The organism is Clostridium tagluense (genome assembly GCF_003865095.1).
Lineage (GTDB): Bacteria > Bacillota > Clostridia > Clostridiales > Clostridiaceae > Clostridium_AD > Clostridium_AD tagluense.
On record NZ_BHYK01000008.1, the window covers coordinates 1 to 57,671 of the forward strand.

A 57,671-nucleotide genomic window follows, 5' to 3' on the forward strand; every position below is an offset into this window, starting at 1 on the left:
TTTCTCAATCTGGTGATTATGGCATGAAGGTAACACCCCTTCCCATACCGAACAGGTCGGTTAAGCTTCAATGCGCCAATGGTACTGCAGGGGTAACTTTGTGGGAGAGTAGGTCGTCGCCAGGTAAGCAAAAAACCACTAAGTTTAACTTAGTGGTTTTTATTTTGCGTAAATATAATTGAGATTTTTGATAAGGCAACTATTAACCACATATGATTTTTTATATTCTCAGATAACTTTATGCCTTCTAATTTTCATGAAATGTTATTCAATATATATGAACATATCTTTTAGAAGCGGTAGTATGAAAATTGTAGCAAAATCGATAGAAGTAGTTGATTGGACTGATACAAAGGGGAATATATGGCCTTGGCTATATATAAATTCTCTCCCTATTACTGTATTAAACCAAATTTTTTTATCTCAAATAGAGTTGATGCTTTAAAATAGTTGTTTGAAGTAGAGAAAACTAATTAATAGAAAATATGAATTTGATGCAGTGTAAAAAAGCCATAGATTGTAATTTTAACCCAGGGAGAAATCCTTGGGGCTTATTTTTTTTGTATGAAAATAGCTAGGCGTTCACATAGCTAATTAGGTAGTAATTATCCAATAAAAGGTATTAATCCAAGGATAATTAAGCAGGAAGGTATTCAAGATTCAAGAAGGTATAAAGAGATGTTTAAGCATTCCAAATACATTTGGAATGCTTCTGAAGTAATTGTGTCGTTTGTCATAATAATCTCCTCCCATTGTTTTATCATATTTTTTGTGGAAATGAGTTGAAATGCCAATATTTATTCCATCTGAACAAGGGATTGAGAAGCATTAGATAACGGTTGCATGGAATTTAAAACTGAAAGGTATTTACCAAGTAGATCTTTTCGTTAATAATCTTTGTTGCTATTTGAGGGTCTGCACTGTCAAGTACGATTTTCACTGACCTTATAGGAATATCCAGTTCCCTCAACAGTAGTACAAGAAGTACACGCTGTAATGCTTCAGTGTTGTATATACGCCAACCGGATTGTGGGTCGCGCTGACTGTGAAAAAGCATCTTTTCTTCCCAGTGACGAAGCGTGCTACTCGTCAGTCCAAGCTTCGCTGGCACCTGATGAATTGGTTCAAAATGGCTCATTCAAGCACCTTCTTTTCAATATATGAGGTTCCCTATAGGATAATAATATCATTTGAGTCAATTGCAATAGAAATTATTTTTTTGCCACGAAGATACTAAACAGTAGTTACATCACATTTTACTATTCCGATACAATATAAAAAGTGTATCTTAGTATAATTTTAACTATATCTATTATATTGATTTTAAATAATAGATATAAAAATTAATATAATAGATATAATAAATGGTTGTATCGACTCCTTTTTCTTTTTATCATAAAAAAATAGTATTCCCGAAATGATAAGCATTGCTATTCCTGCTATGATACTTAATAATACTGTAATTTGATTAATAATCTTGATATACGATATTTCATAAATAATTCTTAAAATAAAATAACCTATAGCAAAACCAAGAGATACAGACTCTATGTTGTTGGTAAATGTTTTCATATAATCACCCCACGACACAAATATTTACTTTATTATACTATTTATACCAAAAATTCTATATAAGAAATTAAAATATATTTTGCTTAGTATAAAATAAAAACCACTTAATATAATAATAATAAGAAAACACAAAAATCGTCAAATATGCGAAATGCGACGTAAAAATACCATAAAATTCATTGTCTGAATAATACGGTATTTAAGCAAGATATTCGTTTTTTAGGGTTATAACGTTTAATATAAATGTTGTAAAATAGATAGTTTACGCTATCGTTCTAAAAAATACTAACTACAGTAATAATGCCATTCCATAGCCATTTGTATAACTGCCATCAGGTAATAACTTATCATTCTTGAATGTTCCTTCTATTTCAAACCCTAGTTTCATGTACAAACTTATAGCTGCAAAGTTATTAGTGTCTACTTCAAGTGTTATTCGTGATATACGATTTTCTCTTGCCCAATTAATGCATGCTTCCATCATTTTCTTGCCAATACCCATTCCACAATATTCTATACTAATTGCTATTCCAAATTTAGCACAATGCCTTATTCTTTTTCGAGTATTTCCATTCAAACTACATATTCCAACTATCTTCCCATCAATTTCACCAATAATCGTTAAGTCAACTTCTGAATCCAACTGACTCTGAATAAATTTCTCTTCTTGTTCAACAGTTAATATAAATTCATCAGGATCTCTTAATAAAAAAGTGGTTTCTTTCTCTACTTTTTTAATGAGTTTTATCAATTTCTCTGCGTCTTTCACTTCAGCATGTCTTATAGTTATTATTCCTTTATGTGTAGTGTATTCGACTTGTTCTAATTTGCTCATTTTTTCTCCTCCTAGCTAAGTAAATTGTATTAAGATATCTTAGCATTTACTTCTCATTATATCAATTCGGTCGCATTAATTCTAGCTATTGTAAATGCATTCATCAAGCATATTACTATTTAATACCGTATTATTCAAATTTCAAGGTACAAAAGTTGTAGGAGCATTAAATTAACTAGGGTAGTAAACTTAGTTATTAGTGTGCCTAATACAGTTGGAATATTTGGAGCAATTATAATGACAATGGAAATATGAATATAAATATACCTATTGGAAACAAGAATGAGTTAGGAACATTAGCTTCAGCTGTCTAAGGGAAAAACAGAATTTAAAATAAAACTACCTTTTAATTAACAGGAATAAAAAATTGAAAAAATAAATAGAGCAAAAATAAATTAAGTACCTCCTTTAGCAAAAAAAACTGTTCCAATTTTTGTAGGGGATCTGACGCCTTACAAAGATTGGAATAGTTTTTTTTGTTGGGGGCTATATTAGGGTGAGAATCATCTCATGCTTTGATAATTAGTCGTTTTTATTCAACCACTTATTAAGCACATCTATATATTTTTCATTCTCTTCTACGAAGGGCATATGGCGACTGAATTCAAATAACTCCCACTGCGAATTTGGAATCTTGTCATACATTGTTTTTGCAATAAGTGGTGAGCAAAGATCAACCAAACCGCTGATGATTAAAGAAGGTTCTTTAATATCTTCAATCTCCTTCATAAAATCAAAGTTTTTTAATGTGCCAGATGGGCTGAATTCATTTTGACCCCATGCAGTTACATAAGCTTCTGTTCCAGAAACCTTTGGACGGCTTAAGCATTTTGGAGAATCCGGTCCTACTAGGCCTGCGCAGTGACGAAGCATGAATTCTGCTTCTGCTTCCTTATATTCTTTTGATGAATAATCTCCGGATTTTTCTGCTTTTGCAATGGCATCTTGCATTTCTAGCGGAAGATATGCAACTCTTCTACGCTGTTCCTTTTCCCAAAGCGAGGCAGATGGTAAAGTACTGGATAAGATGTAACTCTTGATTCCTTCTGGTTTGTATTCGCAGGCATATTGAATTGCCTGCATGCCTCCCCAAGATTGTCCCAGTAAGTGGATTTCGTCTAGGCCTAAGTGTTTACGTAACTGGATTAATTCTTCAATCCATGTTTTTGCACACCACAAGTCAGGACGGGAAGGGATTGCGGACAATCCGCATCCCAATTGGTCATACATAATAACCGCACGTCCATCTTCCGCAACTTTGTCAAGTACTTCAAAATAATTATGTGTAGAACCCGGTCCGCCGTGTAATAAAACCAATGGTTTTTTATTTCCTGTGCATTCACCTACTATACGATAGTAAGTCTTATATTCTAGATATGGAATATAGCCTTCAGTAATCTTCATAATCAATCTCCTTATGTATATTTGTATTTACTAACAATAATTATGTCTTTTGTAAATTCGTAAACCTTAGTATTTAATTCTTCATCATCAGCCTAGTACTATACAACTTTTTAAGTCTACCTTTTAAATATTATTTGACCCATTAAATTATACATCCCATGCTCATCTCATTTATGATTTTAAACTATCTGATATTCCTTTGAAGAAATTTCCAATAGAGGCACAAATACTTGCGAACCAACCTTTAGCCTTATCACTATCTAATGTATTTTTCATTGTATTAGCTACACCCTCAAGCTGTCCTTTTACTTTGCTGTAATCCAAGTTTAATTTATTTACATTTGTCATTAATCCAACAATACCATTTACATCATCTTTAGACAGAGTGTAATTGTAATTATTTGTTACATTATTTACTATTTTTGTTATACCTTCCTCAGTCTTAGGTTTATCTTTTATAACTTCATTCTTTACTTCATTGATTAATCCCGCAGCTTTATCTTGTCCGATTTTTTCACCTAGTTTGCCTGTAACTGCGACCTCTTCATTAGCTGTTTTCTTTGTACTTTCATCTAATTTCTTACCGTCTTTACTATTTTCGAATCCCTTTAATATGCCAGTCATAGCTGCCGTACCTGATACAGAGAATGGTGCAGAGACTTTAACATCAGCATTCTCAATGCCTGCTGTAATTAGGGCGTTTTTTATCATACTAGCATTTACCCAAGTTACATTATGTGTATTAACTACTAAACCACCAGTAGTTGTTGGCTCAATATAGGAACATGATATCGCCTTATTACCTAATTGACCTTTAGATACTGTACCTCCTAGATATTTCTTCTCCTCGCTAGATGTTACTTCGACAACACTTGCACTATTCTTATCTACACCAAAATACTTTAGCATGTCCTCTTTCTGTTGATTCGTCAAATCATACCCTATAGTAACACTCTTATATGAATCAGCGTAGACATTGCTTATAGGTGTTGCAAACAAACTTGCTGTTAACATTACACCTAAGACTAATTTTTTATTCATTTAACAAGACCTCCATATTCTACATTATTTTACTGTTGTGACTTAGATATATTATAACCTAAATTATATTAATTTGGTAAACGAATTTTTTGATATTAGTTTATTATACGGATTCTTACATCTCTTCGGCCCCAATTAAGTACTTCAGCTTCTGTATTAAAAAATACATCTATGAGATTATTTTTAATAGCGGAACCAGTATCTGATGCAATAGCATATCCGTAGCCTTCTATATAAACTTTAGAGCCCATTGGTATAACACTAGGGTCAACAGCTATAGTGCTATATCCATTTGGATTTCTAGTTGTTCTAGAACCTGATGATGTAAAACCACCCATTGAATATGCGGTTGATTGCATAATGAAGTAGTTAGTTGATTTTGATAAATCAATAGGTATAGCATCAGAATTAGACGTTGAACTTTTACTAGAAGCTAATTGTCTAGACAGAGTAGCGGTCTTGATTGCTTCTAGTTCTTTTAATATTTTTGCAGCGGCTAATTCTTTTGCATTTTTGTCAGCAATTAATTTAGTTTCTTTTTTAGTTACGTTGCTAAGAAGCACCTTGTGTTCCTTTATGTCTTTACTTAATTTTGTTAGAATAATTTCATTATTTGTTTTTAGCGCTGATAATTTATTATTCTCATTAGTTAAAGTGTCTTTATGTTTTATTATAGAAGTTCTTTGTTCTTCTATTTTAGCAATGAGATTTTTATCATACTCTATTATCCTTTCAAGTGTATCTACTCTCGATATAAGATCACTAAAACTAGTTGAAGCTAAAAGTACCTCAAGATAACTATCTACACTATTTATATACATAGCTCTTGCTCTTTTTTCAAACAAATCTTCTTGATCGATAGCGCTTTTTTCTACAATTTCTAATTTAGTTTGTGTTTTGTTTATATCTTGAGCGATGTCATTCATTTTAGCTTTGTTAATGTCAATTTTATTTAACACCTTATCAAGTTCATTGTTGAAATTCTTTACTTGTATTTGTAAAGCTTTTTTGCTGCTTTGAGCTTGTTCTAATTCAGATGTTTGATTAGTACTTGGTGCAGCAAAAGTATTCACATTGATAGTTAGTGTTAATATTAGCATCATAACAACAGATATTATTTTTTTATTCATTTACTAACCTCCTTAAAATGGTTATAAATATTAATAATATTTTTTATTATATTGTAACGTGATAAATAATTATGTTAAAAAGCGTATATTCGTTATTTTTAAAAAAAGACTAATTAATTTCTTTTTTAAATTTTAGGCTATGTTAGACAACAATGAGTATAATATATAGTATTAAAAATAACCCCTTTCATCTTTTTGAAATTGTAATTCCACCAAAAGATTCAACTTTGCAAATCTCTATCATTTCAGTCTGGCATTGATTACACGCTATTTTCATTTCCTAATCCTCCATACTCTATTAATTATCTTCATTTTATATCATTGTCGCTACACTTCATTATACAATTGTTTCTAATCTTGATGCAAACTTTTTACTTATATAATTCATTTCTTCCAATGGACAGTGATATATAAGATGGCTTATCTTCATAAATAGTTGCAGCATTATACAAAAGCAGGTAAAATCAATGTATAATTGTATGTTTTTTATGAGGGGATGAAAAAATGTCTATTAATCTAGCTTTATTAATATTATTATTTCTAGTTATCTTATATATTACCATTATTGAAATATTTACAATAATTTTTATGATTACTGGAGTGTCTAGTACCAGGGCTAAATTTCAAGTTATTTCACTGCTTACAAATTGTGGTTTCACAACAACCGAAAGTGAAATAATTGTTTCTTCTCGAAAAAGGCGAAAAATTGCTATTACAATTATGCTTTTCGGTAATATCTTTAATGTGGCCATAGTTTCACTTTTGGTCAACATGGTTATATCTTTTTCAAAAAATAAAGATTTCAATGCATTCCGATCTATTTTATATCTTTTGGGCTTTATGGTTTTTATTACAATAATAAGGAAGATACCATTTTTTAGAGTAACCTTTGATAATATCGTAAAGCGTATAGCAACAAAGGTAATATTTACTAAGAAGGCGAATCCGATGTTAATTTTTGATAATTTTCATGGATTTGTAATTGTAGAGATAAAGATTGTTGAGGTTCCTGAAAAGCTTAATAATAGGACTTTATTGGAGTCAACAATTAGCAAGGACTATGGAATAAGAGTTCTAAATATTAAAAGAGATGATTTGTTAATGGGGGATATTTCAAAGGATGAAGTGATTATGAAAAATGATAGAGTACTGGTTTATGGACCTTTAGCCAATATCATTGATGTATTTGAACAAAAGCCTTCCCTTTATAGTAGAGCAAGCTAGAATTAGAAAGGTACATAGGTTTGAGGTATGCACTTTTAGCTAAAAAAATATAAATTGCTATTTTATTATCATAGAAATAATCTATAAGGAAGGATTTGATTATAGAAAATATCAATTAGACAGGTATTATTAAAGATGTTACACTGATGCGTAAACTATGGACCAAACAATATAAATATAGAGGAATTGATTTAAGGAAACAAAAAATATTAGAATGGCTTCATAAATAAAAAGGAGAGATTCGCATGGGTAAAATCATTGACTTTAATTGTACATATGATAATTCTATAGGAATGTTTAAAGAAGTTACACAAAAAACAAATCTGCAGTTTCCAGAAGCTTATAAACATTGGGATAGCATGACGATACTTGCGAAAGAGTTAAAAGAGCATGATAAGTCACCATTTTGTGAATTACCATTTTGTCATACAGTTGAAGGCGAGGCAATGGGTGGAAGCATTAATTATGGGGATGATAAAATAGGGCCAAGAGCGAAGGATTATATATGCACAACTGCAGAAGAGATATTAGCCTTACCAGAAATTGATTATTCAAAAGGACGTATATCAGAAGTCTTAAAAGCCTGTGAATATCTAAGGAAAAAGGGAGAAAATGTTGTGTTGTATGTTTCAGGTCCTTTTACTATTATGAATGTATTGATAGATCCGCGTCATGTTTTTAAAATCTTCAAAAAAAACCCAGAGGCTATGAAGGATATTTTTCATAAGTTCCAAAATGAAATATTGCGTTTTATAGCAGAGGCTCAAAAATCGGGGGTCAATATGATTAGTTATGGTGATTCATCTGGAGGATTAAATATTTTAGGGCCTAAGGTTTCAGAGCAAGTGGTAGAGATGTTTACTTATCCATTACTAAAAAGTATAGAAGAAATCCTCAGTGATGAAACCATTGTATTACTTTGTCCAAAAACCACCTTTGCATTACTCGGAACAGATAAAGCGGTATGGAAAGATATTCAAATGAAAGCCCCTATAAAATATGCTAAGGCTTGTGTAGAAGTGATTGGTAAAGCAAAATTTATTGGGCAAATGTGTATTAAAAATAAAGAATTTGAATTGAAAAATGGAATAATTAAAGCAATTGATTTGCTTTAGTTGTTATATTGAAGTGTACTTTATGTTCCCTCAGACTAATCTTTGAGGGATTTTTTGCAATTAAACAAGACTGATATTCTTATTTTAAAAAACAATTCTGCTATATTAAAAAAAATATAGAATTTTTCTGAGATAAGTAATACAATGATATTAAAATGTAGAAATATAAAGAAAAAAGTATAATAAAAATATAAACTAAAACTAAATAAAGGAGGTCTTATTGTATGGAAGCAATAATTATTATAATGACTACAATACTTACATTTATTGTTTTTCTAGCATCATTTTTAATAGATAAAAGAAGACTTATAAATGGCTTTTTATTTAATATATTTTTGATGTCACTATTTATGGCTATAACATATTGTGCATTTAAAACTCAAAATCGTATTTTAATTGGCTTTGTACTTATTATATTTATTATATTAGGAATAGTCCTATTCTTTGCTGTTTATGCACTGATAATTGCATTACTAATTAATTCAAAAATTGTTATAAAGAAAGAAGGACGAAGCATTTCTAATTTGTTAACACTATTTTTAGCAATAGGATTAATAGGTATATTAATATGGTCAGCTATTAATCCAGAAAGGTTTTTGCCGAAAGAGGCAAATGCGATATTAAGTTGTGTTTACTTGATAGGAGTCTACTATTGTATTGATATATTTAATTTTTTGGTAGCATCTTTAATATATCAATTTAACAAACCTAAGCTGAATCAAGATTTTGTTATTATATTAGGATGTGGATTAAATAAAGACAAGGTTACACCTCTACTTGCTAGTCGTATAAACAAAGGAATTGAATTTTACAAAAAGCAAGCAAGAGTAACCACACCTCCAAAGATGATTTTTTCAGGAGGAAAGGGTAATGATGAGGAAATATCAGAAGCACTAGCTATGTGTAGATATGCAATTTCTAATGGAGTTCCAGAGGAAGATTGTATTATGGAGGATAAATCAGTAAATACATTGCAAAATATGAGATTTTCTAATGAAATTATGAAAAAAATAAAAGGTAGTAGTGTATATAATAGTATATTTGTTACAAATAACTTTCATCTATTTAGAGCAGGAATTTATGCTAAAAAGGCAGAATTAAAATCTCAAGGAATAGCTTCCAAGACGGCAAAGTTCTTCATTCCAAATGCATTAATTAGGGAATATATCGCAATAGCAGTTATGTATAAAAAAAGACATATAATTGTAGTAAGTATTATTTTAGCAATAGGTATTGCACTAGCCTTTGTTGAACATTTTGCTATAGTAGGTTAAACACATATAAAATAACATTCCATTAAGAAAATGCTTAGTTGAGTAGCTTTTTTCTTCAAGCTTGCTTATACGACTACTCCATCAATAATATTCAAATCTAAACAAACATGTTATAATAAAGTAAAAAAATTGTATTAACAAAGAGTAATCACAAATTTGGTTATTTTAAATGGCAAGTGGCGTGTGTCACATTTATAGAAAGGGAACTACGTAAATAAAGGAGCTATTAGATATATGAATTTTTATTTCGCACCTATGGAAGGCTTGACTGGGTACATTTATAGAAATGCCCATAATACTTTTTTCAATAATATAGATAAATACTTTTCACCTTTTATTTTTGCAAATCAAAGTGAAAGTTTTAAAACTCGGGAATTAAATGATATTTTGCCTGAAAACAACCAAGGACTAGTTTTGATTCCACAATTACTAACCAATAATGCAAAAGATTTTATACATACTTCAAAGAAAATAAAGCTGATGGGATATAATGAGATTAATTTAAATTTAGGATGCCCTTCTGGAACTGTAGTTTCAAAAAATAGAGGATCTGGATTTCTTTCAAAAAGAGAAGAACTTGATGTGTTTTTAGATGAAGTTTTTTCTGAGTCTATAACAAAAATCTCATTAAAAATCAGGATAGGGAAAGATAAGCCTGAAGAATTTTATGATTTAATTGAAATATTTAACAAATACTCTATAGAAGAGCTTATTATTCATCCAAGGATTCAAAAAGATTTTTATAAAAATAAGCCTAATCTGAAAATATTTAAGGAAGCCTTGAGTTTAAGTAAAAATCCTGTTTGCTATAATGGTGACATTTTTACAATCAAAGATTACAAGGAGTTTTCGGCTGATTTCCCTAGTGTAGATACTGTAATGTTTGGCAGGGGATTATTAAGAAGTCCTGGACTAATCAGCAGTATTACAAATGATATTAAACTTGAAAAAAAATTACTAAAAGACTTTCATGATAAAATTTATGAAGATTATAAAAGAATACTCTTTGGAGATAGGAATGTCTTGTTTAAAATGAAAGAATTATGGTTTTATATGATTACGGTATTTTCTGATAATGCAAAATATGCAAAAAAAATTAAGAAATCAGAAAGATTATGCGATTATGATGAAGCTGTTTCAAGCTTATTCAGAGAACAGGATGTTCTAGAAAATTGAAAAATATTCTTATTGAAAAGGCAAAAATGATATTGGAGTTTTCCAATATCATTTTTGTTTTTTGAAGAGTAGGTTAAGAAAAATGAAAGGCTTATAGCATTATAATAAGGCACAGGTTTTCATGGGTTTTCATGATGAAAAAAAGTTTGAGTTAAGCTTGTAATGTATATCTCTTAGGTATACAATGAAACTATACGGTTTTGGTATACATTTGAGGAATGTGTTTACAAGTATGGTTGATACAGTAAAATATATTAATTAGATGGATTCCAAAGGTGAAAAAGAATTGGCGGAGTCACCTGAGTTTGATGAGTTTTGATTGCGGCAGTTCAATGTTGTGGTTTTACAGATTTAACAAAACGACATTCATGAAACCGTGTTAATTAAAGGGAGGTGTATTAATGTTTTTTAAGACTAGGCAGCAACATGAAATTTTGAGGACAAAAATAAGAGAGTTTGCACAGGAGGAAGTTAAACCTATTGCATTTATGTTAGACCTAGAAAATAAATTTCCAACGGATGCGATTAATAAGTTAGCTGATATGGGGATGATGGGGATCCCATATCCAAAAGAGTACGGTGGAGCAGGTCTGGACATAATTAGCTATGCAATCGCCGTTGAGGAATTATCAAGAGTGGACGGTGGGACAGGCGTAATACTATCCGCTCATACATCCTTGGGTGCGTACCCAATTTATGCCTATGGAACAGAGGAGCAAAAACAAAAATACTTGGTTCCATTGGCAAAGGGAGAGAAAATTGGCGCATTCGGTCTTACCGAAGAAAATGCTGGTAGTGATGCAGGTGGTACGGAGACAACTGCAGTCCTAGAAGGTGATTATTACATTTTGAATGGTGAAAAAATCTTTATAACCAATGCAGGGAAGGCTGATATTTACATTGTTTTTGCAGTTACATCGCCGAATATAGGTATTCGTGGCATCAGTGCGTTTATTGTAGAGAAGGGCCTAGAAGGATTTAGTATTGGCAAGCATTATGACAAGATGGGTATTCGTTCGTCAGCCACTGCAGAACTGATTTTCAACGACGTGAAAGTTCCTAAGGAAAATCTATTAGGCAGTGAGTGTGATGGTTTCAAGATTGCTATGGCAACTTTGGATGGTGGCCGTATTGGTATTGCAGCTCAGGCTCTTGGAATAGCTCAAGGCGCTTATGAGAATGCTTTGGAGTACTCAAAAGAAAGAATTCAATTTGGCAAACCTATCTGTCAGCAACAGATTATCGGTTTTAAGTTGGCCGATATGGCGACAAAGCTTAGAGCAGCTAGATTACTTATTTATAGTGCTGCGGAGCTTAAAGAAAATCATGAACATTACAGTATGGAAGCTGCTATGGCGAAACAATACGCTTCTGACGTTTGCCTTGAGATTGTAAATGATGCTCTTCAAATATTTGGTGGAAACGGCTATTTGAAAGGTATGGAGGTTGAGCGTGCCTACAGGGATGCTAAGATTTGTACAATATATGAAGGAACTAATGAGATTCAACGTGTGGTTATAGCTGCTCACATAATAGGTAAGATGCCGAAGAATGAGCACGCAAGTAAAGTTTCGAAGCCTGTGCCTGCAACGGGTTATCGAAAGAAAGTTATTTTCAAAAAAGGAACACCACAGGAAAGGGTCCAAGCGCTTGTGGAAGCTCTTAAGGCAGATAATTATGACTTTACAGTTGGGATTCCTTTAGATACTCCTATTACTAAGGCTGAAAGGGTAGTTAGCGTAGGTCTAGGCATAGGAGAAAGACAAAATATGAAGCTTATAGAAGACTTGGCAGTTCAAGTTGGTGCAGCTATAGGGTCTTCACGTCCAGTAGCTGAAACACTTAAATATTTACCACTGAATCGTTATGTTGGTATGTCTGGTCAAAAATTCAAGGGAAACCTTTACATTGCCTGCGGTATTTCAGGGGCAGGTCAGCATTTGAAAGGTATAAAAGATACGACTACAATTGTTGCTATAAATATCAATCCTAATGCGAAAATTTTTAAGAACTCAGATTACGGTATTGTTGGTGATTTAATGGAAATATTGCCATTACTCACTGCCGCTTTAGATAATGGAGAAACAAAGAAGGAGGCTCCACCAATGAAGAAGATGAAGATGGCCGCTGAAAAGAAAGCTATTCCAACTTGGAAACATTATGTATGTAACGGATGCGGTTATGAATACGATCCTAGCATTGGTGAACCAGAAGGTGAAGTAGTACAGGGTACTCTCTTTGAAAATATACCGCAGGAGTGGACTTGCCCTGCTTGCGGTGAAGAAAAAGATATGTTTATAGAAGTCTGATTCCTATAATAATTAAACATAATAATGTGTTTTTAGTGTAAAGGAGGATTATATGTATGTATTGTGTTAGAAAAATAACTGAGGATCTTTATTGGGTTGGTGGAAGCGATCGTCGTCTTGCTCTCTTTGAAAATATTCATCCAATTCCACGAGGTGTTTCCTATAATTCTTATCTACTAATAGACGAGAAGACAGTACTTTTTGATACAGTGGACTGGTCAATTTGCCGTCAGTTCCTTGAGAATATTCAACATGTTTTAGGCAACAAATCTTTAGATTATATGGTGATTAATCATATGGAACCGGATCATGCAGCGTGTATTGAAGAAATTATTCTTCGTTATCCGGATGTAAAGATTATATGTACCCAAAAGGCTTCTTTGTTTATGCATCAGTTCGGTTTCCATATCGATGGCAACGTAATAGAAGTTAGTGAAGGAGATACTATGTCCTTTGGAAAACACAACGTTACATTTGTGGCAGCTCCAATGGTACATTGGCCAGAAGCTATGGTGACATATGATGCTACCGACGGTGTATTATTTTCCGCTGATGCCTTTGGTTCTTTCGGCTCCTTGGATGGTCAGCTGTTTAATGATGAGATGAACTTTGACCGCGATTGGATTGACGATGCCAGAAGGTATTATACAAACATCGTAGGTAAGTATGGGCCTCATGTTCAGAATCTTTTGAAGAAGGCGAGCAGCATCGACATCAAGATTATTTGCCCGCTACATGGACCGGTATGGCGCAATGATTTGGGGTACTTGTTAGATAAGTACGACAAGTGGAGCAGATACGCACCTGAGGAAAATGGCGTAATGATAGTTTATGGAACAATGTACGGCAATACGGAGGCCGCTGCAAGCGACTTGGCAACAAGGCTTGTGGAAAAGGGAATGACGAATGTGGTTATGTATGATGTTTCAAAAACTCATGTTTCTTATTTGATTTCTGAGACATTCAAATATAGTCATGTAGTTCTTGCCTGCGTAACCTATAACTTGAAGATTTATCCACCGATGCTGAATTATATAATGGATATGAAGGCATTAAATCTTCAAAAACGAACTTTCACTCTTATAGAAAATGGCTCATGGGCTCCTCAATCTGGCAAATTAATGCGTGAACTTTTGGGTGAGATGAAAGAAATGACTATTTTAGACAATGAGATGTCATTGAACTCCAGTATGAAAGAAGATGATGCGGATTCAATGGATGCCATTGCAGACAGCATTATCGAGTCAATGAAGTAATTTTAGAAAAATATAAAGTTGGGACCTGATCATGGATAAAATCCGTGATCAGGTCCCTTTTGCTGTACATGTTAATATTAAATTTATAACCTCATTTTGATTTTAAGACTATTGACTAAAGTAGGTAATTAGAATATAATTCGTTCAAAGGATTAAACCATTAAACTATTGAGGTGAAATATGGAAAAAGATAAAAGTCTAGAAGGGACTCTACAGAAATTTAAAGATTGTATACCTCTTTTCGATGTATTAGCAGATGAACATAGGCAAACTATAATAATGATACTTGCAAAAGAAAAAGAAGGACTAAATGTTAATTTAATAGCTGAGAAGATGATACTTTCAAGACCAGCTGTTTCTCATCATTTAAAGGTATTAAAACAAGTAAGGATTATTGATGTGAGAAAAGAAGGTACTGAAAATATTTATTATCTTACATTAAAACCGGCGATTGAAAAAATCAAGCATTTTCTAAGTTCTATAGAAAATACTTGTGGTTTATAAAACGAAGTTATAGACTTATAAAAATTATTACAAACTTTTTTATATGTTAATGAGTAAAATAAATAAGTGTACAGGTATCGGAATTTGTCAACATAGTTGTCGCAATTCCTACTTTTAATCTTTCTATGACGATACCTCCACTATACCCTGAAGCTCTTCTTCCCTTATTGGATTCAATGATACATATTTGGGCAAATCCCAGTTTCTGATTTTTCCACTCCATCGCTCAGGATGCTTGTCCTTTGCCATTGCATAAACTAATTTTCTATTCTTTATAATATTTTCACCCAAACCATAATGCCTCTGGTATGGGGTCAAGTATTGAATGCCACTATGCATATGGACATGATTATACCAGTGTACAAATTTTTTTACCCACTCACGTGCATCTTGAATAGTGGCAAACCCACCATTAGGGAATGTTGGCACATACTTCATTGTCTTGAACAATGATTCAGAGTAAGGATTGTCGTTGCTCACTCTAGGCCTTGAGAAGGAGCTTTGAACTCCTAGCTTCTCTAAGGTAGCCAAGAAGGTTGCAGCCTTCATAGGGCTTCCATTATCAGAATGAAGCACAAGAGGATTACCAGATATTTTTTGGGCAAGTAGAGCCCGTTTTACAAGGATTTGAGCATACTCAGCGTTCTCTGTTTCCCATACCTCATAGCCCACAATCATACGGCTGAACATATCGAGAATGAGGTATAACTTAAAGTATAGACCTTTCACAGAGCCATCAAGCCACGTTATATCCCATGTCCAGACTTGGTTTTGTGCGGTTGCTATGTGAGTAGGAGGGACTCTTTTCACAGGCTCTTTTGTTTTAGACCTGTGAGTGTTTTGTTTTTCTTCTTTAAGGATTCTGTGAATCGTAGATTCTGATGCTAAGTAAATCCCTTGATCAGCCAGCTTTGGCACTATCTGTCCAGGCACTAAATTAGCGTACTCTTTATTGTTTACAATTTGGAGAACCTCGATTCTTTCTTCAATACTAAGCTTATTTTTAGGAGGTTTCCTCTTTGCTATTGGCCGTTTATCTTCCATAGATTCAGTACTCTTAGACCATCGTTGGTATGTCCTAGTAGATATTCCCACTTCACCGCAAGATGGCTTTAAACGTGCCCCTGCATGTATGGTTTCGTCAATCAGTTCTATAGCTTTCTTGCGATCTGAGGCACTGATCATTCTTCCTCTTGGTCCCCCCAAATCGCATGGACGTTTTTTCTTAGCACTAGAAGTGCTGCGGTTTCAGCTAAGGCTTTTTCTTTGAATCTTAATTCTTTTTCAATTATTTTGTTTTTATCTTTTTCTTCTTTCAGTTCAGCTTTCAACTTTTTAGGGTCTTCCATGCTGCCATTGTTTGCATTCATACATTGTATCTTCCATATTTCTATGTCCTGAGAGTAGATTCCCTTTCGTCTACAATATTCACTAAGATCCTGCTCGGTTAAGGAGGCCGCTTCAAGTACCATGTGGAATTTATCCTCTGATGTCCAATTTCCGCTTAACCTTGAATTTTTTAATCCTGATTTTATTTCTGATTCTTTAATCCATTGATAAATGGTGCCTTTGTTTATCTTTTTATCGATAGAAACTTTTAAGACACTTTCTTTTTCAGGTCCCATTACCCTAGCAAGTACTCCTTTTTTTATTTCTTCAGAATATCCAATTTTTCTTACCATGCTATATTTCCCCTCTCGTAAAGTCTATACTGTATATTATACTAATATTTTCTCTACGACAACTATCCTAACACATAGGGGTATGTACAGGAGATAATAAAAGGAGTAGGTTGTTATATGATGAAAGTGAATGTTGAAAAGTGTATTGGTTGTGGGAAATGTGTTAAGGATTGTTTTCCAGAAGACATAGAAATGGTTGAAGATAAAGCTAAAATTAATAATGTGACTTGCATAAAATGTGGACATTGTATAGCGGTGTGCCCCATGAATGCAATAGTAACTGATGAATACAATATGGAAGAGGTAGTTAATTATAATAAAGACGAATTTTTAGTGGAGGCTGATAAGTTACTAAACTTCATTAAATTTAGAAGAACTATAAGACAATTTAAGGATAAAGAGGTAGAAGAAGAAAAGTTATCGAAAATTATAGAAGCTGGAAGATTTACTCAAACAGGTAGTAACATGCAAGATGTTTCTTACATAGTTGTAAGAGAAGGACTACAAGAGCTTAAAGCTTTAACACTAGAAGCTTTAAAGCAAACTGGAGAACATATGTTAGCTAATTTAACACCACAGACTATTATGTATAAGAGGTATGCCGAGATGTGGATAAAAATGTACGATGCATATAAAGAAAACCCTAAATTAAATGATAAGTTATTTTTCAATGCTCCAACAGTAATAATTGTTACAGCTAACTCAGAAATACATGGAGGATTAGCTTCTTCAAATATGGAGCTTATGACAAATGCCTTAGGACTTGGGACATTATTCAGTGGATTTTTCATAAGAGCTGCACAATCAAATGAAAAGATTAGAGGTTTTCTTGGAGTTAAGGAAGGAAAGCAAATAGTGTCATGTATGGTAATAGGATATCCTAATGTGAAATATTTAAGAACAGTGCCAAGAAAAGAAGCAGATATATGTTGGAAATAAAAGTTGTTGAAGATTAGAGGAAGCAGTAGGATATCATTTTTTTATATAATTTTTGAGAGATTTGTGGAATAGGTTTATGTAATTTTTCATTTCTCCTTTTAAGTCTTTATTTGTAGCAGCTATGATTCTAATGTTAATTGGTATAGTATTTTTCCCACCGAGTCTTGTTATACATCCTTCTTCGTAACCAAAAAGTTCACTCTCAATTAGATTTTTGGGAATAGCACCACAATTTATTACTTTTTAGAAGAAGAGGAGTATTTAAAAAATATATTATATAAGGATTTTCAATCACATAAGTCAGATCAGGCTACTAATGGTACTCTATCTCCGGAAGAACGAAAAAATATACAAACAGAGGTGGATCAATTAACTTCAGGAATTAATAGAATTGCTATAGATACAGAATTTAATACAATGGGAAAGTCTCAAATTAAAAAAACGCAAGTTAAATGTCTTGCGTTTTTGTTATGCAGTTTTTGGGGGAAAGTTAAGTTTTTTAAATTTGAATATTATACAGTTTCAGACAAGTAATTTGAAAATTCTACAATTTTTACGTATAATAAGCAGGAACTACAAAATCCTATAAGTACTTTGAATGCTTTTGGATATATAGGAAGGAGGGGTTTAAAATGAAAATTTTACTTATAGATGACGAGGAGGGCATTTTAAATTTAGTCCGTATGAACCTGGAATTGGAAGGATTTGAGGTAGTAACTAGTGCTACTGGTAATATCGGAATCAAGAAATTTCAAGATGAAAAACCAGACTTAGTGCTACTTGATTTAATGCTACCTGATTTAAATGGCTATGAAGTTATGAAGAGAATGCAACAGATTAATAGGGAAATTCCCATTATTCTTCTTACTGCAAAGGGCCAACTCAATGATAAACTCCTAGGTTTACAGTTAGGGGCAGATGATTATATTACAAAGCCCTTTGATAGTCGGGAAATTATACTGCGTATACGAGTAATTTTAAGGCGAATAAATCAATCAAAGCTTCTTAATGAAAATTCTGAAAATAAAATAGAAAAAGGATTCATTAAACTACTAAAAGCTGAAAGAAAGATTTTTATAGATTCTGTAGAAGTGCAATTTACTTTTCGTGAATTTGAAACTATAAATCTTTTAATACAAAATATTAATAAGGTTTTTACTAGAAAAGAGCTACTAGAAAAGCTTTGGGGCTATGATTATGAGGGTAACACAAGGGCTGTTGACATTCATATAGAACGAATTCGTAAAAAGTTTAAAATGCATGGAAATGCTATTCAAACTATTTATGGTGCCGGATACAGATTAGAGGTATGAAATGAAAATTGGTATAAAAAATAAAATCGTAATTATGAATATAGCCATTTTGCTTCCAGTTTTGCTTATTGTATGCTTAATTACTATTGGTAACCTTTATAAAAATATACTAGATAGCTCTATTACCATGTTAAAACAAGAGAGTTACAACAGTCAATTAAATATCATTACCTATTTAGAGAACGAAAAAAATGTAGGGTTGCCAGTGCTTCTTAAAAATATGGGCCCTTTTATTGCTAAAAATTTATCTGATCATTATAAATTCAGAATTCAACTATACAACAAGGATGGACTAGTAGGAGATTCTGAAGAATACCCTATAATTTCAGAGAATAAAGATGTGATTCATGCACTTTCAGGAACCAAATCCTATATTATAAAAAAAATTGAAAATAAGCAATACATTTTATTTTCCAGTCCACTTTATTTTGAAGAAGAAACTATTGGTTGCTTTCGATATATTTATCCCTTAGATAAAGAAATCGGACTAGTTAAAAATACCAGTGTAGCTATGTTGCTTCTAGGCATATTAGCACTGTTTTTTTCTATTTTCTTAAGCAATATATTTTCTAGAAAAATTGTAAGTCCCATTGTATCCTTAAAAAGAGCTTCTCAGAAGGTTGCAAATGGAGATTTTACAAATACTATAGAAATCGATACCACAGATGAAATAAAGGACTTAGCAGACTCTTTTAACCTTATGTCCACTAATATCAGTAATTCTATTTTAAAATTAAAAGATGAAAAAGCAAATCAAAAAAGATTTTTAGATAACGTTACCCATGAATTAAAAACACCTATAACCTCAATCATTGGATATGCAGATTTACTTCCTAGAGTAAAGACGCAGGAAGACAAAATTCAATGTTGTGATTATATCCAAAAGGGTGGACATCGCTTACTTTGTCTTGTGGAAGAATTGTTAAATCTCTCTAAATTAAATAAGGAAGATTTCCAAATGGAAGCAAAGCAAACAAATATTAAAGTAGTAATAGAGGAAAGCTTGTTAATTTTAAAGCCTAGATTAGAGAAATACAATATTTCTATAGAAACATTGTTATTTGACCATTTCCTTTGGATAGATGAACAAAGAACAGAACAAGTATTTTTAAATATATTTGACAATGCTATTAAATATAGCGATTGTACTTCTATTGTTATAAAAATGTTCGACGCGGCAGGGCCATTAATTGTTTCAATTTCAGATAATGGTGAAGGCATACCAAAGGAGCATTTGGAAAAGATTTTTGAGCCTTTTTATACTGCAAATAAAACGGTACAAAATCAATATGGGGGTATGGGACTTGGACTTGCAATTTGCAAGGAGATTATGAAAAAAGAGCAGGGTGATATTTCTATAAGTAGTGACAAGGGAACAAAAGTGGAATTATTTTTTGAATTGTTACAAAGCTGATACAATTTTGATGTAATTCTGAAAACGTTTTTTGCTATTATAAGGAGGAAGAGAAAAATAAATATTTTAAAGAAATATAAAAAATTATTTATTATTTATTTTGTTTTTATGCTATCGTTAGGAATCATAATATTTTGGCAATATAAAAAAAATTATGATCATTTAGTACTTATTCAGGATAGAGAACAAGTTTTAGAGGCTGCACGGACCTCTACGCCTGTAAAATTAGAAGTTTATAGTAACCGTTGGGGGAAGGCTGTTATTTCTGATAGTAAGACTATTGAGAATATATGGAATGTTATAGACGCGATGTCTAAGAGCAGTCCCTTGCAAGAGAGCCAAAATACGTATAATTCTGATGAAATCAGTGGCACCATTTATTATTTAAATGGTAAAAAATCTACATTTAGCTTAGGAACTTACCTAAAAATTAGCGCTATTATATATGGAAATCCTAAAGATAAGCCTTATGTGGATAAGCTTAAAAATTATGTGTATGAAATTTTATGTCGTCCTGAAAATCTAAGCAACCTTATTAATGAACGAAATAAAGTTACCGTAGTAGATAGCGATAATAATATACAAAAATGTGGTAGTGATGATAAAACCTCTATTCGTAATAAAATACTAAAATGCTCTAAAATTCAGGATAATGAAGCACTAGAAGAAGCAATAAATACAAAGGGAAAAGTGTTATACCATATAAAAACCTATATGGAAAAAGAAAGTAGTTCTATTATAAATACAAAAGAAACTTCCTATGCAATTATAAATATTGATGTATATAAAAATGGATATATTGTTATTCAAGATTTTAGTAATGAGGTAGTAAATGCAATATATATGAAAGGAAATTTACTAGAGGTTTGTAAAAACATCAGTAAAACTGGTATTTAATTTTTATATTTCATATATTTTGGAGGTATCTTAATGAAAGCTTATAAATTTACTGTATTTATTCTACTCTTGTTTTGTTTTACATTGTTAACTGCATGCAATAAAAACCAAGGTGTTTATCCTAATTTACAAGGTGAAAAAATTTTGGTTTATGTGGCATTTCATGAAGATGAGGCTAAACCATTATTAGAAGGATTTAAACAAAAAACTGGTTGTGAGTATTCCATTTTGCGATTTCCTACTGGGGAGGCTTTAGCTCGGGTAATGGAGGAAAAAAAAGATCCTAAAGCAGATGTTTTTTTAGGAGGCACAGTAGATGCCCATGAGTCCATGAAAAGAGAAGGTATAATTGAAAAATATATATCTAAAAATGCCAGTTCCATTCCTGAAAGATATAAAGATAAAGATGGGTATTGGACAGGACTTTATATAGAAGCTTTATCTATTGGTATCAATAAAGAACGATGGGAGGCGGAGTTTAAATCAAAGGGTATAAAGCAGCCAGAAAGCTTTGAAGATTTGTTAAACCCTGCTTTTAAAGGTGAAATTATTATTCCAGATCCAAAAACCTCCGGCACCGGATACACTTTTGTTTCTTATCTTGTACAATCTATGGGAAAAGAAAAAGCCTTAGAATATATAGGCAAACTCAACCGTAATGTGGCACAAGTTACTGCAAATGGATTTACTCCAGCGCAAAAGGTAGGTATTGGTGAATATTTAATTGCTGTTAATTTTATAAATCAACAGCTTATAGTTAAAAAATCTGGATTTAATATACAATCTAAAATTCCTAAAGATGTGGGATGGACCCTTTGTGCAGTTTCTAAAATTAAAAATGGTCCAGACTCTAAGGCTGCAAATGCTTTTATAGATTATTGCTTAACGCTAGAAGCTGGCAATGCTCTGAAAAATTTTTCTATGGCCATGTCTACAAGAGAAGATGTATCCATTCCAGAGGGGGGACAAAAGTTAAAGGATATTCTATCTAATGAAAAATATGATTTTAAAAAAGCAGCTATTGATAAAAAAGATATGCTAGATGCCCTTGAAAAGATCAATCCCTAAATTTATATATAAATCAATATTCTTAAATAAAAAAATTAAAAAGAAAGGTGGATGAAACCAATGGGAAATTTATTTAGTTTTTTAAAACCCGCTACACCTATTGAGAGATTACCAAAAGAAAAAATTGATCCAGCTTATAAGAAATACCGTTTACAAGTGTTTATAAGTATATATATTGGTTATATGGGTTACTACTTTGTTAGGAGTAACTTTTCACTAGCTAAGATGTATCTCATTCATGAAGGATTTACAAAAACACAGCTTGGTTTAGTTGCCTCTGCGCTAGGAATGGCTTATGGTATCAGCAAATTTGTTATGGGTAATGTATCTGATAGGTCAAATGCGAAGTATTTTCTAGGTATCGGTTTAATTTTGTCTGGGATTATAAATTTGTTTTTTCCACTTACCTCAAGCCTTACCGTAATGTTTATATTGATGCTTGCCAATGGATGGGTTCAAGGTATGGGATGGCCACCATGTGGAAGAATAATAACCCACTGGTTCTCAGATAAAGAACGTGGACTTAAAATGTCTATTTGGAATACCGCACATAATGTGGGTGGTGGATTTATAGCCGTTATTGCTCTTCTTGGTGTTCAAATATTTGGAAGTTGGAAAGGGATTTTTTATTTACCTGCTATTATTGCAATAGTTATTGGAACAATGTATATGGTTTTTGCAAAAGATACACCTCAATCTGTGGGACTTCCTCCTATAGAAGAATATAAAAATGATTACCCTGCTGTAAAGGTAAAAGATAGGGAAAAGGAAATGACTGGAAAAGAAATACTATTTAAATATGTACTCAATAATAAATATTTATGGTATATCGCTCTTGCAAACGGTTTTGTGTATATGGTAAGATATGGTATTATTAATTGGGCTCCACTATACCTACAAGAAGTAAAAGGTTTTAATGTTAAAGAATCAGCAATTGCATTTTCTTTATTTGAATATGCTGCAATTCCGGGTACTATACTTATAGGATGGATAAGTGATAAAATATTCCACGGTCGTCGTGCACCAGTAGGTGTAGCTTGCATGGTAGGGGTTACAGCTGGAGTGTTTATTTATTGGCAATCTTCAAGTATTTTAGCAATAAACATTACCTTAGCTTTAATAGGTGCCTTAATATATGGACCCGTTATGCTTATTGGAGTAAGTGCCTTAGATCTAGTTCCTAAAAAAGCCGCTGGTACTGCTGCTGGATTTACAGGACTTTTTGGATATCTTATTGGACAAGTTTCAGCTGAAATTGTAATGGGAATGGTGGTAGATAAATTCAACTGGGATGGAGGATTCACGCTTCTTATGGTTTCTGCTGTACTTGCTATTGTATTTCTATCCCTTACTTGGAACGTACATGATAGGTCAAAACCAGAAGCTGAAGATACTACTGTTGCAAGCTAAATAGATACTTAACATGTAAATATTTATTAAAGGGGCTATCTCGCTATAGAAAATACTTTCTATTTTGAGACAGCCCTTTTTTATTACTTAACCTAGTTTTTTTATTTTTAAAAAATTCCTAAATTTTACATAAAAATTGTACATTTATAGGAAGTTAACATATATATTGCAGTAAATTACTGTATAGTATATAATTAAATTAATAAAGTGATTAAAAAATGTATTGGCATATATGTATATCAAATGGATGTGATTATAAATGGTTATAATATTTTTTTTCCTTCAAGCTTTAGTTTTCTTAATTTCGTTATTTTTGTGCAATATTATATTGAAATTAATTGAAAAGAAATTGTCCAAAGCACAATATGGATTTACAGCTAAATCTCGTTATTTTTTTTCTTATTTCATTATGCTTATAGTAGGAATAACAGTAGGAAAAATCATCATCGGTAAGCTAATATAATTAAGTTAAAGTTTTTAATTTTAAGGAGTGTATACTATGTCGAAAATAATGTCTATATTAGAGAAATGCAATTTAGTGGAAAAAGTTAACGTAGAAAAAGTAAAAAATACCAATTTAAATGAAGAAAATACTAACCAATTAAGTGAAGTGCTAAATGATGAGAATAATATTGCTAAAGTTCAAGTTATTCATCATAAAGAAGAAATTAAAGCACCTAAGCCAGTTATAAAAAAAACATCTTCTGAAATGGAAACAGATATGGAATATGAAAATAAAATGATGATAGATGAAATATATTCTTTACATGGACTTGAAAATAGTAACATTAATACAGTTTTCATGTTACAAAATTTAATCAATGCTTTGCCACAAAGTTTACCAAAAGATGTAGTAAAACAATCGGTTATAAATATAATTAATGCTTCCAATGTTGATTTAAATCAACTTCTTTCTGACGGAGAAAAAAGATTAGAAATTTTGGGAAAGGTAAAGGATGGATATTATAATCAAACTAATATGCGTATTGTTGAATATAAAAAAGAAATAGCCAAGCTGTCAAGCTTAATTAGTAATTGTCAAGAACAGATTAAAACTAAAGAAAGTATGGTGGAAGAGCAGTTATATCTAATTAAATGTGAAGCTCAAAAAATAGATGGTATTATTGATTTTTTTCCAAAATAACATTATCATACTTTTTTAAAGTTAAGAATAATTTATGAGGTGCTAGATGAAGGAGAAATATCGTGTAACTATTGTTTTTAAAATATTAATAGCTCAATTCATTTTAAGTTTTATTGGCTTAATAATTGGGTGTATGTGGGGCTTAAACATAGAAAATAAAAAATGGAGTCAGTTAATTTATAGTGATATAAAAATAGTAGATATTGATTTAGGGGGAAAAACTAAGCAAGAGGCAAGAGATACAATTAAAATCCAATATATAGATGCTTTACTAAATAACAAACTGTATGTAAGCGTTGACAAAAAGACATACTCAGCAGCCAAATCTGATCTTATTAAGAGTTGTGATATGAATAAAGTTATAGATAAAGCATTTGACTTTGGAAAAAATTTAAGTATAATTGAAAAACATAAGCTTATAAAGACGGGAAGCAGGAAAAAATATAGATTGAATTTTATTTGCAATGATGACTTTGTTAAGGTATTTACAAGTAGTATTGAGAAAGAAATCAATAAGAAGCCTGTAAATGCAGCTATAGAAATGAAAGCAAAAGGTGAAATTAAAATAGATGCTGATACAAAAGGGTATAAGATTCAAGAAGAAAAACTTCATAAATATATTGTGGATAAAATTAAAACTGGAGAAAATGATGACATACATATAAAGGCACCTATTGAGAAGATCGAGGCTGCAATTACAGAAGCTGAACTTTCTTCTATTAACACTTGCATATCTTCATTTAGTACAAGCTTTGACTCATCCTCTTCTATGAGAGCCAACAATATTGATATTTCAGTTAAAGCTATAAATGGTAAATTTTTGATTCCAGGTGAAAGATTTAGCTTTAATGAGGTGGTGGGAGCGAGGACAAAAGAATTAGGTTACATGGAGGCGCCTGTTATAGTTGGGAAAAAAATTGAATCAGGAATAGGTGGGGGTATTTGCCAGGTATCATCTACTCTATATAATGCAATTTTAAAAACAGGAATACAGGATATAGAGAGAACAAATCATACAATACCTTCTTCATATGTAGGGTTTGGACTTGATGCTACAGTTGATTGGGGAAGTATAGATTTTAAGTTTACAAACACTCTTGATTATCCAATATATATAGAGGCCTATACTAAGAATAAAAATTTGTCCATTAATATTTTTTCCAACTCCAATTTAAACAAAAAAAAATATATTATTGAAAATAATATAAATGAAGATGATAATGTTTATAAAGTAAATGTTACAAGAAAAACATATGAGAGTGGAATGTTGACTAATTCAGAGTTTATTTCTAATGATGAATATACTCCTATAGTCGCTGCTAGTAAAAAGGGATACTGAAAATCAAGCTATTTGCAAAGTTTTTTACCCACCCCCTAGGAATTCTTACTTTCTGCCACTTGTCTTGAGAATTTTTACATTAAAGAAAAATATGACTTAATTCTCAAATTATATGATATACTTCTAAGTATGAAATATACTGCTAAGTATAAAAAATATAAGGAGGATAATATGCTTCAGATGTTTAAAATTAATAAAAAGTTATTTAGACAATTAGATTTTGGCATAATAATTATTTGCATAATTATTGTGTTATTTGGTTCGTTAAATATTTTAAGTGCAACTCAATATCTTTATAAAGGAAATAATATGGCTAGTACCGCTTTGAATTTTCATTTTCTTAAGATGCATTTAGGATGGCTTGTGGTAGGGCTATTTGTAATGTATTTAATAATTCTTATAGATTACAAAGTTATCCAAAGTTATGCAAATATAATATATTGGTGCGGCATATTTCTACTTATACTTAATGCACTAATGCCAGTAAAGGTTAATGGAGCAGAGTCCTGGCTAAAACTTGGACCGTTACCACAATTTCAGCCCTCGGAATTTGTAAAGATTGCATTAATAATTATGATTGCTAAACAATTAGATGAAATGGAAGGCAATATAAATAATATTAAAAACTTTCTTAAACTTTCGGCTTATGCTATTATCCCAGTGATCTTTCTATTAAAGCAGCCTGATATGGGAATGACTATGTTTTTTTTCTTTATCCTTCTAGGAATGTTTTTTATGGCGGGGTTAAATTCTAAGGTTATTATTGGTGGCTTACTAGGAGTGTCTGGAACTATAGCATTAGTTTGGAATTCAGGGTTAATTAGACCTTATCAAAAGAATAGATTGATATCTTTTTTATATCCAGATAAAGATCCCACAGGTACTGGTCTTCAACTGACCATGTCTCAAATTGGAATAGGTAAGGGTGGCATTTTTGGTACTGGATTTTTAAAAGGCTCCTGGGCGGCAGTGGGAAGCACTCCTGAATCCAGCACAGATTGCATTTTTTCAGTGGTGGGAGAAGAGTGGGGGCTCTTTGGTGCAATTTTTCTTCTAGCTTTGTATGGATTATTAATTTATAAGCTAATTAAAATTGCTAAAGAGTCTAAGGATGTATTTGGTACAATGTTAACTGCAGGTATTATATCTATGTTCTTGTTTTCTATTTTGCAGAATATAGGTATGAATATAGGTATTATGCCTATTACAGGACTTACTCTTCCTTTTATGAGTTATGGAGGAAGTTCAATAATTACAACTTTCATATGTGTTGGTATTGTTTTAAACGTAGGCATGAGGAAAAAGAAAATCAACTTTTAGGTGCGGAATTATGGGGATTTGCCAATATAAGAAAGGGCTGTTGGAGAATCTCCAATAGCCCAATTATAACCAATGATACTCTAAAGAAATTCTCATAAGTTGAAATAAGCTTATTATTCCGTATACCTATTTTACTTATGCTATTATCCCTAGATTTTTCATAACAAGAATAAATTTATCTATTTCAATTGGTTTCCAAGCGTAGGCTTCACAACCAGAATCGTAGGCCTTTAGTACTGTTTTTTTATCATTTAGTGCTGTGGTCATAATTATTTTTACTCTTTTTTCTGTTTCGATACCTTTTTGTTTTTCAATGTCTCTAATGGATTTGAGTACCTTCATTCCATCAAGTCTTGGCATCATAATGTCAAGGCAAATTAAATCATAGCTATTTCCGTCTTTTATTGAATTTAAGTAGGCATCAAGAGCCTCTATACCATCTACGACAACGTCACATTCTCCATATTTAGAAAGAAACTTGCTCATAAATAATCTGCTTGTAAAGTCATCTTCTGCTATTAATATTCTCATTTATAACACCTCTTTGTTAAAATTTAACTTTCGGGATATTAATATAAAAACAAGTACCGTAAGATTTGCTTGAAGTAAATCCAACAGACCCATTTAAGTATTTCTCACCTAAAAGCTTCATACTATAGGTGCCCAGGCCCCTATCTTTTCCTTTTGTAGAAAAAGCCCTCTTAAAAATGCTGTTTTGCACGTCTGCTCTAATATAGCTAGAATTCCTTATCCAATATTGTACAAATTCATTTGGAGCCATACTACAACCCATAGTAACAATTCCATTATCCATTGTAGCTTCAAGTGCATTTTTAAGCATATTTCCTACTACCCTTTTTAATAAGGTAATGTCATTTTTTAAATCTATACTTATAGAGTCTTCAGCTATTTTTATTGTCTTATTTAGAGAATCACTATAACCCTTATAAAGCTTTTTTAATGTGCGTAATACCTCTTTAGAGTTAAATTCTTCTAGTTCTATAAAAAGCTCATTATTTTCAGCAGCTAGGATTTGCTTTTGAGATTGTATTTCATCTATAAGCCCTTCAAACAAGCCCTCAACTTGTGCGACTTCATTTTCATATATGGGAGGAACTTCAGTTTTTAATAAATTAAGTATCCCTTTTAAAGCGCCTGCGGTATTTATTAGATCATGAAAAAATATTTTTTCCATAGATCTTTTTTTTACAGAATCTGTGGCATCAATAAAGGAAGCCAAATAGAAAATCTCCTTATTTATTTCTATAGGTACAACCTTTGCGAATGAATTAACTGGTACATCAAACCCGTCTTTTTTTCTAATTATTGAAACTTCATCTTCTACTTCCTGATTTAAAGCAATTGATTTCAAAACTATATTACGTCCACTACAATTTTGACAAGCAGATGAAGTTCCACAGCCATCCTCATTTTTAAAAAAATTGATACAACCTAAGCTTTCACCTAATCTTTTCCCTAAAATATCTGATATATCTTTAATATTTAGTAATTTTAAATAAGTCTTGTTTGCATATACAATCTGTCTATAAGAATTCAATATGATTATGAAAATATTCATAGAGTCTAAAGCTTTAAGGTAAGGATCATTAGCATTAAAATTTTGTGACTGCTTTTTTACTACTTCCATATCCAATCTTTCAGCGGTAGTATAAAAATTTTTAAAATCTGGTATATTCATTATACTCATCCTTTTTGTCATATTATTTTTTATCTTCTAATATAGAATAAACTAACTTAGGAATGTTTTTCAAGGATGCTTGTTTAGTTACACCGCCAATATCATAGGCCACTTTAGGCATACCGTAAACCACGCTAGATTGTTCATCTTGTCCAATGGTATATGCACCTTTTTGCTTCATTTTCATAAGACCTTTTGCTCCATCATAGCCCATTCCGGTTAAAATAATTCCAATGCTTGTACTTCCTGCTATATCTGCTACTGAATTAAATAGTACATCCACTGAAGGACAATGTCCATTTACTTTATCGCCAGTAAAACATTCTACATAACAATTATTGCCACGCCTATTTAATTCCATATGTTTATCTCCTGGGGCAATAAGAATTCTTCCTGGATGGACTATATCCCCCGTTTCAGCTTCTTTCACTTCCATAGGGCAAAGCTTATTTAACCTATCAGCATACATTTTTGTAAATACAGCGGGCATATGTTGGGTTATTATGATACCGGGCATATCCTTTGGAAAGTCTTTAACCACTTCAAGGATAGCTTGCGTTCCCCCTGTAGATGCACCAATAGCAATTATAGTATTACTACTTCTGGAGTTAATTCTATTTATATGCCTCTCATTTGAAATTTCCTTTTTAATATGGAAAGTCTTAGCCATAGATGCAATTTTTACTTTTATAATTAATTCATTTATAAAATTTTCCTTGTTAGTTCCTGTTACTGAGTTCATTTTTGTAACAAAATCTATAGCTCCAGCATTTAAAGCGTCGAAAACATTATCACTTATTGCACTTACCACAACCACCGGTATAGGATATTGAGGTATCAGTCTTTTTAAAAATTCAATACCATTCATCTTCGGCATTTCTACGTCTAAAGTCATAACATCCGGCTCAAACTCTATTATTTTATCTCTTGCTTCAAAGGCATCTCTAGCAGTCCCAATTACCTCTATGCCACGATCGGCTGAAAGCCCCCTTGCGATTGTTTCTCTAAAAAGTAAAGAATCATCAACAACTAACACTCTTACCTTTTTCATCATATTCATGTACCTCTATCCTTTCCTGTAAACGGCAGGCATAATGTATTTATAATTAGTCTCATTCTTATTTACTGACTCAGAATGACCTATAAAAAGATATCCGCCAGGTTCAGTCATTTCATAAAATTTATTAATTAACTCCATCTTTGTTTTTGGCTCAAAATATATCATCACATTTCTGCAAAATATAACATGAAATTTTTTTTTGAAAGGAAAGTTTTCAGTCATTAAATTAAAATTCCTATATATTATTTCATTTCTTATTTCATCACAAATTTTATAATTTTTATCTACTATTGTGTTAAAATACCTTAGTGACCAATATTTTGGTATCGTATTCACGGCGTCTTCAGAATAAATTCCATTTTCAGCTATTTCTAATACTTTTTGCGATATGTCTGTTGCCAGTATCTTTGTATTCCACATAAACTTCTGATCTCCAAAGTAATCTGCAATTATCATAGCTAGGGTATAGGGTTCCTCTCCGCTAGAACAGCCTGCACTCCAAATCCTTAAATCTTTATTTTTAGAGCTTGCTTCTAGGTATGGTAGCACTTCATCTCTAAAGTATTCAAAGTGATCCGCCTCTCTCATAAAAAAAGTATGATTAGTAGTAAGTTTATTTATAAGGGTAGTAATTTCATTCCCAGAACAATCTTTAAAAACAAATTTTAGGTAGTCAGAAAAACTACTGAAGCCCTTTTCTGTAATCATATTACTAAGGCGACCCTCAATAAGTAGCTTTTTTTCTGTAAGGTTTATTCCATAGTTAGTTTTCATATAGGCCGTAAGTTCTCTAAATTCGCTGTTTTTTAAATTTATCATATCTTCACCTTTATTTTTTATTAGACCATGTCACTTTACTTTAATAAAGTGACATGGTCTTAATAGAACTTTTATTAATATTTTCCAAAATCCATATTACTTAGGGATATTTTTGGTTTGCTTTTAGTTGCAGCTGCCTCAGTATGAGCTGGAAATTTCTTATTTAATTGGCTTATATTTTGCGGGCCTCCTAAAGATACTTCCATGTAAGAGGAAGTGGAACCTCCTTTTAGGTTAAACTTTCCTACCATACTCTTAAGCATTGATGCTTGACTTGAGAGCTCTTCACTAGCGGCCGCACTTTGCTCTGCAGTTGCGGAATTAGTTTGTACCACATCTGAAACTTGCTCTATGCCCTTATTTATTTGATATATTGCAGTTGCTTGTTCATTTGAAGCTGCTGCTATCTCTCCAACTAAAGTTGCTGCTTTTGATATACCAACAACTATTTGATCAAGGGACTCTGCAGTATTATTAGCGATTTTTGTTCCAATCTCAACTTTCTTTATAGATCCTTCCACTAAATCCGTAGTTTCTTTTGCTGCTTTGGCACTTCTTGCTGCAAGATTTCTTACTTCCTCAGCTACTACTGCAAATCCTTTACCATGTTGTCCTGCCCTTGCGGCTTCAACAGCAGCGTTTAAAGCTAACATATTAGTTTGGAAAGCTATATCATCAATAACCTTAATTATTTTTGAAATACTTGAGGATGACTCGTTAATTTCCTCCATGGATTTAAGCATCTCTTTCATATGAGAATTTCCAAGGGCAGCTCCTTCTTTAGCATTAAGTGCAAGTTCATTTGCTTGACTAGCATTAACCGCATTTTGCTTGGTCTGAGCTGCCACTTCTGTAATGGAAGCAGTTAATTCTTCTATGGAGCTTGCTTGCTCTGTAGTACCCTGAGACAGTGCCTGACTTCCATCTGAAACTTGATTTGAACCTGCAGAAACCTGATCTGCAGCATTATTTATTTCTGTAAATACTTCGTTAAAAGATTGAATTATAAGGTTTAAAGAATCCTTAATCCGAGCGAAGTCACCTTTATATTCATTATTAATTGATAGCTCAAGATTTGAGTTAGACATTTCATCTAAAACCTCTGAAATTTCTGTTACATAAGAAGATAATGAGTCTATAGTTTCATTTAATGCATTTTTAATATCCGCATGATCTCCCTTATAATCTCCTTTCATACTTACCTTTAAGTTCCCATTTGCCATTTCTGTAAGTACTGAGGATGCTTCCTTAATAGGTTCAATTACAGCATCTAAGATATTGTTTACACCTTCAATTATATTCTTATACCCTCCGTTAAACTTCTGTGCATCCCCACGTGTGGATAATTTACCTTCTATTGCTGAGGTTGTTAACATATTTGTTTCTTTTTCAAGATTATTCACAGCTTCAACAACCAGAATCATACTCATTGCTAGTACATCTTTATCAGATTTAGCTTTTATTACTACACTAAAATCGCCCTTAGAAATTCTTTCTGCACTGGCTGCGTTTTCACGTATATTCTCTACCATTTTCTTAAAGGCTATCATTAAGGTTCCAATTTCATCCTTACTATTTGTTTTTATATCTACATCAATATCACCTATGGCTAGCTTATCCGCTGCTTGTGCTAGGAGTTTAATAGGATTACTTATAATATTGCTTAGGAAAATTCCTAGGGCTATTGCTATAAGTACTCCAACCACAAGGATGATAATCATGGTGTTAATTGCTTTTGTAGCACTGCTTGAATTATTCTCTGATTTCATTTTAGCATCTGCTGATTTCATTGTAATTAATGAATCTATGGATTCTTGTAGGGCTTTTGATGCTTTTCCCGAAGTTCCAGTGGCACTCATTAAAGCAATAGCTTCAACATTCTTATTAACTTTTGCTAGACTTAACACACTATCCAATTGAGCCTCAAAGTTATCTTTCTTCTCAGTGTAATCTTTAAATGCAGTTTTCATTTCACTTGAAATTGTAGTCTTATCAAATTCCGCTGAAAATTTTTGAATAGCTACTTTTTTTGTAATTATAGAATCTTCAATTAACTTCATTTTTTCAGCATTTTTCTCAATAATTATATCTCGTACATCTACACGTATCATTTGAAAGTTTTTGTTGATATCTGCCAATTGAGTTGTTGGCACTAACTGATTTTCATAAAGCTGTGTATCAGATTTATCAATGCTTTTTAAACTTACAATACCTACAACACCGATAGCTGCAGCGATAATAGCAACCATTATAAAACCTGATAGAAGTTTTGCTGAAATTTTCATATTCATATACCATTTCATAAACTTATCCCCCTAATATTAATTTATTTTGACTTTTAATAATTAGTAGTTTCTATTGTATTCAAGCTATCTAGTTCATCATCATTATCATTAAGCAATTTATTACAATCTAGTAGCAACTTAACTTCATTTCCTACTTTCCCTATTCCTCTAACATATCGATTATGAAAACCTGTTTTTATATCCGGTGGCGGAACAATATTACTATCTTCTATACTAATTACTTCAGCTACATTATCCACAATAAGTCCAACTGAAATTTCCTTTATGTCAATTACCACTATGCAAGTCCTATCATTGTAATGCTTTGCATCTTTTTTAAATCTAAGCCTTACATCAATTACCGGAATAATCTTTCCTCGAAGATTTATTATTCCTTTTACATAATTAGGCAATTCAGGAACTTCAGTTATGTCCTGTATGCCAATTATTTCTGTGACAAACTTAATTTCAATACCATAAGACTCCCGTCCAACAGAAAATGTGAGAAATTTACCCTTTTGGGTATCTTCTGCAGTTTCTACAACTTCATCTAAAACCTGTGTCATTTTTTTACCACCTTTCTTTAGTTTTACCTGTCTAAGATTCCACTTATATCTATAATAAGACTTATGTTACCATCTCCGAGTATTGTACATCCAGCGATACCCTTAGCTTTTTTAATATAAGGTGGTAAAGCTTTTACTACAACCTGCTGCTCACCAATTAAGGAATCTACAAACAAACATGCAGCTTTTGTATTATCCTCCACCAATACCAGTATCCCTTCATTTGAAGAGGTTACCGACTTGTTTATATTAAATATTCGATGAAGTCTGTAAATTGGATAGGCTTCCCCTCGTATCATTATCATTTCATTACCTTCGCTATCAGCAATTACTTCATTTTGTTTTGGCTTAAAAGACTCACGAATAGCTGTAATAGGTATTGTATATTTAGATTTTCCAACAGCTACCTCTAATCCATCAATTATAGCTAAGGTTAGAGGAATCTTGATTGATATCGTACTTCCTTTTCCTTTTAAACTTTCAATAGAAATGCTTCCACCAATGCTATCGATATTTTTTTTCACTACATCCATTCCAACGCCACGACCAGAATACTCTGTAACACTTTCATTTGTAGAAAATCCCGGTAATAAAATATTTGAAAAAATTTCTTTATCTGTTAACTCATCCTCAGACTTAGTAACTAGCCCTTGAGATTTAGCTTTGTCGTATATACTTTTTTTGTCTAGTCCACGTCCGTCATCCCTAACAATTATAAATACATCACCACCAGCATTTTTTGCCTCTAAAGTTATTTTTCCAATTTCTGGCTTGCCAGAAGCTAGCCTTTCCTCTTTTTCTTCTAGTCCATGATCTAAGGAATTTCTCACAAGATGCATAAGTGGATCAGAAATATGATCAATAATATTTTTATCTACCTCTGTGTCTTCTCCAATAATTTCAAGCTCAACTTCTTTATTTAGTTTTTTACTCATATCTCTCACAATTCTATTCATCTTGTGAAAAGTCAAGGATACTGGTACCATCCTTATGGACATAACAACATCCTGTAATTCATTAGTAAGTTTTCTTAATTGTCTTGCAGCTTTATTAAAATTATCTAAGGAAAGACCCTCTAAATCCGGATTTTTTGTGACCATTGCTTCTGTAATTACGATTTCCCCCACTAAATCTAAAAGCATCTCCAGTTTTGAAATATTTACGCTTATAATGCTTTGTCCTTTTCCACTTATAGTTAAAGGTGCTAAATCTTCTTTATTAGTCTCAATGATTTCAAGGTTATCTATTGGTTGTTCAAGAATAATTTCTTTTTTTTTCTTTAGTGCTTTAAGCTCTGGTGGATAATCTTCCACTTGTAGAAGCTCTAATTGTCTTAAAAAAATAATTTCATTTAATTGTTCTTCAATTTTTTCCTTTTCCACAGAGGTAGAAAAACCTATTAAAAACCCGTTCTTTCTAATTTCCTCCACGCTGTCATTACTTTCTATAATATCTTTAGGGAGGTGATACATTTCATGAGTTATATCTTTAAGATTGTGAACTACAGTATAAGCGCGTACATTTTCCATCTCACAACCATCTTCATAAAAAATTCTTGCAACATACTTCTGTTTAAATTCTTTACCTTCGCTTTGGTAAGAGCTAATATAGTATTTAGTATCCTCTTTTTGTCCTGCAAAATTACTTTTGATAATTTCTCCATTAGCCTCTTTCATATTTAGAAGAAGTCTTGAACTTTTTAATACCAAGCTTTCACTAGAACCATCCGCATCACAGTGGTTTTGGATTTTCAAAACTTCACCCTTGATAAAGTCTATGCCACAAAGTACCAAATCAAATAAGTTTTCAAAGTCAATAGTTACATCTTTGCTCTCACGAATAAAGTAAAACAAATCTTCCAGTGAATGAGCTAAAATGGCTATATTGTTAAATATCATCATAGCTGATGAGCTTTTTATGGTGTGCATTATTCTAAAGATTTCGTTTATTGCGTCCTTGCCAATTTTTTTGCTCTTTTCACAATCTATACTAATTTCTTCAAGTTGCTCCATTAGTTGTGTAGCTTCAAAAATATATACTTCTAGCATTGGTTCTTTGCTCATTCCACCCTCTGACATAATAGTCCCCCATTCTTAAAAAATTATTTCAATTTTGAAAAAGCTTTTACTATTGTTTCTTCAACAAATGGTTTTATTACAAAGCCAATAGCACCTGACATTATAGCCTCTCTTACAATTGTTTCCTGTCCCATCGCGGAAATCATAATAATTTTTGCACTCTTATCAAAGGCCTTTATATTTTTTAATGCATCAACTCCATCCATAACTGGCATTGTAATATCAAGTGTTACAATATCCGGTTTAAGAACTTTATATTTTTCAATAGCTTCCACACCATTTTCGGCCTCGCCAACTACTTCAAATCCATTTTTTTCAAGCATAGTTTTTAGTGCTAATCTCATAAACATTGCATCATCTGTAATTAAAACCCTTTTCATAAAACTCATCTCCTCTAAAAATTTATTATATTATCAACTGCTAAAAGAATTCGTTCTTTAACATCAAAGCTGCAATTTTCCATTCTCCACAGAAAAGTGGTAGTCCATAAAATACCAAAAATTGAATCTGTAAGTATTTGTATATCTTTATTTAATGAAACCTCCTTTTTATCAATAGCTTTTGAAACAAACCCAAATAATAAATTATATCTATTTTTAATAATATTTTTCATTTCTTGGTTTGCCTCTTCATCATACTTAAAGATATCAAAAGAAAACATTACAGTTGTAATTTGTGGATAATTTTGGTAATATTCTGCATAAGCCCTACAAAAGTATTTAATTGCATCTTTCCCACCCATATCATTGTCTAGTATTGTGTTTTTAATTACTTCGTCATAAATCGAATATCTTCTAAGAATTTCTTTAATAATTTCTCTCTTTCCATTAAAATGTCTATAAATGGCAGGTTCTGATATATTTTGTCTTTTAGCTATTTCCTTTATTGTCATTCCATTAATTCCAGCTTCGTATAATATCTCAATGGCTGTTATGATTATACTTTCTTTCCTTTTTAATATATCAACTTTCACTTATCATACCTCCAAGTTAGTTATAACTAACTAACTAACTTTAGGATATTGTACTACATACTTTTGTATATTACAACATATATTGGATTATTTTTATAATACAATTAATCTTTTCATTAAATTTTAATTATTAAAGAATTATAAGTTGTTTTTTTAGCTTTTTATAGGATTTTATAGGATTTTACAATAGTTTAATAGCCAGCTTATTTGATTTTTGCATTATTTAATATTATAATATTATAAAATACAGAGTATTAAATATTTGTTAATAAAAAAATCCATTAGGCTAATAAAATGTCATTAATATGAGGGGTAATCCACATGAGACTCAAGAGGAATACTATAATTATTCTTTGTGTAATTTATATTTGTAATGTAAGCTACTTAACTGGATGCAATAAAGACAAGAAAAACATAAAGATTGGTATTTTAGGTACTATGTCAGGAATTAATTCAGATTTATCCGTGTCAGGTCGACGAGGCGCGGAGCTAGCCATTGAGGAGTATAACAAAGCTTCTGGGTTGGGGGAAGAAAAAGTAGAATTGGTAGTGAAAGATGATAAAAATGATCCCATTATATCTCTTAGGGCTCAAAAAGAATTTATTGCAGAAAATATCCCTGTGGTGGTTGGACCCTATACTAGCGGAATGATTGTAGACTCTATGAGCTATTTAAAAGACAAAAACATATTGTTTTTGTCACCAACCGTAAGCTCTGATGCCTTAACTGGTATAGATGATAATTTCATTAGATTTATCGCATCTACCAGCGGGCAAGCTTTACTTTTAAACAATATGGCCAATAAAAATAAGGATAAAAAATTTGCAGTTTTATATGATTTAGAAAACAAGGGGTTTACAGATGCTCTTTATAATAATTTCAAAAAACTTCTGGAGCGAAATAAGGGTGAGATTGTTTTAACAAAAACTTTTAGTTCTAGTTTAAATGTAAACTATTCAAGTCTAGCTAAGGAGGTTTTAGATTCAAAGGCTAATGCCCTTTTCATTATTGGAGATTCAAAAACTAATGCAGAAATAACTCAGCAGATACGAAAACTAGGAACCAATATTCACATTTATTCACCCTTATGGTCAAATACAGCCGATTTAATTAGGAAAGGTGGAAATGCTATCGAAGATATGTTTATTGTAGGCGGAATTGATTTTTCTGATAAATCAATGAATTTTGTGAAATTTAGAAATGCATATGTTGATAAGTATGGAGAAAATCCCACATTTTCATCTGTATATTCCTATGAAACTGTGGAGGCTTTACTTTTAGCCATAAAAATGGGGCCTGATTTAATGCCTTCTACCCTTAAGAATAATATAATTAAAATTAAAAAATTTCAAGGTTTACAGGGTAATTATAGCATTGATAAGTTTGGAGATAATAATAGAAAATATATGATTTTTAAAATAGAAAGTGGACAACTTAAAAAAGGAGACTAATCTATGAAAAGAATCTTTAGTTTAAAGGGTCAGATGTTATTAAATAATATATTTATATTTATTTTGCCCACTTTAATTGTTGGATATATTACTATTTCAATAACTAATAATCAGGTTCAAGAGAATGTTAAGCAGTCAAATAATATTCTGGCATTAAATGTTAACAAGCAGGTTGAAAATTTTATTCAGTGTCCAATAAATATTATAAATAAAGTAGAAAAAGAGGTACTCCTAAAAGATAATCTTTCTGATAAAGAAATAGATACATATTTCAATACAATAATTGGAATATACCCATATATTGACAATATTCAAATTATTAGCAAGGATGGTTTTGTTAAAAATACAGCCCTTTTTAATAAGGAGAAAATTGGAACAAATGCGACAAATGAAGACTTTTTTAAAAAAATAGACAAATCTGGTAAGCTGGTATGGTCAAGTGTATTTATATCTGATCAGATAAAGAAACCTACTGTGTCTATTTCTCTTTATGCTAATGGAAAGTTGTTAGTTGTAGATTTAAACCTGTCTACAATAATAAAAATTGCTCAAGATACCACTTCAGGTTCAGTACAAAATATTTCTATATTAGATGGTAAAGGAATCTATCTTGTTGACAATAATCATGATAATGTAAATCAACGAAGACAATTTAGTTATTTCAATGAAATTAAGGCTGAAACTAAAAACGGAGGAATTACTATAAATGGTAAAAGTGACAACGAGTTAATTTTGTATTCAACGAAAAATAAACATACTGGTTGGTATTCTGTTATAACCTTAGACTCAAATAAAGTCTTTGAGCCAATTATCAAAATTAAAAACACTTTTTATATTTCTTTTGCCATGATGATTTTATTATATTTTATTCTATCCGAGCTCAGTATTGCAAATATAACTAGAGCTTTCAATAATCTTATCAATATAACTAAACTTATTTCTGCTGGAGATTACAGTATTCATACTAAAATTAAAGATTATAGTGAATTTATTGAATTATATAAATATTTTGACATAATGAAGGAAAATGTGCAGCTTCGCGAAAATGAGATATTATCCTTAAATTTAGAATTAGAAGATAAGGTTGTTAAACGGACTAAACAATTAGACCAAACAAACTATGAGCTTGAAGAATTAAATTCATCACTAGAAGAGATTAATTGTGAACTTGAAAAAAGTACCATTCTGCTTTATGAAGAAATATCTGAGAAACAAAGGGTGGCAAAGGAAATCTCAAAATTAAATGAACAGTTAGAAGATAGGGTAATTAAGAGAACAAAAGAACTACAGAACATGAATTTAGAATTAGAGAGAACTAACGCTCAACTTGAAGCAGAGGTTTTAGAAAGAGCAAAAGTAGATAAAGCACTTCAAAAAAGCGAAGAGCTTTATCGTAATGTATATGAAAACTCTCCACTTGCTTTTGGAATTTCAGATAAAAATTTTAAGTTTATTGATTGGAACAAAAGAGCAGAGGAGCTTTTTATATGGTCCAAGGAGGAGGTTATTGGCAAAAGGTTTATGGATTTCCTTGTGCCAAAAGAAATTAGTCATTCTATAAATGATTTGGCAAAAAAAATAATTGATGCTGAAATAAAAGACATCACTTGTACTGAGAATATAACCAAAGATGGGAGAATATTATTTTGTGAATGGCATAACTCAATGCTTCACGATGAAAAAGGAAATCTAATTGGATTTATATCTATGGCATTAGATAAAACAGAAAATGTTAAGGCCGAAAAGGAGGTAACAGAAGCTAAAAATCAAACTGATAAAATAAATGATAAGTTAAAGCAAGCAAATAGTAATCTAAAAAAAGAAATTTTGGAAAGAATAGCAATTGAGGAGCAATTAACTAAATCAAAACTCGAAGCAGAACAAGCAAATATTGCAAAAAGTCAATTTCTTGCAAACATGAGTCATGAAATCAGAACTCCTATTAATGGAATAATGGGAATGACGCAATTAGCGTTAATGACTGATTTAGATGAAGAACCCAGAGAATACTTGACCTTGGTAATGAAATCAGCAAAGGTATTGCTTGCAATAATTAATAATGTTTTAGATTTTTCTAAAATTGAAGCAGGTAAAATTATTATTGAATCTAAGCCATTTAAGATTAAGGATGTTGTTAAGGAGGTTAGTACCTTATTTGATCTTAGTGCAAATGAAAAAGGTATAAGGCTAAGCGTTAAAATTGATAAAAACATACCGACTATTTTAAAAGGTGATGCTATAAAATTAAGGCAGATATTGTCAAATATAATTGGAAATGCAGTTAAATTTACTCAAATGGGTAAAGTAATCGTTGGTATGTCAATGGATCATATTTATGAAAACACTGTAAAGGTAAAGTTTTCCATAAGAGATACTGGAATTGGGATCCCAAAGGATAAACAGGGGTTACTATTTGAAAGATTCAAACAATTAGATAGTACCTACACTAAACAATATCAAGGATCAGGTTTAGGCCTAGCCATATCTAAAAATCTAGTAGAGTTAATGGAAGGAGATATTTGGTTTGAAAGTGAAGAGTGGGTTGGCTCTACATTTTATTTTACTACTAACCTCCAAAAGGTTGAAACTACGTTAAGTAATAATGTCTTAATGTTGAGTAGCCCTATAAATGAGAATAATTTTAATGAAAAAGTACTCTTAGTTGAAGATGATAAAATAAATAGAAGGATAACTGAAATAATTCTTAAGAAAAAAAATTTGAAGGTTTTGATTGCTGAAAATGGTAAAGACGCAATTGAACTATATGATAAATTTGAATTTAGTTTGATAATAATGGATATAAATATGCCTATTATGGATGGATATACCGCAACCTTACTAATAAGAGAAAAGGAATTGTTATTGGGAAAACATACCCCTATTATAGCCATGACTGCTTATGCATTATCAAGTGACAGGGATAAATTTATTTTAGCTGGTATGGACGACTACATATCAAAGCCAGTAAATTTTAGGGAGCTAAGTTCAAAAATAGATAAATGGATTAAATAGTAGCCTCAAAGTAAATAGTCTTTTGTGTAATTAGATTGTGTTATACTCATGAAATTATTTAATCATATACACTTTCATATTTTTAATATATAATTGAAACTCATAATGTTTGGTTTTTATGTGGTTAAATCTAATTTAAATGAAAATAGAAAAATGAAACTTAGTGAGGTGTATGTATGTCAAAAGTTATTGTTGTTGGCGGAGGACCTGCTGGTATTATGGCAGCCATTAGTGCAGCAAAAAATAGTGAAGTTATATTATTAGAAAGAAATAAAGAAATTGGTGCAAAGCTAAGACTTACAGGTGGAGGCAGATGCAATATCACAAATAATAGAGATATAGAAGAATTTTTTGATAAAATAGTTAGTAATAAAAAATTTCTATATAGCGCTCTTTATACATTTTCAAATCATCAACTTTTAGAATATTTTAAAGAAAGTGGATTAGAATATAAGGAAGAGCTTGACCAAAAGGTATATACCAAAAGTAATAGGGCAGATGAAGTTATAGAATTATTAAAGGGTGATTTAGAAAGAAATAAGGTTAAGATTATGTATAATAGTAAAGTTCAAGAGTTAATAGTTGAAGATGGAGAAATTAAAGGGGTAGTAACTGCTGATGGCAAGCGGATTTTAGGTGAAAAGGTAATTGTTACGACAGGAGGAAAGAGCTACCCGGATTCTGGTTCAGATGGTTCTATGTTTGAAGTATTAAGGAATAATGGGCACACTATAACTCCTTTATATGCAGCCTTAATTCCACTAGTTATAAAGGAAGAGTTTGTTAAGAGCTTGCAAGGTGTTGCAATGAAGGATGTTGTAATTTCAGCTAAGATTAAAAAAAGTAGAGTAGAGAAGTTCGGTGATATGATATTTACTCATTTTGGGATATCGGGACCTGCAGTGTTAAAGCTTTCATCTTATATAAACAAAGCTTTAGCCCTGGGGGAAGTAGACGTTACTTTAGACTTTTTAAGAGATAAATCTAGGGAGGAAATATCAGAGATAATGAGGAGTAATCCAAATAAGACTGTACTTAATAATTTAAAAGGGACTCTTCCACAAAATTTCTTAAAAGAAATCTTTGAGCTGTTAGGACTAACCGAGGTTAAGATTAGTGATTTAAAGAAGGCAGATGAGAATAAGATAATTGAGTATATGAAAGAAATGAAACTAACAGCTAGAGAAACACTATCAATTAAAGCAGCTCAAGTAACTTCAGGTGGGGTTAAAGTCAAAGAAATAAATGCTTCAACTATGGAATCAAAGCTTATAAAAAATCTTTATTTTGCAGGAGAAGTTATAGATATTGATGCTGAGACAGGTGGATATAACCTTCAAATGGCATTTTCTACAGGATACTTAGCGGGAAGTAATTAATGAATAAATCAAATAAATTATAATTTATTATAAAGCCATAAGGATTTAATTTCCTTATGGCTTTTTTATAGAGTAAAAAATATTACTTAATAGGTATATATATATCAAATTCTCCATTGCTGATAAATCTCTCATCGTATAGTTCTAGTTGGGGTCTATATTCAATTTCATACCCTGAGGCTGGAAGTAATTTGGTAAATATATTAGTGTAAAACTCACCTAAATCTTTTATAGCTCCTCTATAAGTATAAACTAAGTGCCTACCCTCTGGAACAACCTTTGTTACCATACCTTCTGGTACATCTAAAAAGCTGTCTACTGAGGCGCAAGCAGTATATTGAAATCTTCCTTCTGAATCCATTCCACAATCACATATACCATAAAAGAGCATGGACTTGCTTTTTTGCTTTATGTCTTTGTAGTTTTTGTTAAAGGCTTCCCAAAGGGTAGCAATTTCACCATTACTATTGTTTCCAAAGTAAGGTATACCTACAGCCTTAAACCCTTTTATGCTTACTATTTTTGCTTCCATAATTATGACCTCCATCTATTTATTTAATATGTTAATTATATCAAGTAATCATTGCCAACAGTATGTCAGGAATTTATTTAACTTTATATAAATTTAAAATTTTATTTATTTTTTTAATTACATACTCTCTAAGTTCTATAGGTTCTAAAATTTCAATCCGATCACTTAAAGGAAAGATTACATTGCAGGCAGTTTGAAAACTTATCATATCTATATCATAAATCCAATTATCTGCAACTTTAATGGAAGAAAGTATATAAAAACCTTCAAGAGTTCGTTTCTTTTCCTCATAGAATTTAATTTTAACAGCATATGAATCATGGTTTACCTTAAGGTATGCTTGTCTTATAAATTGATGCTTACTATTTTCCCAAAACTCTTCCAGATAAAAGTTAAGAGGGATGTTGAAACTTTCAGCTAGCACTTCAATATTTTCAATTCTGCTACACTTAAAAATCCTAATCTCATTTTTAAATTCACAAAAGGCTATTACATACCAATCCGAATTTTTTACTACCGCACCGTAAGGTCGTATAATCCTTTCAGATATTTCCCCATTATATTTTTTATAATGAAGTTTTAATTTTTTTAAATTAAGTACTGATTTTTTTATTATATCTACATTCTGATTTTGTATTCTTTTGCCCCACCAAGGGTCTGAATCAATAAAGAACTTTTCCTTAGCCTTTATAATTTCTTCTTTATGTTCTTTTGATACAGTATTTTCAAGCTTAATAATGGAATTTTTAAGTTGTTGTGCCATTTCAGTGTTTTTTTCTGAGTGGACACCCATACTTGAAAGTAATAGATTAACTACATCTTCACTCGCGAGGTTATTTGAATTGATTTTATAGCCCTCCATAAAAGAAAAACCTCCACTGGGACCTGGAACTGACAGAATAGGAATGCCTGTTTCGCATAATATGTCCATATCTCTGTATATAGTTCTTTCTGAGGTTTCAAGTATTTTAGCTAAGTCTCCAGCTTTCATTATTCCACGGGAATTAAGCAGCATAATAATTCCGAGTAGCCTGTGAAGTCTCATGAGATCACACTCCTATTTTTATTTTTTTACTGAGTAAAATACCATAGGTGAAAATATGATTTTATTAAAGTCTAGCACAGAATATTAATTATAACCATTATAAGGAATTAAAGAATTTATTTAAAGAGATTTTTGTAAAAGTATGGTTTTGGATATATACCACAGGATTTAAATAGAAAAAACTTTGTATTGACAATTAAAAAAATAAGCAGTAATATATAGAAAATGAATATTCAGAATTCTTTGAAGGGAATAGTAAATATTATCTTAGTATCCAAAGCGAGTAGAGGGCAGTGAGAGCTCTACGAGAAAAGTAATATTGAAATGACAGCCTGGAGATACTTATTTGAAATATATAGTAGGATAAGTCGGATTCCACCGTTAAAGGGATTAGAGATGATTTAGTTGATTTTTAACTTTATCGAATTAGAATGGCACCGTGAATATAGCTTTCACTTCTATTATGGAGAGATGGCTTTTTTTAGTTGCTTTAATTCAACTAAACAGTTGAATTAGTTGTATATCAATAGAAGAGCGCAATCTATTGATGGTGTTATTTAATATTTGATAAATTTGAATTAACGTAGTTAAACAAGGGTGGTATCGCGATATTTTTGCCCCTTGAGCTTATGGCTCAAGGGGTTTTTAATTTTTCAATCAAAAGGTGGATCTATTAAAGAAAATAGATAATAGGTAGGTGGTGTTAAATGTTTTTAGAATATATAGAAACTGATAGGCTTATTATAAGAGGATTTTAGGTTTATTCATATATATGCTTCAAAGTGTTAATTAAGGGTAATTTTTAAATAAGTAAGTGTGGTTAGAATTAATTATTAATGACAGATGATGTATAAAATAAATTATAAAAAAATGAGGAGGAAAAAATTATGGAAAGAATTATGGTAAATGAATTAGAAAATCACATAAATAAGAAAGTTGAAATAAAAGGTTGGGTATATCGTGTAAGAAAGTTAAAAAATATTACATTTATTATTCTAAGGGATAGAACTGGTCTGGTGCAATGTGTTGTAGAGAATAGTTGTATGGATATTAGTGGAGTAAAATTAGAGTCAGTTGTATCAATAATTGGAGAAGTTAAAGAAAGTAATAATGCGCTAAATTTTTTTGAAATATTAATTGAAAAATTTCAAGTGATTAATGGCTCAATAGGAGAGTTGCCAATTGAAATAAATAAGGATGAATTAGAAATAAATTTAGATACTATGTTAAATAACAGAGTATTAAGTTTAAGACATGCAAAAGTAAATTCAATATTTAAAATTCAAAATATTATAGTTCGAGGGTTTAGACAATTATTAATTAATGAAGGATTTACCGAGATATTTACCCCTAAAATTGTTGCAGAAGGAACCGAAGGTGGAACTGACATGTTCCAAGTGAAATATTTTGAAAATATAGCATACCTTGCTCAAAGTCCTCAATTTTATAAACAAATGATGGTTGGAGCTGGTTTTGAGAGAGTTTTTGAAGTAGCACATGTGTATAGGGCAGAGCAACATAATACCACTAGACATTTAAATGAATATATAAGTATGGACCTTGAAATGGGATTTATTAAAGATGAAGAAGATATTATGGAAATGGAAGAAAGGTTATTAAAGTTTATATTAAATAAAGTAGAAGAAGAGGGTAAAATATATTTAGAAACATTAAATGCAGATATGCCAAAGATAGAAGACAAAATACCAAAAATTAAATTTAGTGAAGCTTTAAAAATATTAGAAAAGGAATATAATAAAACAGATTTAGATGGAGACTTAGACCCAGAAGGAGAAAAATTAATTTGCAGATATGCTAAGGAAAAGTTAGGTTGTGACTTTATATTCTTAACTCATTATCCAAGAAGAAAAAGACCCATGTACACTATGCCTTATGGGGAGGAAGAAACAAGGAGCTTTGACTTATTATTTAGAGGTGTTGAGATTACTACTGGAGGACAAAGAATTCATGATTATAATATGTTAATAAAAAACATTGAATATAAAGGCTTAGTTCCAGAAAATTACGAGAATTATACTTCATTATTTAAACATGGAATGCCTATTCATGGAGGGCTTGCTATAGGACTAGAGAGAATAACAGCACAATTATTAAGCCTTGAAAATGTTAGAGAGTCATCTCTTTTTCCTAGAGATAGAACAAGACTCGTGCCTTAGTTTTTGTATCAAAAACAGCAAAAGTAGAATCTGCATTAAAAGTGTTAAATTCACTATTTGGAGATGCGTTGATTTGAAAGCTAATGTTGCTATAGGAGAGTTTGAAATATTGTTTGAAAGATTAGATAAAAAACTAATTGATGAAGAGTTAAATAGATTGAAAAAAAGTCTAAAATAGAAGTATAGAAAATAATTTATAAATAACCAAATAAAATAATAATTTCCAAAAATGTATTGACAATGCATTTGTAAGATTGTAATATATTATTATATTCAGTGAGTGTACCTGGTTTATACTAGCGGTACAGGGACCATCCTACACGTAGATAACTCTACGGAGTCACTTCTTAAGTGATTTCGTGGAGTTTTTTTGTTTTACAAAAGCTTAATATGAAAATACCAGTGTATAAGAGGGGATAAAAATAGATAACAAAAATCTTTATACAAATACAGCAAAATTTTATGATAAGGGTAATGAAATTTAAAAATAGTCAAGAAAAGAGGGATGCATAATGAATTTTCAATTACAACAATGTGTTGGTCACATAGATGAATTTGATGCAATAGAAAATTATAATCTGTCAATTGGAGTAGAGATACAGGATTTTGCTACCTCTCAATTATTAGATGAGGGTTATTGAAAATATTGAAGAAGAAATAAACAGAGTAAGAAAATATCTTTAATATAATAAAAACATATAGATTTTATTTAAGCCAAGGCATATGAAATAATGGAGGGATAGAATTGAAAATCGAGTTATTAAGAGCTAACAATGAGATGGAAGAACAATATTATGATTTTATTAATGAATGGGAAAACTCTGGAGAAGAAATAACCCCCTATGGTGCAAGATTATTGGGTATGGATTATGAATCATGGCTTACGCACACTAATAAAATGGAAAATGTGAATACTTGTCCAGCACACTTAGTTCCATCACACATGTATTTTCTGGTTTTAGAAAATAAAAGAATTATAGGAGCAATAAATATTAGGAACTATTTAAATGATTACCTATTTAATTTTGGTGGGCATATCGGTTATGGTATTCGTCCATCAGAACGAAAAAAAGGATATGGTGCATTGATGTTATCTATGGCCTTACCTATAGCAAAAGAACTTGGAATTAGTAAGGCTTTAGTTACTTGTGATAAAAATAATTTAGGTTCTGCTAAAACAATAATAAATAATGGTGGAGTTTTAGAAAATGAAGTGATGGATGATGGTGAAGTAACTCAAAGATATTGGATAGAGGTATAGGTTGTAGGATAGAGTTTATGTGGTTTTAGAATTATACGTGAGGGATTATCATGTTCACATTAGTAAAAGAAGGAATATAAAAGATATGCAAAGGAGTTGATTTTATGAAATATCCGTTGCCACTTAAAAAAGAAGATATTATAGGAATTACTGCGCCATCTATGGGCGTATTAGGGGTTATATCAAAAAAAATAGATAATTCAATTAAAAAACTTGAAATGATGGGTTATAAGTGTGTTGAAACTGATTCTGTTAGGAATATTTCGAAACTAACAAGTGCTTTACCTGAAATTAGAGCACAAGAATTTATGTCTCTATATTGTGATGAGAAGGTAAAAGCAATTATTCCACCATGGGGTGGAGAATTATTAATGGATATGCTTCCTTTTTTAAATTTTGATTTACTAAAAAAACTTCCACCTAAATGGATTATGGGGTTTTCAGATACAAGCATGTTATTATTTGTTTTAATGTTGAAGCTAGATATGGCAACTTTACATGGACCTAATTTATTGGACTTTGGAAGCAGTTCAATTGATGATTCAGTTTTGGCTTCATTAGATATTATGGCTAAAAATAATGAAAAGTTTATTCAACAAAATTTAGAATATTATCAAAAGGAATGGTTTGAGATAACTGATACGACATTTCCTCCGTATAATTTAACAGAAAAAGTTATTTGGAAGTCACTAATCGAAGACCTCAACTACAAATTTAGAGGAAGATTAATAGGTGGAAACTTAGATGTCATATGTAAATTGATTGGAACTCCATATGCCCCTGTAGAAGAATATATTGATAAATATTATGATGATGGTTTCATATGGTATTTTGAAAGTTGTGAAATGAATGCTGCAGATGTATATCGAACATTATTACAGATGAAAATGAGTGGGTGGTTTGTAAATTGTAAAGGGATTTTATACGGGCGTTCGGAAGGGCTTGACGCTATAGACGACTTTACTTTTTTAGATGCACTAACTTTTGCATTTAAAGATAATAATATACCTATAATTTATAATGTTGATATCGGGCATTTACCACCTCAATTAACATTGATAAATGGTTCTTATGCAGAAGTTTTTTATGAGAACGGTAGAGGAACAATAAAGCAACAAATGGTATAAATACATTATGATAATACTGTGGTGCTAATGAAAGAGTTTATTATATTTTAAGGAGATGATGTTATGGGTACATTAGTTTTGTTCAGTGATTTTACTGAAAATGATAATGCAGATTTTAAAAATAGTGTAAGAAAGCTTTTTTCAAATAAGCAATACAGTTTAACCTATATTGCATCAATGACAGATATAGCACTTAAGTATTATAAAATGAATAAAGAAAGCTTAAGTGAATATGGTGACTTTGAATTTCATTATTTGGATATTGATGAATTTTATAACCAAGATAATATAGAAGAACTATTTAAATCAGATGTTATTTATCTTTCAGGTGGAAACACATATTATTTCTTAAACAATTTGAAGAAAAGAAATTTAATAGATAGGCTTAGAATATACGTTCAAAATGGAGGGTGTATTTTTGGATTAAGTGCTGGGGCAATAATGATGTCAAAGGATATTGTAGTTTCACAATTTGGTGATGAAAATATAGTTGGGTTAACAGACTTATCCTCATTAGATTTAGTAGATTTTGATTTTATGCCTCATTGGAATCAAGATAGTAGCTATTTAAATGCTTTAAAAGAATACACAGAAAATACAGGAAGAATTTGTTATATATGTAATGATGGAGATGGAATTATAATAAAAGATAATGAAACAAAATTTTATGGGAATATAAAAATTATAGAAAATGGAAGATTTAACGACATTTCATAAGGGAACCTCCCACTTCTATAAGTGGGGGTCACATGCTATAACAAAGAGAAAACTTCAGTGGGAGCATAAATCTCCAATTGCTTATCGTTTCGAAGTTGCATTTTATGACATATTTATCACTTACAAAGTGATAGTTGTTATTTCTCCAAAACTCTTCTAGATGAAAATTCTCAGCCACCCTGAAAATTTCATCTAGCACTTCAATATTATCAATTCTGCTGCACTTAAAAATCCTAATCTCGTTTTTAAATTCACGAAAAGCTATCATATACCATTCGAAATTTTTTACCACTGCACCATAAGTCATTATAATCCTTTACTACAGCTTTCATTATTCCGCGGGAATTAAGCAACATAATAATTCCGAGTAGTCGGTGAAGTCTCATAGATCAGACTCCTATTCTCATTTTTTATATTCTTCTTGCCATAAAGTAATCATCTCTCCTCTGCTTAAGAATATCATATATTATTATAATATTGCTTAGTAAAATTAAATCTTAAGAAATCTTAAGGTTTAATTACAATTTTCTTAAGGTTATTTTTGTAATATAAGAGAGTAAGGAATATGCATTTTACTACGAGCATCTATATAAGAAGTTTTAAAAGATTTTGTTTGAAATTCTGGGGGTGGGGGAGAATAAAAATTGCTACTCCACCATTGAGATATAGGGGGACCCAGGGTCTCTGAGCTAACTAAAAATAAATAAGGAGGACTTTAAAGTGAAAAAGAAAATTACAATAATTTTAATTTTAGGGATTATAGGATTAATGTACATAAATAGCAGATATGGTAGCCTGAAAGTTATAGGGGGTGTAATTGAAAGGAACACTTATATTGAAACTGTCAAAGATATGTCCAATGAGAATAGCAATGTAGAGGATGGTAATTTAATATTGGTGAATAGAAAAAATGAACTAGATAAAGATTATGTTCCAAATCATTTAAAAGTTCCAAATATCAGATTTTATTCTACCGTGTCAAATGAGGAAATGCAGATGAAAGGAGATGCAGGTGATGCACTTAAAAAGTTATTTGAAAAAAGTGAACAGGAGGGCATTATACTTTACGCATTATCTGGTTATAGATCTTATGCAACTCAAAAGGAGTTATATAAAAATAGTATTAAAACAAACGGAAAAGGATATACATATAATTATGTGGCAAAGGCAGGTAAAAGTGAACATCAATCAGGACTTGCAATGGATATAACTAATTCTAAAAAAAGTACAGGCTTTGAATACACCAAAGAAGGTATATGGCTTAAAGATAATGCTTATAAATTTGGATTTATAATAAGATATGGAAAAGGTAAAGAAGAGATTACAGGTTATAATTATGAACCTTGGCATGTAAGGTATGTGGGAACTCAGAATTCAGAGAAAATTTACTCGAAGGATATTACTTTAGAGGAATTTTTAAAATCTTAAACAATCAAAGCATATAATTAAAGCATAAAAAAATTCATGTTAGACAAATCTATTTTTAAAATATATAATTATTAAAGATGTATAAGTTATAGGCTTAAAACTCTATAAGAGTAAACAAATGGAGTGAGTATATGAGTAAAAACATATTAATTGTAGATGATGATAAAGAAATAGTTAATTTAATTGAGATATATTTAACTAATGAAGGTTACAATAGTTATAAGGCATATGATGGGGAAGAAGCTTTGCAGGTTATTGATAAGTGTAATATAAGTCTTATAATATTAGATATAATGATGCCCAAAATTGATGGATTAGAAGTATGTAACAAAGTTCGCGAGAAGCTTAATATACCTATAATTATGCTAAGTGCTAAAAATCAAGATTCAGATAAAATAAAGGGGTTATTGTTAGGCGCAGATGATTATATGGCAAAACCATTTAATCCTCTAGAGCTCATGGTTAGGGTAAAGGCTATATTTAGAAGAATTTACGAATTTGATAAAAATAGTGATGAATTAAAAGATATCGATACGATAGTTATAGGACCACTTAAAATAAAAAAATCCACTCATCAGGTAGAAGCAAATAATAAGATTATTGCTTTAACATCTACAGAATTTGAAATATTACACATCTTAGCTAATAATACAGGAAGAGTTTTTAGTGCAGAAGAAATATTTCAAAGAGTTTGGAAAGAAAAATATTATCAATCAAATAATACAGTTATGACTCACATGAGTAAATTAAGAGAAAAGCTTGATGCGGTTTTAGAGGGTGAGAAGCTTATTCATACTATATGGGGAGTGGGGTATAAAATTGAAAAGAAAACCTATATATAAATTAGAGTTAAAAATAGTTTTTAATATATTGATTACCTTTATATTTTCAGCATTAACTATGGCTATTCTTTATATTATGTGGAAATTTTTCATAGAAATATTTATAAGTGATTCACAAGAACTGTCAGCTATAATTTTTAGGTTAAGGCTATCTATCAATTTTATAAATGTAGCAATTGCACTATGGATAATAATTTTTTTAATTTACTCTCATTCATTGCTTTACAAGAAGCTAAAGTACTTTGTAGAAGTTGATGAACATATGAAAGCAATAGCCGCGGGTAGGATAGATAAAAAAATACCAGAACAATCGAAAGCAGAGCTTGGGAAAATAGCTAAAAATATGAATGAAATAATAAATAAATTAAATAAATCAATAGAAGAAGAGCGGAGAGCAGAGCAAACAAAATATGAATTAATAACAAATGTATCTCATGATTTACGCACTCCATTGACCTCAATATTGGGGTATCTTGAACTCATAGATAAGGATAAATATGAAGATGAAGTTAGGCTTAGATACTATGTAAGTATTGCTTATGAAAAATCAAAGCGATTGAATACTTTAATTGATGACTTATTTCAATATACTATAATGAGAAATAGTACTTTAAAATTAAATAAAGAATCAATAAATGTAATTGAACTTTTAAATCAAGTGGTATTGGAATTTAATCCACAGTTTAGAAAAAAAAATATAGAATGTAGGACATATTTTTCTGAGGATAAACTTGTAATAGTGGCTGACGCAGTTAAATTAGCTAGAGCGTTTGAAAATCTAATTTCTAATGGTATGAACTATGGAAGTGGAACTGAGTATATTGACATATGTACTAGGAAAGAAAATAATAGTGCGGTTATAGAGGTAATTAATTATGGTGAACCAATACCAAGTATAGATGTACCTTTTATTTTTGAAAGGTTCTATAGAGTTGAAAAGTCACGTTCAGAATTTGCTGGAGGTTCAGGACTCGGTCTTGCTATAACTAAAAGTATAATAGAGCTTCATGAAGGTGAAATTTTTGTTGAAAGCAATTATGAGAGAACTGTTTTTATAATTAAATTGCCCTTGGGTAGTTGATAAGGTTTTGGAAATTAATTATGAAATACATTGTGGATAATAAGATTGCTATAAGAAAACAAGAGTTATATATAATGGTACCTATAGGATGGACACTTTGAAGAAAGTGTTTGGGCTATAGGTAATTTTTTTATATAATTTATATAAGCATAAGGGATATGGAAAAGTTTGTTGTAGTCATATATTGGATTTATAGTATTGTTTAGGTGACAATCCAAATTCCTTTTTAAAGGCGCGTACAAAGCTGGAATAATCCCCAAAGCCACATTGCCCGCAAACTTCTCCTGTCTGCATGCCACTTTTTATAAGATCTGAAGCTTTTATAATTCGTTTTTTTTGTATATAGTTATATATTGTATAGCCAGTTTCTTCTTTAAATAAATGCATCAAATAATACTTATTTAGGTAAAATACCTTTGATAGCATGCCTATAGATAAGTGCTTATCTAGATTTGAGTTTAGAAAGCTCAAAATATCTTCAATTCTAGGGTCATATTTAATGTCATCAATATTTTTATTAATATCCATTCCAAGAAATAATCTATTTATTTTTACCATGAACTGAAGAAATAAGGCGTTTTTTAATATAGTACTACCAAAAGCCATATCTTGCACCTCTTCTTCAAGGTCCGCTAGATTTTGTTTTAAGGAATTTATATTCTTGTTACACAATCTAATAAGATTGAGCTTTCGCTCAGATGCCAATTGAAAACAACTTAGAAGATCACAATTATTTTTATTATGTCCTTCTAAAAACAATGGATTTAGCCACAGTATCATTCGGACGTAAGGCACAGTTGGGCTTATTATCGGTAGGTGAAGATCATTTCTGCCAACTAGTAATATATCCCAAGGCTTTAATTTATAAGACTTTCCTTCAATTATGTAGGTAACTTCTCCTGAGACGAAAATAATTATTTTATTAAAGTCATGGTAGTGAATTTCAAATTCATTTTTTTTCTGATCTTTTAGGTTAAAGAAGAGGAAATCTTCATTAAGGTATCCTCTTTTTACTTTTTGCGTAGAAATATTATCCTTCATATAGCACCTCAAATATTAGAAATTTATTATATTATAGCACTTTATGCAAGGAATTAAGCATTAACTACAATAAAAATAGTAAATGTAGAGCATATAATAGTTAATAGTAATGGTAAATATATACCATATCTTATAGGAGGGAATAATGTGAAATTGTATGAGATATTAAAAGGCATAGATTACGAGATATTAGTGGGGGATCTTAATTTGGAGGTATGCAGTATAACCTGGGATTCAAGAAACGTAGACAGAAATTCACTTTTTATTGCAGTGAAAAATAAAAATATAGATAGACATGATTTTGTATTGGACGCTATAAGTAATGGGTCTATAGCATTGGTTGTAGAATATGAAATTCCTAATATACCAGAGGACATTACAGTTATTAAAGTTAAGGACGCAAGAAAATCAATGGCTATCATAGCTAAAAATTACTATGAAAATCCAACAGAAAAACTAAAGATTATAGGGGTTACAGGTACTAATGGAAAAACTTCAGTTAGCTATTTTATATCAGAAATACTCCAAGCACTTCAAGTTAAATGTGGAATTATTGGTACTATAGAAAATACTGTTGCTGGGAAGAAGATGAAAACTAAAAAGTTAAATCCAACTACACCTGATTCAATTGAGCTTCAAGGATCATTTGCAGAAATGCTGTGTTATGGAGCGACCCATGCAGTTATTGAGGTAACATCTTCAGCATTGTCCCAGGATAGAGTTTATGGATGTAAATTTGATATTGGTGTATTTACAAATTTAACTCAAGACCATTTAGAAGAGCATGGCACTATGGAAAATTATAAAAATGCTAAGTTAAAGCTTTTTAAAATGTGTAAAAAAGGAATAATCAATATAGATGATGCAATTGCAACTTACATAATGGCCACCGCTAATTGTGAACTCATAACTTACGGCATAGAAAATGATTGTGATTTTAGAGCAATAAATATCAAGTATACAAGCAGTGGCGTGAATTTTAATCTTGTTCATAATAATGAGATTAGAGAAGTTCAGCTTAGTATACCAGGAAGATTTAGCGTATATAATGCACTAGCTGCAATTGCAAGTGTCTACTGGCTAGGGCTAAATTTAGATGACATAATAAAAGCTGTTAAAGAAATAAAGGGAGTACCGGGAAGATTTCAAGCTATACCAAATAGCAAAGGTATTTTAACTATAGTAGATTATGCTCATTCACCAGATGGGCTAGAAAATATATTAACCTCAGTTAAGGAATTTGCTAAAGGTAGAATAATTTTAGTTTTTGGATGTGGTGGAAATAGAGACACAGGTAAAAGGGCAAAAATGGGCGAAATAGCAGGAAAGTATAGTGACTACTGTATTATTACCTCAGATAATCCTAGAAAAGAAGAGCCAAGCTTAATAATTGATGAAATCGAAGTAGGAATGATTAAAACAAGCTGCAGCTATGAAAAAATACAGGATAGAAGGCAAGCGATTTCTAAAGCGCTCGGTATGGCAGAAGCCTTTGATACAGTAATAATTGCAGGAAAAGGACATGAGAATTATCAAGTACTAAAGGACGAAACTATACATTTTAGTGACGAGGAAGTAGTGAGAGAGTATTTTTTTAGCCATTAATATTGCAGCAATGAAGTTTATGATTTAGTTTTAATATTGGAAGGAGTTAAATATATATGAAGAACTTTTTAAAGAATTATAAAATGTCGTTGGTGCTACTTTTATCAATACTACTAGGTGGAATAATAGGTATTATATTAGGGCCAAAGGCTACAGTACTGGAGCCCTTTGGACAAATATTCTTAAACTTGATGTTTACTATAATAGTGCCTTTAGTATTCTTTAGTATAACGTCGGCTATAGCTAATATGACGGGTATGAATAGACTTGGTAAGATAATGATAAATATTGCAATAGTTTTTGTGATTACTGCATTGATATCTGGTATTTTGGCTATTGTGGGAGCATTGATATTTAATCCAACTAAAGGATTAGATGCTGAGGCTATTAAAACTATTTTATCTAAGGTGGGAGGGGAAATTGGAACAGAAGCTGGAAAGGTATCTTTATCACAACGATTAGTAAACACAGTTACAGTGGGAGATTTCTCAGGTTTATTTTCTAAAAATAATATGCTTCAAATAATCATTTTTTCTGTGTTATTTGGAGTATCAACAGCATTAGTTGGTGAAAAAGCAACAGTTGTAAAAAACCTTTTAAATTCAGCTACAACTATAATGATGAAAATGGTAAGCATTATTATGTACTATGCTCCAATTGGACTCGGATGTTATTTTGCATCAGTTGTAGGGCAGCTGGGAACACAGATATTACAAGGATATTTAAAGGTGTTCCTCTTATATTTAGGGTTGACAGCAATAAATTATTTTGTATTTTTTAGTATATATTCCTATTTATCAGCAGGGAAAATGGGATTTAGAGCATTTTGGAAAAATGCAATTTCACCAACAGTAATAGCATTAGCTACATGTTCAAGTGCTGCATCAATTCCTGTTAATCTTGAAGCCACTCAGAAAATAGGTGTGCCAAAAGACATTGCAGAAACTGTAATACCCCTTGGAGTTAATACGCATAAGGATGGTTCTGTTATGGGGGGAGTGTTAAAAATAGTATTTGTATTTGGATTATTTGGTAAAGAAATTAACAGTATTCCAATCATATTATCCATATTGGCAGTAAGTTTTTTAGTAGGAGCAGTTATGGGAGCAATACCAGGGGGAGGAATGATTGGAGAGATGCTTATAATAAGTGTTTATGGATTTCCACCTGAAGCACTTCCTATAATAGTTGTTATTAGTACAATTATAGATGCACCAGCCACAGTATTAAATTCAACAGGGAACACAGTGTGTGCAATGATGGTTTCAAGACTTGTTGATGGGAAGAAGTGGCTAAAGGTTAGTTAAAGAATGAAAGGTGAAATAATATAAGTCAAATTAACAAAATATTCAAGAAAACAGGTTTATTTTAAATATATTAATTTACACATTCATACAATTTAGGAAGGAAACATGGTAAGATATAGATAGAAAAGCATAAAAAATTATAGAATTTAATGCTATGACAACTGCATTAAAAGATTGCAACAAACCTTGTTGTAAGAGAGCAAGGTTTGGAGAGGGCTAAAATATGGATAAAAGAGCTAAGATTTTAGTAGTTGAAGATGAAAAGGATATCAATAAATTACTTTGTACTATTCTTGAAAATAAGGGGTATAGAGCTAGAGCAGCTTTTTCAGGGACAGAGGCTTTAATGTGTGTAGAAAATGAATGGTGGGATATGATTTTATTAGATTTGATGATTCCAGGGATTAGTGGAGAAGAAGTTATATTAAAAATTAGAGAAATCACAAAAGCACCAATAATTATAGTAACTGCAAAAACATCACTAAAAATTAAGGTAGAATTATTAGAAAGTGGAGCGGATGATTTTATTTGTAAGCCATTTGATCCAGATGAAGTGGTGGCAAGAGTTAATTCTAATTTAAGAAGATATTTAGAATTTTCCACCCAGGAGAAAAAGAAAAATAGAGATAATATTTTGCATTATAAAGATATTAGTTTAAATACAGAAAGTAAAGAAGTAAAAGTGGGACAAAACATAGTTACGTTAACTGCAAAAGAGTTTGCATTACTAGAATTATTATTAACTAATCCCAATAAGGTATACAGTAAATCTAATATTTTTGAAAGTATATGGGGAGAAGAATTTTTAGGTGATGATAA

52 protein-coding genes, 1 rRNA gene, 1 pseudogene and 1 other annotated feature (1 of these 55 running past the window's edge) are annotated in these 57,671 nt (G+C 31.1%); of the genes and pseudogenes, 32 read left to right on the top strand and 22 right to left on the bottom strand.

Annotated features, from left to right (window positions below; translation table 11 throughout):
• Window positions 1-8 precede the first annotated feature (8 nt).
• Window positions 9-125 (top strand): 5S ribosomal RNA (rrf, locus tag Ctaglu_RS08610).
• A 725-nt stretch (window positions 126-850) separates the two neighbouring features.
• Here rrf and Ctaglu_RS26475 read toward each other — a convergent pair.
• The 6 genes from Ctaglu_RS26475 to Ctaglu_RS26360 form a co-directional block, all read right to left on the bottom strand.
• Window positions 851-1,138 carry a MerR family transcriptional regulator gene (locus Ctaglu_RS26475; RefSeq protein ID WP_125000070.1) on the bottom strand — a complete coding sequence of 96 codons (288 nt, stop codon included), beginning with the start codon at window positions 1,136-1,138 and terminating at the stop codon, window positions 851-853.
• Between the two features lie 185 nt (window positions 1,139-1,323).
• Complete coding sequence (locus Ctaglu_RS08620) at window positions 1,324-1,572, bottom strand: LPXTG cell wall anchor domain-containing protein (RefSeq protein ID WP_125000072.1); 249 nt, start codon at window positions 1,570-1,572, stop codon at window positions 1,324-1,326.
• A gap of 289 nt (window positions 1,573-1,861) precedes the next feature.
• Window positions 1,862-2,407 (bottom strand): GNAT family N-acetyltransferase, encoded by a 546-nt coding sequence (locus Ctaglu_RS08625; protein ID WP_125000074.1) that lies wholly within the window; start codon window positions 2,405-2,407, stop codon window positions 1,862-1,864.
• A 522-nt stretch (window positions 2,408-2,929) separates the two neighbouring features.
• Entirely contained in the window at window positions 2,930-3,811 is an 882-nt protein-coding gene (gene pepI, locus Ctaglu_RS08630) for a proline iminopeptidase (protein WP_125000076.1), read from the bottom strand.
• Window positions 3,812-3,982: 171 nt separating this feature from the next.
• Window positions 3,983-4,852 carry a DUF1002 domain-containing protein gene (locus tag Ctaglu_RS08635; RefSeq protein WP_125000078.1) on the bottom strand — a complete coding sequence of 290 codons (870 nt, stop codon included), beginning with the start codon at window positions 4,850-4,852 and terminating at the stop codon, window positions 3,983-3,985.
• A gap of 95 nt (window positions 4,853-4,947) precedes the next feature.
• The gene (locus Ctaglu_RS26360; protein ID WP_125000080.1) at window positions 4,948-5,982 is read right to left on the bottom strand and encodes a 3D domain-containing protein; all 1,035 of its coding nucleotides are present in this window, start codon (window positions 5,980-5,982) and stop codon (window positions 4,948-4,950) included.
• 504 nt (window positions 5,983-6,486) lie between these two features.
• On the opposite strand from Ctaglu_RS26360, the gene Ctaglu_RS08645 reads away from it, so the two are divergent.
• The 7 genes from Ctaglu_RS08645 (at window position 6,487) to Ctaglu_RS08675 (ending at window position 14,840) form a co-directional block, all read left to right on the top strand.
• The gene (locus tag Ctaglu_RS08645; RefSeq protein ID WP_125000082.1) at window positions 6,487-7,206 is read left to right on the top strand and encodes a TrkA C-terminal domain-containing protein; all 720 of its coding nucleotides are present in this window, start codon (window positions 6,487-6,489) and stop codon (window positions 7,204-7,206) included.
• A 245-nt stretch (window positions 7,207-7,451) separates the two neighbouring features.
• A complete protein-coding gene (locus Ctaglu_RS08650; protein WP_125000084.1) occupies window positions 7,452-8,321 on the top strand; it encodes a uroporphyrinogen decarboxylase family protein in 870 nt (289 codons plus the stop codon).
• A 224-nt stretch (window positions 8,322-8,545) separates the two neighbouring features.
• Window positions 8,546-9,595: a YdcF family protein gene (locus Ctaglu_RS08655; protein WP_125000086.1), complete on the top strand. Its 1,050-nt coding sequence runs from the start codon at window positions 8,546-8,548 to the stop codon at window positions 9,593-9,595.
• A 234-nt stretch (window positions 9,596-9,829) separates the two neighbouring features.
• A complete protein-coding gene (locus tag Ctaglu_RS08660) occupies window positions 9,830-10,771 on the top strand; it encodes a tRNA dihydrouridine synthase (RefSeq protein ID WP_125000088.1) in 942 nt (313 codons plus the stop codon).
• Between the two features lie 401 nt (window positions 10,772-11,172).
• Window positions 11,173-13,080 (top strand): acyl-CoA dehydrogenase family protein, encoded by a 1,908-nt coding sequence (locus Ctaglu_RS08665; RefSeq protein WP_125000090.1) that lies wholly within the window; start codon window positions 11,173-11,175, stop codon window positions 13,078-13,080.
• 56 nt (window positions 13,081-13,136) lie between these two features.
• The gene (locus Ctaglu_RS08670) at window positions 13,137-14,336 is read left to right on the top strand and encodes an FprA family A-type flavoprotein (protein ID WP_125000092.1); all 1,200 of its coding nucleotides are present in this window, start codon (window positions 13,137-13,139) and stop codon (window positions 14,334-14,336) included.
• Window positions 14,337-14,516: 180 nt separating this feature from the next.
• Entirely contained in the window at window positions 14,517-14,840 is a 324-nt protein-coding gene (locus Ctaglu_RS08675) for an ArsR/SmtB family transcription factor (RefSeq protein WP_125000094.1), read from the top strand.
• 123 nt (window positions 14,841-14,963) lie between these two features.
• On the opposite strand, the gene Ctaglu_RS08680 is transcribed toward Ctaglu_RS08675, so the two are convergent.
• Window positions 14,964-16,522 (bottom strand): IS3 family transposase gene (locus tag Ctaglu_RS08680; protein ID WP_125000096.1). Its coding sequence is split into 2 segments (ribosomal slippage): window positions 14,964-16,066 and window positions 16,066-16,522, totalling 1,560 coding nucleotides; the frame shifts between segments, so codons are not numbered across the junction.
• Between the two features lie 117 nt (window positions 16,523-16,639).
• Here Ctaglu_RS08680 and Ctaglu_RS08685 point away from each other — a divergent pair.
• Window positions 16,640-17,461, top strand: a complete 822-nt coding sequence (locus Ctaglu_RS08685; RefSeq protein ID WP_125000098.1) for a nitroreductase family protein — start codon at window positions 16,640-16,642, stop codon at window positions 17,459-17,461.
• An 84-nt stretch (window positions 17,462-17,545) separates the two neighbouring features.
• On the opposite strand, the pseudogene Ctaglu_RS08690 reads toward Ctaglu_RS08685, so the two are convergent.
• Window positions 17,546-17,698, bottom strand: a pseudogene (locus tag Ctaglu_RS08690) (sigma 54-interacting transcriptional regulator); the annotation flags it as partial.
• Between the two features lie 33 nt (window positions 17,699-17,731).
• Here Ctaglu_RS08690 and Ctaglu_RS25880 point away from each other — a divergent pair.
• From Ctaglu_RS25880 to rodA, 9 genes are all read left to right on the top strand, one after another.
• Window positions 17,732-17,995, top strand: a complete 264-nt coding sequence (locus Ctaglu_RS25880) for a flagellin N-terminal helical domain-containing protein (protein ID WP_267901264.1) — start codon at window positions 17,732-17,734, stop codon at window positions 17,993-17,995.
• Window positions 17,996-18,093: 98 nt separating this feature from the next.
• Window positions 18,094-18,774, top strand: a complete 681-nt coding sequence (locus tag Ctaglu_RS08700; RefSeq protein WP_125000102.1) for a response regulator transcription factor — start codon at window positions 18,094-18,096, stop codon at window positions 18,772-18,774.
• Between the two features lies 1 nt (window position 18,775).
• Window positions 18,776-20,188 carry a sensor histidine kinase gene (locus tag Ctaglu_RS08705; RefSeq protein ID WP_125000104.1) on the top strand — a complete coding sequence of 471 codons (1,413 nt, stop codon included), beginning with the start codon at window positions 18,776-18,778 and terminating at the stop codon, window positions 20,186-20,188.
• A gap of 108 nt (window positions 20,189-20,296) precedes the next feature.
• Window positions 20,297-21,085: a DUF3919 family protein gene (locus Ctaglu_RS08710; protein WP_125000106.1), complete on the top strand. Its 789-nt coding sequence runs from the start codon at window positions 20,297-20,299 to the stop codon at window positions 21,083-21,085.
• Between the two features lie 33 nt (window positions 21,086-21,118).
• A complete protein-coding gene (locus Ctaglu_RS08715; RefSeq protein ID WP_125000108.1) occupies window positions 21,119-22,153 on the top strand; it encodes an ABC transporter substrate-binding protein in 1,035 nt (344 codons plus the stop codon).
• Window positions 22,154-22,213: 60 nt separating this feature from the next.
• The gene (locus tag Ctaglu_RS08720; protein WP_125000110.1) at window positions 22,214-23,563 is read left to right on the top strand and encodes an MFS transporter; all 1,350 of its coding nucleotides are present in this window, start codon (window positions 22,214-22,216) and stop codon (window positions 23,561-23,563) included.
• Window positions 23,564-24,062: 499 nt separating this feature from the next.
• A complete protein-coding gene (locus Ctaglu_RS08725) occupies window positions 24,063-24,707 on the top strand; it encodes a hypothetical protein (RefSeq protein WP_125000112.1) in 645 nt (214 codons plus the stop codon).
• Window positions 24,708-24,753: 46 nt separating this feature from the next.
• Window positions 24,754-26,046, top strand: a complete 1,293-nt coding sequence (locus tag Ctaglu_RS08730) for a VanW family protein (RefSeq protein ID WP_125000114.1) — start codon at window positions 24,754-24,756, stop codon at window positions 26,044-26,046.
• A gap of 171 nt (window positions 26,047-26,217) precedes the next feature.
• Window positions 26,218-27,366 (top strand): rod shape-determining protein RodA, encoded by a 1,149-nt coding sequence (gene rodA, locus Ctaglu_RS08735; RefSeq protein WP_125000115.1) that lies wholly within the window; start codon window positions 26,218-26,220, stop codon window positions 27,364-27,366.
• 135 nt (window positions 27,367-27,501) lie between these two features.
• On the opposite strand, the gene Ctaglu_RS08740 is transcribed toward rodA, so the two are convergent.
• The 9 genes from Ctaglu_RS08740 to Ctaglu_RS08780 form a co-directional block, all read right to left on the bottom strand.
• The gene (locus Ctaglu_RS08740) at window positions 27,502-27,897 is read right to left on the bottom strand and encodes a response regulator (protein WP_125000117.1); all 396 of its coding nucleotides are present in this window, start codon (window positions 27,895-27,897) and stop codon (window positions 27,502-27,504) included.
• A gap of 16 nt (window positions 27,898-27,913) precedes the next feature.
• Complete coding sequence (locus Ctaglu_RS08745; RefSeq protein ID WP_185732633.1) at window positions 27,914-29,065, bottom strand: ATP-binding protein; 1,152 nt, start codon at window positions 29,063-29,065, stop codon at window positions 27,914-27,916.
• A gap of 22 nt (window positions 29,066-29,087) precedes the next feature.
• Complete coding sequence (locus Ctaglu_RS08750; protein ID WP_125000121.1) at window positions 29,088-30,125, bottom strand: protein-glutamate methylesterase/protein-glutamine glutaminase; 1,038 nt, start codon at window positions 30,123-30,125, stop codon at window positions 29,088-29,090.
• A gap of 6 nt (window positions 30,126-30,131) precedes the next feature.
• A complete protein-coding gene (locus tag Ctaglu_RS08755) occupies window positions 30,132-30,944 on the bottom strand; it encodes a CheR family methyltransferase (protein WP_125000123.1) in 813 nt (270 codons plus the stop codon).
• A gap of 74 nt (window positions 30,945-31,018) precedes the next feature.
• Entirely contained in the window at window positions 31,019-33,247 is a 2,229-nt protein-coding gene (locus Ctaglu_RS08760; RefSeq protein WP_125000125.1) for a HAMP domain-containing methyl-accepting chemotaxis protein, read from the bottom strand.
• A gap of 35 nt (window positions 33,248-33,282) precedes the next feature.
• Window positions 33,283-33,795: a chemotaxis protein CheW gene (locus tag Ctaglu_RS08765; protein ID WP_125000127.1), complete on the bottom strand. Its 513-nt coding sequence runs from the start codon at window positions 33,793-33,795 to the stop codon at window positions 33,283-33,285.
• A gap of 23 nt (window positions 33,796-33,818) precedes the next feature.
• Entirely contained in the window at window positions 33,819-35,873 is a 2,055-nt protein-coding gene (locus Ctaglu_RS08770; protein ID WP_125000129.1) for a chemotaxis protein CheA, read from the bottom strand.
• Between the two features lie 23 nt (window positions 35,874-35,896).
• Entirely contained in the window at window positions 35,897-36,253 is a 357-nt protein-coding gene (locus Ctaglu_RS08775; RefSeq protein ID WP_125000131.1) for a response regulator, read from the bottom strand.
• A gap of 14 nt (window positions 36,254-36,267) precedes the next feature.
• Window positions 36,268-36,846 (bottom strand): TetR/AcrR family transcriptional regulator, encoded by a 579-nt coding sequence (locus Ctaglu_RS08780; RefSeq protein ID WP_125000133.1) that lies wholly within the window; start codon window positions 36,844-36,846, stop codon window positions 36,268-36,270.
• A 321-nt stretch (window positions 36,847-37,167) separates the two neighbouring features.
• On the opposite strand from Ctaglu_RS08780, the gene Ctaglu_RS08785 reads away from it, so the two are divergent.
• The 3 genes from Ctaglu_RS08785 to Ctaglu_RS08795 all read left to right on the top strand — a co-directional run bounded on the left by Ctaglu_RS08785 (window position 37,168) and on the right by Ctaglu_RS08795 (window position 42,689).
• Window positions 37,168-38,298 (top strand): ABC transporter substrate-binding protein, encoded by a 1,131-nt coding sequence (locus Ctaglu_RS08785; protein ID WP_125000135.1) that lies wholly within the window; start codon window positions 37,168-37,170, stop codon window positions 38,296-38,298.
• Window positions 38,299-38,301: 3 nt separating this feature from the next.
• Window positions 38,302-41,310, top strand: a complete 3,009-nt coding sequence (locus Ctaglu_RS08790; RefSeq protein ID WP_125000137.1) for an ATP-binding protein — start codon at window positions 38,302-38,304, stop codon at window positions 41,308-41,310.
• Window positions 41,311-41,486: 176 nt separating this feature from the next.
• Window positions 41,487-42,689 carry a BaiN/RdsA family NAD(P)/FAD-dependent oxidoreductase gene (locus Ctaglu_RS08795; RefSeq protein WP_125000139.1) on the top strand — a complete coding sequence of 401 codons (1,203 nt, stop codon included), beginning with the start codon at window positions 41,487-41,489 and terminating at the stop codon, window positions 42,687-42,689.
• Window positions 42,690-42,771: 82 nt separating this feature from the next.
• Here the strand turns inward: Ctaglu_RS08795 and Ctaglu_RS08800 are convergent, their stop codons facing one another.
• Both Ctaglu_RS08800 and Ctaglu_RS08805 read right to left on the bottom strand, forming a co-directional pair.
• Window positions 42,772-43,221, bottom strand: a complete 450-nt coding sequence (locus tag Ctaglu_RS08800; protein ID WP_125000141.1) for a GyrI-like domain-containing protein — start codon at window positions 43,219-43,221, stop codon at window positions 42,772-42,774.
• Window positions 43,222-43,294: 73 nt separating this feature from the next.
• Window positions 43,295-44,266, bottom strand: coding sequence for a helix-turn-helix transcriptional regulator (locus Ctaglu_RS08805; RefSeq protein ID WP_125000144.1), 972 nt, complete (start codon window positions 44,264-44,266; stop codon window positions 43,295-43,297).
• A 234-nt stretch (window positions 44,267-44,500) separates the two neighbouring features.
• Window positions 44,501-44,729: a binding site (T-box leader), on the top strand.
• Between the two features lie 424 nt (window positions 44,730-45,153).
• Here Ctaglu_RS08805 and aspS point away from each other — a divergent pair.
• The 5 genes from aspS to Ctaglu_RS08825 all read left to right on the top strand — a co-directional run bounded on the left by aspS (window position 45,154) and on the right by Ctaglu_RS08825 (window position 49,548).
• Window positions 45,154-46,443: an aspartate--tRNA(Asn) ligase gene (aspS, locus tag Ctaglu_RS08810; RefSeq protein ID WP_125000145.1), complete on the top strand. Its 1,290-nt coding sequence runs from the start codon at window positions 45,154-45,156 to the stop codon at window positions 46,441-46,443.
• A gap of 512 nt (window positions 46,444-46,955) precedes the next feature.
• Entirely contained in the window at window positions 46,956-47,084 is a 129-nt protein-coding gene (locus tag Ctaglu_RS26165; protein WP_267901263.1) for a hypothetical protein, read from the top strand.
• Between the two features lie 104 nt (window positions 47,085-47,188).
• On the top strand, window positions 47,189-47,704 hold the full coding sequence (locus tag Ctaglu_RS08815) for a GNAT family N-acetyltransferase (protein ID WP_373861668.1): 516 nt from the start codon (window positions 47,189-47,191) through the stop codon (window positions 47,702-47,704).
• Window positions 47,705-47,808: 104 nt separating this feature from the next.
• Window positions 47,809-48,831, top strand: a complete 1,023-nt coding sequence (locus Ctaglu_RS08820) for a S66 family peptidase (RefSeq protein WP_125000147.1) — start codon at window positions 47,809-47,811, stop codon at window positions 48,829-48,831.
• A gap of 63 nt (window positions 48,832-48,894) precedes the next feature.
• The gene (locus Ctaglu_RS08825) at window positions 48,895-49,548 is read left to right on the top strand and encodes a Type 1 glutamine amidotransferase-like domain-containing protein (protein WP_125000150.1); all 654 of its coding nucleotides are present in this window, start codon (window positions 48,895-48,897) and stop codon (window positions 49,546-49,548) included.
• Window positions 49,549-49,576: 28 nt separating this feature from the next.
• Here the strand turns inward: Ctaglu_RS08825 and Ctaglu_RS08830 are convergent, their stop codons facing one another.
• Both Ctaglu_RS08830 and Ctaglu_RS26170 read right to left on the bottom strand, forming a co-directional pair.
• A complete protein-coding gene (locus tag Ctaglu_RS08830; protein ID WP_125000152.1) occupies window positions 49,577-49,855 on the bottom strand; it encodes a WYL domain-containing protein in 279 nt (92 codons plus the stop codon).
• Window positions 49,800-49,934, bottom strand: a complete 135-nt coding sequence (locus tag Ctaglu_RS26170; protein WP_267901266.1) for a hypothetical protein — start codon at window positions 49,932-49,934, stop codon at window positions 49,800-49,802. The genes Ctaglu_RS08830 and Ctaglu_RS26170 overlap by 56 nt, the downstream gene beginning before the upstream one ends.
• 334 nt (window positions 49,935-50,268) lie before the next feature.
• Here Ctaglu_RS26170 and Ctaglu_RS08835 point away from each other — a divergent pair, with 334 nt between their 5' ends.
• From Ctaglu_RS08835 to Ctaglu_RS08845, 3 genes are all read left to right on the top strand, one after another.
• Complete coding sequence (locus Ctaglu_RS08835; RefSeq protein ID WP_125000154.1) at window positions 50,269-50,976, top strand: M15 family metallopeptidase; 708 nt, start codon at window positions 50,269-50,271, stop codon at window positions 50,974-50,976.
• A 131-nt stretch (window positions 50,977-51,107) separates the two neighbouring features.
• Complete coding sequence (locus Ctaglu_RS08840; RefSeq protein WP_125000156.1) at window positions 51,108-51,818, top strand: response regulator transcription factor; 711 nt, start codon at window positions 51,108-51,110, stop codon at window positions 51,816-51,818.
• A complete protein-coding gene (locus Ctaglu_RS08845) occupies window positions 51,796-52,899 on the top strand; it encodes a sensor histidine kinase (protein ID WP_125000158.1) in 1,104 nt (367 codons plus the stop codon). The genes Ctaglu_RS08840 and Ctaglu_RS08845 overlap by 23 nt, the downstream gene beginning before the upstream one ends.
• 177 nt (window positions 52,900-53,076) lie before the next feature.
• On the opposite strand, the gene Ctaglu_RS08850 is transcribed toward Ctaglu_RS08845, so the two are convergent.
• Window positions 53,077-53,940, bottom strand: a complete 864-nt coding sequence (locus Ctaglu_RS08850; protein WP_125000160.1) for an AraC family transcriptional regulator — start codon at window positions 53,938-53,940, stop codon at window positions 53,077-53,079.
• Between the two features lie 147 nt (window positions 53,941-54,087).
• On the opposite strand from Ctaglu_RS08850, the gene Ctaglu_RS08855 reads away from it, so the two are divergent.
• The 3 genes from Ctaglu_RS08855 to Ctaglu_RS08865 all read left to right on the top strand — a co-directional run.
• Window positions 54,088-55,545: a UDP-N-acetylmuramoyl-L-alanyl-D-glutamate--2,6-diaminopimelate ligase gene (locus Ctaglu_RS08855; protein ID WP_125000162.1), complete on the top strand. Its 1,458-nt coding sequence runs from the start codon at window positions 54,088-54,090 to the stop codon at window positions 55,543-55,545.
• Between the two features lie 56 nt (window positions 55,546-55,601).
• The gene (locus tag Ctaglu_RS08860; RefSeq protein WP_125000164.1) at window positions 55,602-56,852 is read left to right on the top strand and encodes a dicarboxylate/amino acid:cation symporter; all 1,251 of its coding nucleotides are present in this window, start codon (window positions 55,602-55,604) and stop codon (window positions 56,850-56,852) included.
• Window positions 56,853-57,075: 223 nt separating this feature from the next.
• A protein-coding gene (locus Ctaglu_RS08865; RefSeq protein WP_125000166.1) for a response regulator transcription factor crosses the window boundary here: on the top strand, window positions 57,076-57,671 show its 5' portion. 109 nt of this gene lie beyond the right edge of the window; the window shows 596 of its 705 coding nt (coding positions 1-596); it begins with the start codon at window positions 57,076-57,078; the stop codon falls past the right edge of the window.

Coding starts and splice junctions, on each gene's coding strand:
- Ctaglu_RS26475 (WP_125000070.1), bottom strand. CDS start 1,138: ATGAGCCATTTTGAACCAATTCATCAGGTGCCAGCGAAGCTTGGACTG.
- Ctaglu_RS08620 (WP_125000072.1), bottom strand. CDS start 1,572: ATGAAAACATTTACCAACAACATAGAGTCTGTATCTCTTGGTTTTGCT.
- Ctaglu_RS08625 (WP_125000074.1), bottom strand. CDS start 2,407: ATGAGCAAATTAGAACAAGTCGAATACACTACACATAAAGGAATAATA.
- pepI (WP_125000076.1), bottom strand. CDS start 3,811: ATGAAGATTACTGAAGGCTATATTCCATATCTAGAATATAAGACTTAC.
- Ctaglu_RS08635 (WP_125000078.1), bottom strand. CDS start 4,852: ATGAATAAAAAATTAGTCTTAGGTGTAATGTTAACAGCAAGTTTGTTT.
- Ctaglu_RS26360 (WP_125000080.1), bottom strand. CDS start 5,982: ATGAATAAAAAAATAATATCTGTTGTTATGATGCTAATATTAACACTA.
- Ctaglu_RS08645 (WP_125000082.1), top strand. CDS start 6,487: ATGTCTATTAATCTAGCTTTATTAATATTATTATTTCTAGTTATCTTA.
- Ctaglu_RS08650 (WP_125000084.1), top strand. CDS start 7,452: ATGGGTAAAATCATTGACTTTAATTGTACATATGATAATTCTATAGGA.
- Ctaglu_RS08655 (WP_125000086.1), top strand. CDS start 8,546: ATGGAAGCAATAATTATTATAATGACTACAATACTTACATTTATTGTT.
- Ctaglu_RS08660 (WP_125000088.1), top strand. CDS start 9,830: ATGAATTTTTATTTCGCACCTATGGAAGGCTTGACTGGGTACATTTAT.
- Ctaglu_RS08665 (WP_125000090.1), top strand. CDS start 11,173: ATGTTTTTTAAGACTAGGCAGCAACATGAAATTTTGAGGACAAAAATA.
- Ctaglu_RS08670 (WP_125000092.1), top strand. CDS start 13,137: ATGTATTGTGTTAGAAAAATAACTGAGGATCTTTATTGGGTTGGTGGA.
- Ctaglu_RS08675 (WP_125000094.1), top strand. CDS start 14,517: ATGGAAAAAGATAAAAGTCTAGAAGGGACTCTACAGAAATTTAAAGAT.
- Ctaglu_RS08685 (WP_125000098.1), top strand. CDS start 16,640: ATGATGAAAGTGAATGTTGAAAAGTGTATTGGTTGTGGGAAATGTGTT.
- Ctaglu_RS08700 (WP_125000102.1), top strand. CDS start 18,094: ATGAAAATTTTACTTATAGATGACGAGGAGGGCATTTTAAATTTAGTC.
- Ctaglu_RS08705 (WP_125000104.1), top strand. CDS start 18,776: ATGAAAATTGGTATAAAAAATAAAATCGTAATTATGAATATAGCCATT.
- Ctaglu_RS08710 (WP_125000106.1), top strand. CDS start 20,297: ATGCTATCGTTAGGAATCATAATATTTTGGCAATATAAAAAAAATTAT.
- Ctaglu_RS08715 (WP_125000108.1), top strand. CDS start 21,119: ATGAAAGCTTATAAATTTACTGTATTTATTCTACTCTTGTTTTGTTTT.
- Ctaglu_RS08720 (WP_125000110.1), top strand. CDS start 22,214: ATGGGAAATTTATTTAGTTTTTTAAAACCCGCTACACCTATTGAGAGA.
- Ctaglu_RS08725 (WP_125000112.1), top strand. CDS start 24,063: ATGTCGAAAATAATGTCTATATTAGAGAAATGCAATTTAGTGGAAAAA.
- Ctaglu_RS08730 (WP_125000114.1), top strand. CDS start 24,754: ATGAAGGAGAAATATCGTGTAACTATTGTTTTTAAAATATTAATAGCT.
- rodA (WP_125000115.1), top strand. CDS start 26,218: ATGCTTCAGATGTTTAAAATTAATAAAAAGTTATTTAGACAATTAGAT.
- Ctaglu_RS08740 (WP_125000117.1), bottom strand. CDS start 27,897: ATGAGAATATTAATAGCAGAAGATGACTTTACAAGCAGATTATTTATG.
- Ctaglu_RS08745 (WP_185732633.1), bottom strand. CDS start 29,065: ATGAATATACCAGATTTTAAAAATTTTTATACTACCGCTGAAAGATTG.
- Ctaglu_RS08750 (WP_125000121.1), bottom strand. CDS start 30,125: ATGAATATGATGAAAAAGGTAAGAGTGTTAGTTGTTGATGATTCTTTA.
- Ctaglu_RS08755 (WP_125000123.1), bottom strand. CDS start 30,944: ATGATAAATTTAAAAAACAGCGAATTTAGAGAACTTACGGCCTATATG.
- Ctaglu_RS08760 (WP_125000125.1), bottom strand. CDS start 33,247: ATGAAATGGTATATGAATATGAAAATTTCAGCAAAACTTCTATCAGGT.
- Ctaglu_RS08765 (WP_125000127.1), bottom strand. CDS start 33,795: ATGACACAGGTTTTAGATGAAGTTGTAGAAACTGCAGAAGATACCCAA.
- Ctaglu_RS08770 (WP_125000129.1), bottom strand. CDS start 35,873: ATGTCAGAGGGTGGAATGAGCAAAGAACCAATGCTAGAAGTATATATT.
- Ctaglu_RS08775 (WP_125000131.1), bottom strand. CDS start 36,253: ATGAAAAGGGTTTTAATTACAGATGATGCAATGTTTATGAGATTAGCA.
- Ctaglu_RS08785 (WP_125000135.1), top strand. CDS start 37,168: ATGAGACTCAAGAGGAATACTATAATTATTCTTTGTGTAATTTATATT.
- Ctaglu_RS08790 (WP_125000137.1), top strand. CDS start 38,302: ATGAAAAGAATCTTTAGTTTAAAGGGTCAGATGTTATTAAATAATATA.
- Ctaglu_RS08795 (WP_125000139.1), top strand. CDS start 41,487: ATGTCAAAAGTTATTGTTGTTGGCGGAGGACCTGCTGGTATTATGGCA.
- Ctaglu_RS08800 (WP_125000141.1), bottom strand. CDS start 43,221: ATGGAAGCAAAAATAGTAAGCATAAAAGGGTTTAAGGCTGTAGGTATA.
- Ctaglu_RS08805 (WP_125000144.1), bottom strand. CDS start 44,266: ATGAGACTTCACAGGCTACTCGGAATTATTATGCTGCTTAATTCCCGT.
- aspS (WP_125000145.1), top strand. CDS start 45,154: ATGGAAAGAATTATGGTAAATGAATTAGAAAATCACATAAATAAGAAA.
- Ctaglu_RS26165 (WP_267901263.1), top strand. CDS start 46,956: ATGAATTTTCAATTACAACAATGTGTTGGTCACATAGATGAATTTGAT.
- Ctaglu_RS08820 (WP_125000147.1), top strand. CDS start 47,809: ATGAAATATCCGTTGCCACTTAAAAAAGAAGATATTATAGGAATTACT.
- Ctaglu_RS08825 (WP_125000150.1), top strand. CDS start 48,895: ATGGGTACATTAGTTTTGTTCAGTGATTTTACTGAAAATGATAATGCA.
- Ctaglu_RS08830 (WP_125000152.1), bottom strand. CDS start 49,855: ATGACTTATGGTGCAGTGGTAAAAAATTTCGAATGGTATATGATAGCT.
- Ctaglu_RS26170 (WP_267901266.1), bottom strand. CDS start 49,934: ATGAGACTTCACCGACTACTCGGAATTATTATGTTGCTTAATTCCCGC.
- Ctaglu_RS08840 (WP_125000156.1), top strand. CDS start 51,108: ATGAGTAAAAACATATTAATTGTAGATGATGATAAAGAAATAGTTAAT.
- Ctaglu_RS08850 (WP_125000160.1), bottom strand. CDS start 53,940: ATGAAGGATAATATTTCTACGCAAAAAGTAAAAAGAGGATACCTTAAT.
- Ctaglu_RS08860 (WP_125000164.1), top strand. CDS start 55,602: ATGAAGAACTTTTTAAAGAATTATAAAATGTCGTTGGTGCTACTTTTA.